The following is a 57,671-nucleotide window of genomic DNA, read 5'->3' as shown; positions in this document are numbered from 1 at the left end:
TGTGCCGGCTACGGGAAATGCTTGGTTGCAAAGAGAAATTTTGAAAGGAAAATGGGATTTCAATGGTTTTATGGTTTCTGATTGGGGGTCTATCAATGAGATGATTTCGCATGGACAAGCTGAAAACGGAAAATATGCTGCTGAAAGAGCTGTAATCGCTGGGTCAGATATGGATATGGAATCTTACCATTATCTTAATTATTTGGCGGAATTGGTAGAAGAGGGTAAGGTAAGTGAAGACTTAATAAATGATGCAGTAAGGAGAATTCTCAGAGTGAAATTTGAATTGGGACTTTTTGAAAATCCTTATCAGTACAGTGATCCATCGGTCGAAAATGAAGTTGTGGGAAGTCAAGAAATTCAGGATGCCGTTTTGGATATGGCTAAGAAGTCTATTGTGCTTTTAAAAAATGAAAAGAGCCTGCTTCCACTTAAAAGATCGGGACAAAACATTGTAGTAATTGGTGCATTGGCTAGTGATAAAACAAGTCCTTTGGGGAATTGGCGAACTGGTGCCGAGAATGGTACGGCGGTTTCATTACTTGAAGGATTGCAACAATATCAGGGAAACACTATCACCTATGTTAAAGGACCAGCCTTTGTGGATGGCGAGATATCTTTTCCAAAACAATTGCAAATAAATCAAACAAAAACTTCAGGTATGATAGAGGCAGTGAACGCTGCCAAAAAAGCAGATATTGTGCTTGTTGCTTTGGGTGAGCATGGTATGCAAACAGGAGAAGGTAGAAGTCAAGTAGATATTGGGTTGCCAAAATTACAACAACAACTGCTAGAAGAAGTTTATAAGGCGAATCCCAATGTAGTTTTAGTGCTGCACAATGGAAGACCAGTAGCTATTCCATGGGCCGCCGAACATATTCCTTCCATTTTAGAGGTTTGGCAGTTGGGAACGCAAAGTGGACATGCCATAGCCCAAGTATTATATGGAGATTATAACCCTAGCGGAAAATTACCGATGACTTTTCCGAAGGCCGTTGGTCAAGTGCCTATTTACTATAATCGTAAAAGTACAGGTAGACCTAATGAGCCCGCTCCAGGAGAGGTTTTTTGGTCTCATTATACAGATATGGATAACGATCCCTTATTTCCATTTGGACATGGCTTAAGTTATACCCAATTTGAATATCAAGATTTAAAAGTGGAGGTTGATCCTAGTCAAGTATTGGTTTCATTCGAATTGAAGAATATTGGAGATTTGGATGGAAAAGAAGTTGTTCAGGTATACATCCAAGATGTTTTTGCGAGTATTACGCGACCAGTCAAGGAGTTAAAGGGATTTGAGTTGGTCAGTCTAAAAGCTGGAGAGTCTAAAACCCTAAACTTTATTTTGACCGATAAGGAATTGGGATTTTATAATAATCAGGGTGAATTTTTAGTGGAGCCTGGTGACTTTAAAGTATTTGTAGGGGGTAGCTCAAATACAGTATTAGAGTCAGAATTTAACTTGGCACAACAGCTTCGTTGAACTGAGGTTTGATGTTAAGTTTCAGGTGATGCTTGTTGCCTTGATTTTTTAAAAAAGGTTCTGAATGGTCAGAACCTTTTTTGATTTTAGTTCTTATTAGAAATTGCAGATTATAGCTCCTTTAAGGTTGTTGGAAAATTTACAAAACATTAAGCCTATAAATTTGGTAATTCAATTAAAAGGTAAAATATTCGCAGTTGGAAATATTTTCATTAGGGTATTAACAATTTTATTGCATAAAAAGTAAAAAATATCTATCTTAGAATATAGATTATGCCATCCAAGACGACATTAAAAGATTTAGCGAATTTAGCTGGGGTATCTGTTTCAACAGTATCTAAAGCATTGAATGACAGTCCTGAAATTGGATTGAAAACGAGAGTTCGCATTAAAGAAATTGCAGAGTCCTGCAACTACATACCCAATAACATTGCTAGAAGCTTAAAGTCAAAATCCACCAAAACTATTGGGGTTGTGATTCCGGCTATTTTGTTGGAATTTTTCAGTAAAGTACTTTATGGGATTGAGATTGAAGCCACTAAAAGAGGCTACAAACTAATTATCTGTCTCAGTAATGAAAAGCAGAAAAAGGAGAGTGAGAGTATAGATACTTTTATCAATGGAAGTGTTGACGGTATTATATTGTCTTTGGCAGAAGAAACACAACGTTTAAAAAGTTACGCGCATCTCGATAAAGTTTCAAAGTACAATGTGCCCATGGTTATGTTTGATAGGGTGACAAAAGATGTATTTTGTGACACGGTAACTATAGATGACTTTGAATGTTCTTATGAAGCAACGTCTTTTTTAGCAGATCATGGCTCCAAACATATTGCCTTTGTCAATCCAATTAGTAATATTAGTGTGGGGCAACTGCGTTGTGAAGGGTATTTAAAAGCCTTGAAGGACAGAAATTTAAAACCTTTAATAATTGATGTAGATCATTACAATCAAATTGAAAAGGACTTAACTAGAACCTTGAAGGAGCAAAAGATAGATGGAGTGGTATGTGCAGATGAATACTCCGCTATTTTGACCATAAATGTGGCTCGATTAAATGGGTTTGATGTTCCAAATGACATAGCTGTTATTGGATTTACTAATGGATTAATGTCTGAACATTCTATACCTTCACTAACAGTTGTTAGTCAGCATGCGGAAAATATAGGTAAGAAAGCTGTCGAATTGTTAATTGATAGATTAGAAGGGAAATTGGTGAGTGATCCTGTCCACGAAGTTATCCATACTCATATTATTGAGCGAAATTCCACAAAGAAACTTAATTAGCATGTTCTAATAATAAAAGAAAAAGTCTTACCAAACGGTAAGACTTTTTTCTATCTATCAAAAGTAAATCTTTCTTAGTGACCGTCTGTAGCTTCTTCAACAGCATCACCAACAGCTTCTCCAGCTTCTTTGGTTTCTTCAACAGCAGTATCCATGGCCTCTCCAACTTCTTCCAAAGCACCTTCAGTTGCCTCTTCAGTGTCTTGAGCAGCCTCTTCGATAGCATCACCAGTGTCTTCTGCTGCCTCTTCGATAGCATCACCTGTGTTTTCCATTGATTCTTCTACGCTTTCTTCATTTTTGGTATCTCTACAAGAAGAGATTGTAAATCCTAAAGTTAGTAATAGAGCTACGCTTAAAAATAGTCTTTTCATTAGTGTAAAGTTTTTAGTGTTTAATAAAATTAATATATAGAATTACCTCTCAGTAATTTTATGTTAAATATTGTTTTTTAGGATCATTAATTTTTTTGCAGTTTCATAGTCTTTATCACTGTTTTAACCCAAGTTTAAAAATGTTTAAAGAATGTCAGCTACAATTTTGTGAACAATTTATTTAAAGAGTTCTAAACATCGTTGATTTATTTTTGCTTTTGCTCCTTACATGAAGTTGAGGTAAGGCTTCATATTTTAAAATATGATTTAGGAGTTGCTATTAATAATTTCATTGGTGTTAGTTAATAAACAAATTGGTCATCACGAAATTAACATTTAATTAATGAATATTACAAATGATTTTAAATATTTTTTTTGGTTCGTAAAATATCCATGTTGTTAATACTTACGTATATAGTCCATGATTTGGATTACGGCACCTTTGTTTTTTTCAATATAGCGCTTATTAATGGCTCCTGAATTATTCCGAAGTGACTCATTTTCGATTAAATTTTTAAGCTGATTCGAAAATTCTTCTTGTGTTTTAATGCTGAACATACCTCCTAAATCAACCATATCATGGGCTTCTGGAAATTTATCATAATGAGAACCTATAATAATTGGAATTCCAAATACAGCTGGTTCTAAAGTGTTGTGAAGCCCTGTGGTTCCCACGGCTCCTCCAACATAAGCAATGTCTCCAACACTATAAATCTTAGAAAGGATTCCAATTGTGTCTACAATAAAGACTTGTTGGTTAGAAAGGGAGGATTCCTCCATCTCCGAAAACAGCATGGTAGGCTTATGGATGCTTGCTTTTAATTTCTGAATTTGCTCAGATTTGATATTGTGGGGAGCAATGATATAGGAAGCATACTCATTGGAATAACTGTTGATAAATTCCGCCAAGAAAGCTTCACCTTCGGGCCAAGTACTGCCGGCTACCACGCATAACCTATTGTTTTTAAATGTTTCAATATAGGGAAGATGATTGTCAATGTTTAGTTGCTGACTCACTCTGTCAAAGCGAGTATCTCCAGAAATAGTGGCCTGCTCATAGCCTATTTTATTTAATAGGACTTTGGAATTGGCATCTTGGGTGAAAATGTGCTCAAAAGCAAACAATGCCTCTTTTATAACGTTTCCATACCATTTGAAGTATGCCTGGTTTGGCCTGAATAAGGCAGAAATTAGAAGGGCTCTTTTGCCTCTTGTTTTTAATTCCTTTAAGTAGTTTGGCCAGATATCATACTTGACAAAGATGGTTAAGTCTGGATTTACTAGATCGATAAATTTTTTGGCATTCAAAGGAGTGTCCCAAGGTAAATAAACGACCACGTCAGCAATAGGTGAGTTTTTCCTGATTTCATAACCCGATGGCGAAAAAAAGGTAAGTACGGCTTTATGGTTGGGATAAGTTTTTTTTATTTCCTGAAAAACGGGAAGGCCCTGTTCATATTCACCCAAGGAAGCACAGTGAAACCATAATGTTTGATCTTCTGGTTTCAATTTGTCTTTTAAAATTTGAAAAGTTTCTGCTCGACCTAGAACTCCCAATTGCAGTTTATGATTGAATCGGGAAACTAATTTTAAAAGAAATGAAGCCCAACGAATACCAAGATTATAGATCATTTTCAAGATAAAAAAACTTTTATGCTAAAATACATTGTTTAGAATAAATCCATTGGGGTAGGCAAGCTATTTTTGTAACTTTGTATCATATGAAACAAATACAAATGGTTGACCTTAAAGGTCAATATGCCGATATCAAAGAGGTGGTTAATGCCTCCATACAAGAAGTCATTGATACGACTTCTTTTATAAATGGACCCAAGGTTCATGAATTTCAGAAGAATTTAGAATCTTATTTGGGCGTCAAACATGTCATTCCTTGTGCCAATGGTACAGATGCATTACAGATTGCCATGATGGGACTTGGCCTCAAGCCAGGTGATGAAGTAATTACAGCCGATTTTACGTTTGCCGCTACTGTTGAGGTTATAGCGCTTTTGCAATTAACTCCAGTATTGGTAGATGTAGATACTGATACTTTTAATATTGATGTAGAGGCTATTAGAAAAGCAATTACACCTAAAACCAAAGCCATTGTTCCTGTGCATTTGTTTGGGCAAGCTGCCCCTATGGAAGAAATTATGGCACTTGCCAAAGAACATAATCTTTATGTTATCGAAGACAATGCGCAAGGTATTGGAGGGAATTACACCTATAAAGATGGAACCAAGGCCAAAACCGGTACTATTGGTAATGTTTCCTCTACTTCCTTTTTTCCTTCCAAGAATTTAGGTTGTTATGGAGACGGTGGCGCCATCTTTACTAATGATGATGATTTGGCTCATATCCTAAGAGGTATAGTTAATCATGGGATGTACGTGAGATATCACCATGATGTAGTAGGGGTTAATTCTAGATTGGATTCTATCCAAGCTGCAGTTTTGGATGCCAAACTTCCCAAACTAGATGCTTATAACAAGGCGAGACAAGAGGCAGCAGCTAAATATGATGAAGCATTTAAAAATGTTTCACAAGTACAAACGCCAGTGAGAAAAAGCAACGCTTGTTCTGGTAATTGTAATAATTGTGATTGCCATGTGTTTCATCAGTATACTTTAAAATTGACAGGTGTTGATAGAGATGGTTTAGCAAAATATTTAAATGAAAATGGTATTCCTTGTGGAGTTTATTATCCAATTCCTTTGCATAAGCAAAAGGCCTATATGGATGATAGATATAATGAAGCCGATTTTCAAGTGACTAATGCTTTGGTAGAGCAAGTAATCTCCTTACCAATGCACACTGAATTAAACGACAAACAAATAGAATTTATAACCGAAAAAGTAAAAGCATATATTAATGGCTAAAGTACTGGTGACGGGTGGCTTAGGATTTATTGGCTCCCATACTGTTGTAGAACTTCAAAATCGAGGCTTTGAGGTTGTAATAATTGATAATTTGTCTAACTCTTCCATCAACGTTTTGGATGGAATCACAGCGATTACAGGCATTAAACCTGTTTTTGAAAAGTTGGATTTAAGAGAGAAGGAGAAAGTCCAGGATTTTTTTAACCGTCACTCTGACTTACAGGGAATTATTCATTTTGCTGCAAGTAAAGCAGTAGGTGAAAGTGTCCAGAATCCGTTATTATATTATGAAAATAATATCAATACCCTGGTATACGTATTGCAGGAACTGCAAAAATTAGATAGTGCCAATTTTATATTCAGTTCGTCATGCACGGTTTATGGTCAGGCAGATGAATTGCCCATTCATGAAAATGCTCCCGTAAAGCCAGCAGAATCGCCATATGGGAACACCAAACAAATTGGTGAAGAAATCATTAAAGATGTTTGTAAAATCAATCAGCATTTGAAAGCCATTGCTTTGAGATATTTTAATCCTATTGGGGCACATGAGACGGTTGAAATTGGGGAACTGCCTATAGGAGTGCCACAAAATCTAGTGCCTTTTATAACGCAAACGGCTATTGGAATTAGAGAACAGCTTTCTGTTTTTGGTGATGATTATCCAACTAAAGATGGGACTTGTGTACGAGATTATATTCATGTAGTTGATTTGGCCAAAGCTCACGTAGTAGCTTTGGAAAGATTGATGGAATCCAAAAATGAAGGTAATTACGAAGTCTTTAATTTAGGTACTGGAACCGGAAGTTCTGTTTTGGAGGTTGTTCAATCTTTTGAAAAAGTTTCTGGTGAAAAATTGAATTATAAGATAGCCCCAAGAAGAGAAGGAGATGTTACGGCTGCTTATGCAGATACCCATAAGGCAAACGATGTTTTGGGGTGGAAATCGGAGTTGACCTTAGACGATGCGATGTTGTCAGCCTGGAAATGGGAACAAAAATTGGCAAATTCGTAAAAAATAACAATATCAAATTGTTAATGATAGTGTCGTTTGGTTAAGGAATCCTAAGTCGATAACTTGTTCGATTGTGGATATTTTAATATCTTTTTGATTAACAAGGTTTTAAGGCTTTGTTTTTGGGATTGGTTTAAATGATTTGTTTATTTGTATGATAATGCAAAGGAAATTATGAGACTGATAACAATAAAAAGAGAAACCAAAGACGAGCAAAGGCATACCCCAAAAATGGGTGCCCTATCAACCAAAGTAACGTATATCAAAAAGCAATTTTTGAATATTCCGTTTAAAACGATTCACAAGTACAGAGAAACCTATTACGGGAAAATTAAGGATTGTGAACATTGCAATTTGGCCAGATAAACAGAAAATATTGAAGTAAAAAAAAGCCTCTAATTAATTAGAGGCTTTTTTGTTTTTAAAACTGCTGTAAAGCAAAAGACCTAGGCCAAACATGACCGACATGTCTGCTATATTAAAAATACCGGTTCTAAAGACTCCTCCTAAATCTATATGGAAAAAGTCGGTTACCGAGCCATACATTACTCTGTCATAGACATTGGCAATACCGCCACCTACAATACATGAAAACCCAATGACTGAGGCTTTGTCCAAGTTTTTGTTTGTTATAATGTAGTACATCACATATCCCAAAACGGCCAGAGGTAATATAAGTAATAGAATCAGACGCAAGGTGTCATTCAGTTCACTTCCCATACCCAAGAAAGCGCCTTTATTTTCTACATTATGCAACGTGAAATAATCTCCAATAATTGGGGATTCACTGTAAGGATCTACCTTAGCTCTTACTATAAATTTCGAAATTTGATCTAAGGCAATATTGAAAATCACCAATAGAATGATGCCTACATTTCTAGTGAACTTCATTAAAGGTTGGTTTCAAAGGTTGCAGAAGCTGTTTGGGCTTCTCTATTAATTTTTTTAACTAACCCTTGCAATACATTTCCAGGTCCCACTTCCGTAAATAAGGTAGCACCATCTGAGATCATGTTCTGAACAGATTGTGTCCATTTTACAGGAGCAGTTAATTGAGAGATTAAGTTGGCCTTGATATCGTTTTCATTAGTCACAGCAAAAGTTGTGACATTTTGATAAATAGGACAAGACGGTGTGTTGAATTGGGTATTTTCTATTGCTGCTGCTAATTCTTCTCTTGCAGGTTCCATAAGAGGAGAATGGAAAGCACCACCAACAGGAAGCACTAAAGCTCTTCTTGCACCTGCTTCTTTCAAGGATTCACAGGCTTTATTAATAGCTTCTACTTCCCCGGAAATCACTAATTGCCCAGGACAATTATAGTTTGCCGCTACAACAATACCTTCGGTTTGAGAGCAAATGTCTTCTACCAACTTATCTTCCAGGCCTAAAACGGCTGCCATCGTGCTTGGGTTCATTTCACAAGCCTTTTGCATTGCCAGAGCTCTTTGAGAAACTAATTTAAGTCCGTCTTCAAAAGTTAAGGTGCCATTGGCAACCAAAGCAGAAAATTCACCCAAGGAATGGCCTGCAACCATATCGGGTTTAAAACTATCTCCAAGGGTTTTTGCCAAAATAACAGAATGTAAAAAGATGGCGGGTTGAGTTACCTTGGTTTGTTTTAGGTCTTCAGCAGAACCTTCAAACATAATATCAGTAATGGCAAATCCTAAAATATTGTTTGCCTTTTCAAATAATTCTTGTGCTAGAGGGGAGTTTTCATATAGGTCTAATCCCATTCCAGAAAATTGCGCCCCTTGTCCAGGGAAAATGTATGCGTTCATTCTCTTTATATTTAATTGGTGCAAAAATAGTGAATTCTATATAAGTGAATAAGTGTAAGGGAATAATATCAGTTATTAAACTGTTTGAGAAATCTGTCAAGTGCGCCAAAATAGATATTAGGTTGCTCCAACCAACCGTAATGGGCACAATGATCTATGTAAATTAGTTCTGAGTTGTTGAATATTTGATGAGCTTCCTCAGCAATGGAGGGATCCAAAATGTCTTGCTTTCCTTGAAGGATAAGTGTGGGTTTTTTAAAGGACTTCAAGTTAGGTTTACAATCAAAGGAAATGGCTCGCATATCACGCCACAGAAGACTATTAATTTGCATGTTGCTTTGTGTTAATCTGTGAGCTATTTGTTCAATGAATTCTTTGTTGTATAAATAAGCAGGAGCAAGATTCCTTCCTCTCCCTAATCTGGCTTGATAACTAGTATCGCCTTGTGAGATTCTTTGATTCCAATAATTTAGTGAATCTCTTTGAATGGAAGACAAATGGGATCTAATGTCTAAATTATCCAAAAGTGATAAATCCAATCCACCAGAGGAGGAAAGTATTAAGCCTTGAATTCGATCTGGGAATAATGTAGCATAATAGGAAGCTAGCATACCACCAAAAGAATGCCCTAGCACAACCCATGATTCAATTTTCAAGTGTTTTCTGAGGGCTTCAATATCGTCTACCATCAATGTCATTGTTATTGTTTTTGATGATATGTCCTGCAGTTGGGATTGGCCAGTTCCTCTTTGGTCATATATGATGGTCTGATTGGTTTCTGCCAATCTTTTGGCTAATGATTCAAAGCCTTGGCTATTCATTCCCGGACCTCCATTAATAATCAAAACCGGTGTCCCTTTACCAAAAGTCTTAAAAAATAGTTGCCCGTTTTCTATGCCAATTTTTCCTGAGTTTTGTCCGGAAATTTGGAAACAAATAAATAGGAAAATGATTCTGAAAACAGGCTTCAATTGATTATTTTTTTACATAAGTAATAAAAGAAAAATCGTAGGGATGATTCGCGTCCTTGTTATGATAACTGCGAGCAGTTTCTTGCCATTGGGATTCGTTAATTTCAGGGAAATGTGTGTCTGCATCTTCAAAAGTACCGTGTACTCGTGTTAGCTCAATTTTATCTGCTAATGACATTGCTTGACGATAAATTTCACCTCCACCAATGATAAACGGTTGAGTATCGTTTTTAGAAGCATCAAGAGCATCTTTTAAATTATGAACAACAATAACGCCAGATGGGACGGTGTAATTCTGTTGTCTTGTAATGACAATGTGTGTTCTGTTGGGTAAAGGTTTTGGGAAACTTTCAAATGTTTTGCGCCCCATGATGATGTGATGACCATTGGTGAGGTTTTTAAATCGCTTGAGATCATCACTTAAATGCCAAATCAAATCGTTGTCCTTGCCCAAAGCATGATCTTCTCCGGCGGCAGCGATAATGGTCAAGTTAGAACGCTTTTCAGATTTCCTGTTTTTTTCTGTTTCTTCTTGAATTTCCTTTTTAGCTATAGCTAATTCTTCGTCGTAAAGTTTGGCTTTGATAGTTTCAATACGTTCTTGTTGTTGGGAAACCAATCTTTCTAACTGCGATTTTTCCCATGATTCTCCCAAAAACTTGTTGGTTACAAATACATTGATAAAGTGATATAGAAATAATACAAACCAAAGAACAATGGCAAACACAAACCAATCAATACCAAGAATTTTAAAGTTCTCACCTATTTTCAATACCAGATTGGCGACTATTAATAGGATAGCGCCTATAAGGAATAAAATAAAATGGGAGTATAATCTTTTTTTCTGTTTGATGCGTTTTTGGGCATGCTTAAAAAACGCTAATTGTTCTTGATCTACTTGAGGTATTTCTTTCTTTTTTCCGAACATTATGACTGATTTGCTATGGGTAAATTTACGGCATTTTTTACGAAAATGTTATCGTAAATGGAATTTGACTAAAAGGGGTGAAAAACGAAATCGATATCGTTGAAAATCAGCTCGTAAACATGAATTTATACCGTTGTCAATCTCGTAATTTCAAGCTTGTTTTTTTTTGGAGTTTATGCTAATGTTAGCTAAATTTTGCCAAAACAACAATTCTTTCTGTAAACAACCTAAAGGAGTTGCATACCTAAAATAGATTTGCTTCTTTTGACCCAGAAAAACACTTGGATTATGGCTATTAAAAAACAATACTTAAAAAGCAAGCCTCTTTGTAAGGTAACTTTTTCAGTACCTGCAGACGAGGCTAAAAAGGTGGAAGTTCTAGGAACTTTTAACGATTGGAAGGAGAAGAAAGCTGTAAAACTTAAGAAGTTAAAAAACGGGACTTTTAAAGGAACCGTTGATTTGGAAACCGAAAAAACGTACGAATTTAAATATGTTGTCGATGGCGAAGCTTGGTTGAATGATGATCAAGCGGATGCTTATGCATGGAGTGACTATGCAGGATCTGATAATAGTGTTTTAAATTTATAATTAGTTAAATTAGTTTGTGTGAAAAAACGCTCTCAATTGGTTTTGGGAGCGTTTTTTGTTTTTATTACTTTAGTATTTTACTGTAATAGTTCCTGTTTTTATAAATTCTTCATATGCCTTTCTGCTTTCGAATAGACGCATTGATATCTGAAGTTGGTAATTTGTGTTTTTTCTTAATTGTAAATTACCATTTCTAAACATTAGTTTGTTGTCCTTGAATTCTTTGATGGCTCTTTGTGAAAATAATTCACTTTCTGAATAAGCGCGTACATTGAAATGATTTTTCTTGTCATCCGTTGAAAAATATATTATCACAGTTATGATTCCTCTATAATTTTTCCCTCGAATAGGTTCAATATTTTTTACGTATTCAGCTTCTTTTGGATCAATAGGGAATTCAGCATGATGTTTTGTTAATTTGCGATAGATAGGAACGAACTTATAATTTGAGTCTATGGTAAATTCTGGTCTAAATTCTACTTTGAAGTCATAAGTTTTTTGGTTGTATGACGAAATTGCTGGAGTAAAAGTAGGTAAAGATTTTAAGGTTGATTTGATCTTCTCATTAAAAAAATCAATATTAGTGTATACCGTAATATCATTCTCCTTAACGGTTCCATTTGAATCTATGAGATAACTTAGATCAAATTCTATGGAGTCATTAACTTTAAAGTATTTTTGAATAAATTCAGAATCAACATTATCCTGAATAAAATCTTGAGTTTTAAATCGAATAAACTCCATTTTATCATATGGAGAATCTGATTCTGAACCACCATTGAAAGTGGGATATCCTTTGGAAGGATTTAATTGTGAAAATGATAATAAAGGAAATAATAATGATAATAATAAAAGAGATTTCATTTAAATAAGCTTTTTACACTGCTACAACACCTTTTATATGTGGGTGTGGATCATAATCCACTAGGGTAAAGTCTTCAAAAGTGAAATCAAAAATATCTGTGATTTCTGGGTTCAAAATCATTTTTGGTAATGGTCTAGGGTCTCTTGATAATTGAAGCTCCAATTGTTCGTAATGATTGCTGTAAATATGAGCATCACCAAAGGTATGAATGAATTCTCCTGGTTGGTATCCGCAAACTTGTGCCATCATCAATGTAAACAAGGCATAAGATGCAATATTGAAAGGGACTCCTAGAAAGATGTCTGCACTTCGTTGGTATAACTGACAAGATAATTTGCCGTCTGCTACATAGAATTGAAAAAAGGCATGACACGGAGGTAAGGCTGCCTTTCCGTTAGCAACATTTTCAGCGAAACTTTTAGAGGTGTCTGGAAGTACTGAAGGGTTCCATGCCGAAACCAACATACGTCGACTGTTTGGATTGGTCTTTAGGGTTTCGATGACTTCTTTGATTTGGTCAATTTCATCACTGTTCCAATTACGCCATTGATGTCCGTAAACGGGACCCAAATCACCATTTTCATCAGCCCATTCGTTCCAAATTCGCACGCCATTTTCTGTAAGGTATTCAATGTTGGTGTCACCTTTTAAAAACCATAACAATTCATATATGATGGATTTTAAATGCAGTTTTTTGGTGGTCACCATTGGGAACCCTTCATTCAAATCAAACCGCATTTGATATCCAAAAACACTTTTGGTTCCAGTACCTGTGCGGTCTCCCTTTTCGTTCCCGTTTTCTAAAACATGTTTGACGAGGTCTAAATATTGCTTCATAAGTCTCTCAATTCTATCTGGATAAAAATAGAAAAAAGACCAAGTAGAAACATCGCATATTTTTAATTAGATATGAAAAGTTATTAACGAAATTATCCGATAATCATTCCAGCAATAGTAGCTGAAAGAAGTGAGGCTACTGTTCCTCCAATTAAGGCTTTAATTCCGAATTCAGATAAGGTTTTCCTTTTCCCTGGAGCTAAAGATCCAATACCCCCAATTTGGATTCCGATGGAGGCAAAATTGGCAAAGCCACAAAGCATGTAGGTGGCCATGATGACCGATTTCTCATATTTTAAATGAAGCAAATTCCCGATGTCCTTCAATTCTGCGAGTTGGATATAACCAACAAATTCGCTAGCAACCAATTTAATCCCCAGAAGTTGTCCCATTAGAGCCATATCTTCTTGTGCTACCCCAATCAACCACATAATGGGCGCCAAAAGGTAACCGAGAAGGAATTCAAGGGATAATTTTTCATAGATGGTATTATCAGCTACCAAGGTGTTTAGGGTAGTGACATCTCCAAACCAACCTAAAATACCATTGATCATGGCTATAAAGGCTAAGAAAACCAATAGCATCGCCCCAACATTAACTGCCAATTTGAGTCCTTCGGAAGTACCATTGGCAATGGCATCTAAAATATTGGAGCCTATTTGATCGTGAGTCACATTGATTTCTGAATCAATAGCTTCGGTTTGTGGATATAGTATTTTTGAAATGACTACAGCTCCTGGTGCAGCCATGACGGACGCGGCTAATAAATGTTTGGCATAAAATAGCTCCATAGCAGGGTCACCAGCTCCAAGGAATCTGATGTAGGCCGCTAAAACACCACCGGCTACGGTAGCCATCCCACCTATCATAACTAATAATATTTCAGAACGAGTCATTTTCTCCAAATAGGCCTTGATCATAAGAGGTGATTCTGTTTGTCCTAAGAAAATATTACCGGCGACACTTAAACTTTCAGCTCCTGATATTTGAAGTACCTTGGTAAGTAACCAAGCCAAACCTTTCACAACCTTTTGAATGATGCCCAAATAAAACAATACCGAGGTTAAGGCCGAGAAAAAGATAATTGTAGGTAATATAGAAACGGCAAAGGTGGTTAAGGAATCTTCTATTTTATTGGTGATAAAGGATTTGAACAGGAATTCAGTTCCTGCGAGCGTGAAATCTAAAATAGCAACAAAAAGACCACCAACCCATTCAAAAACAGATTGTACAAAGGGTATTTTTAAAACGCCAATGGCTAACAGCAATTGAGCCAAAAGTCCAAAGCCTACAGTTCGCCAATTGATAGCTTTTCTGTTTTTACTTAATAGAAAGGCAATGGCTAGAAGAACCACCATTCCTAAGGCGCCTCTTAAAAGACTGTTTATGGAAAATCCCGCACTACTTATGATGGGGTTACTAGTTGTCTGCTGGGTGATACTTTCAATGGTCGTGGTAGAATCTTGTGAAAACGCAACGGTTGTAAAAAGAACCAATAACAGAACAAAAAGTTTCTTCATATGTAGTGTGGTTTAGTTTCTTTTGGAAATTTCATCCCTGATTTTGGCTGCCTTTTCATAATCTTCATTGGCTACAGCCTCGTCCAGCAAGGTGTGGAGTTCTGTTAGGGATTTGTTTTTGTAGTTGGTTTGTGAATCTGATTCAATTTCTTCAGCTATCATGTCATCTACCAATACGCTGTCTTCGGATTCATCTGGAGAGTCTGGATTGATTTTTAGATAGATCCCTGCTTTGTCCAAAATATTTTTGTACGTGAAGATTGGGGCATCAAACCTTAAGGCTAAAGCAATAGCATCACTAGTTCTGGCATCGATGATTTCTTCAATGCCATCACGCTCACAAATAAGACTAGAATAGAAAACACCATCAACCAATTTGTGAATGATGACCTGTTTGACTACCACATCAAATCGGTCTGCAAAATTCTTGAAAAGATCATGAGTTAAAGGTCTAGGCGGACGAATTTCTTTTTCTAGGGCAATGGCAATGGATTGAGCCTCAAAAGCCCCAATAACTATGGGTAACTTTCTATCGCCGTCTACTTCGTTTAATATCAGTGCGTAAGCGCCATTTTGAGTCTGGCTGTAAGAAATTCCTTTAATGTTAAGTCTAACTAAACTCATAAATCATTCAAAAACACAAAGAACTGTTTAAATTAGGACTTTACCAAACCAAAAGAATAGATTTCGATTTTAGACCAAATTCAAACAGTCCTTTTAGACTTTACAATTTAATAAAAATATTTTATTGCTGAGCTTTAAACTCCTTTAATTTCTCTATTAATTGAGGAACCACTTCAAAGGCATCCCCTACAATCCCATAGTCTGCTGCTTTAAAGAAAGGAGCTTCTGGATCTGTATTGATAACCACCTTCACTTTAGAGGCATTAATTCCAGCTAAGTGTTGAATAGCTCCCGAAATACCAACGGCAATATACAGATTGGCCGCAACGGGTTTTCCAGTTTGTCCTACGTGTTCGCTATGTGGTCTCCACCCTAAATCACTAACGGGCTTGGAGCAGGCAGTGGCCGCACCTAAAACATCGGCTAGTTCTTCAATCATACCCCAGTTTTCAGGTCCTTTAAGACCGCGTCCGCCAGACACAACGATTTCAGCATCGGCAATCGTTACTTTGCCAGTTACTTTATCAACAGATTCTACGGTGATTCCTAATTCAGGAATAGACGGAGAAAACGCTTCGGCTTTAGCGCTGGCTGAATTTTCTTTTAAACCAAAGGCATTTTTTGAAAGTCCTATTAATTTGACTTCCGTTTCAATAGCTGTATTGGCGAATGCTTTGTTTGTAAAGGTGTTTCTTTTAACGGTAAAGGGTTCTGTGCTTGAAGGGGCAGCTACAACATTTGGCACATAACCCGCATTCAAGTTGATGGATAAAATGGGAGCCAAATATTTACTATCGGCACTTGAGCTTACAATCACTACTTTGGAGCTTTCATTTTCAGCAGCCTGGGCAATGACACTAGCGTAAGCTTTGGCATTAAATGTATCAAGGGCATTATTTGTTACTTGTAAAACCTTATCCACACCATAGTTTCCTAAAATAGAGGTGTCATCTGCATTGATGGTAACAGCAGTTACGGTAGTACCTAACTGGTCTGCAACTGTTTTGGCATAAGAAGCAACTTCCAATGCTATTTTCTTAAAGGTTCCTTTATCTGATTCGGTATATACTAAAACTGACATGTTTTGAATTTTTCTTTTTGGGTTATTAAATAACTTTAGCGTCGTTGTGAAGTAATTCAACCAATTCCCCGACATTATCTGCAGAAACAAGTTTCACTTGTCCTTTAGGAGCTGGTTTTTCAAATGAAACTGAAGCAGTTTCAGCTGAAGCATCTACGGCATCAACTACGCTCAATGGCTTGGAACGTGCTGTCATGATTCCTCTCATATTTGGAATTCTTAAATCACTTTCTTCTACCAATCCTTTTTGGCCTCCAATAACCAAAGGTAAAGTGGTACTAACAGATTCTTTACCACCGTCAATTTCTCTTACGGCTTTAACCGCATTCCCATCTATTTCTAAACTGATACAATTGTTTACAAAATTGGCATCTAAAAGCGCAGCTAACATACCTGGAACCATCCCTCCATTGTAATCAATGGATTCACGACCAGCAATGACTAAATCATATCCGCCATTAGAAACTACTTGAGCTAGGTTTTTGGCTACTTGAAAGCCATCTTTAGCTTCTGTGTTAACTCTAATAGCCGTATCTGCACCAATAGCCAAAGCTTTTCTTAAAGTTGGTTCGGTTTCTGGTCCTCCTACATTAACAACGTCAACAGAAGCACCTTGTTTTTCTTTAAACCACATTGCTCTGGTTAAACCAAATTCATCATTTGGATTGATGACAAATTGAACCCCATTGGTGTCAAACTTGGTGTCACCATCCGTAAAATTAATTTTAGAGGTCGTATCAGGAACGTGACTAATACATACTAATATTTTCATATCTTCAGTTTAATTGTTTTGATTGTACTTTAAAGTGGCCACGAAGTTAAATAATTTCATTTGAATATTTGCTATGCATGCATAGCAAAATTTGAGATTTTAAGAAAAAACCTTCCTTTTTTAACAGAATACTGAATTGAAAAAGGGTTTTTTTAGGAATAATCTAAGTATTGGTACATTTTAATTTTTCAGGATCGGAATTGCCTTGATAAGGGAACAAATCACCTTTTTAAGCCTTTTATTTTCTGATTTATTATTATTTTTGCTATCCGATTTTAAAGTTAAGATATCAATGAAAACAATTCAATTTAGAGAAGCTGTCTGCGAAGCCATGAGCGAGGAAATGCGTCGTGACGAAAGCATTTACCTAATGGGTGAGGAAGTAGCAGAATATAATGGAGCCTATAAGGCTTCCAAAGGTATGTTGGATGAATTTGGTCCCAAGCGTGTTATTGATACCCCGATTGCCGAGTTAGGTTTTGCTGGAGTAGGTGTGGGATCGACTATGACTGGTTGTAGGCCGATAATCGAATTTATGACCTTTAACTTCTCTTTAGTTGGAATTGATCAAATTATAAACAACGCGGCTAAAATTCGTCAAATGTCTGGTGGCCAATTTAAATGTCCTATTGTATTCCGTGGTCCAACGGCCTCTGCAGGTCAATTGGCAGCAACTCACTCCCAAGCGTTTGAAAGCTGGTATGCAAACACGCCAGGATTAAAAGTCATTGTACCTTCCAATCCATATGATGCTAAAGGATTATTGAAATCTGCCATTCGCGATGATGATCCAGTAATCTTCATGGAAAGTGAACAAATGTATGGTGATAAAGGGGAAGTGCCAGAAGGGGAATACCTAATTCCAATTGGTGTTGCCGATATTAAGCGTGAAGGAACCGATGTCACCATAGTATCTTTTGGTAAGATTATCAAAGAGGCTTTCAAGGCAGCTGAAGAATTAGAAAAGGAAGGGATTTCCTGTGAGATTATCGACTTGAGAACCGTTCGCCCTATGGATCATGAGACCATTTTGAATTCTGTTAAGAAAACCAACCGTTTAGTTATTTTGGAAGAGGCCTGGCCATTTGGTAACGTAGCGACAGAGATTACCTACCAAGTGCAATCACAAGCCTTTGATTATTTGGATGCACCAATCGTTAAATTAAACACAGCAGATACACCAGCTCCTTACTCGCCAGTACTATTGGAAGCATGGTTGCCAAACAGCAACGATGTGGTTAAGGCCGTAAAGAAGGTGATGTATAAGTAACATATCAATATTTTTTACGTTATTTAAACTTCATTAGCATTTTTTGTTGATGAAGTTTTTTTTGTAAATACATGAAATACAATCTACTTGCTTTTTTATGCCTACTTGGAATAACTTTCGGATTTGCCCAATCCAAAGTTAGCGGTTATGTTATGGATGAAAAAGATGAGCCTATTGCTTATGCCAATGTGTTCTTTAAATCGTCATCAGAAGGAACCATAACCGATGAGAATGGGAAGTTTTATCTGCAATCCGATAACACCTGGGAAACATTAGTGGTTAGCTTTGTGGGCTATGAAACCATCGAATTACCTTTAGAAAAAAAAGTCAACTACAATCTGAAGTTTACCTTAATTGAAGAGGCGGCAGCTCTTAACGAGGTCGTTATTTATACAGGGAAGCAATCCAAAAAGGAAGAAGAGAATCCTGCCATTGCCATATTGAAGAAAATTTGGGCTAGAAAGCGTTTCAATGGACTCAAACAATTCAAGCAATATGAATACGATAAGTATGAAAAGATTGAATTTGACCTAAACACCATTGATAGTGCCTTGATGAAAAGTAAACTCTTCAAAGGCATGGAATTTGTTTTTGAACAAACAGACACGTCTTCGGTAACTGGGAAGACCTATCTCCCTATGTTCATCAACGAGGCGGTTAGCAAGGTTTACGGGGATAACACTACCAACAAAGAAAAGGAACAACTTAAAGGGAATAAAAACTCTGGATTTGATAACAACCAGATTGTTATTGATTTCATAGATGACCTGTATTCCGATTATAACATTTACGACAATTACCTTAAATTCTTTGACAAGAGTTTTGTAAGTCCCATTTCCAGGACAGGAATAAACACCTACAATTATGTTTTGATTGATAGTGCTTTTGTAGATAATAAATGGTGCTATAACATCGTGTATTATCCAAGACGGAAGAATGAACTGACTTTTAAAGGAGATTTTTGGGTAAATGATACCACGTTTGCCATTAAGAATATCAATATGCACGCCTCAAAAAGTGCCAATATCAATTGGGTCAAGGATATTTATATTGAGCAGGATTTTGAGGTATTGAATGACTCGGTGTTTTTGATCAAGCGCGATTATTTCATGTCTGATTTTTCGTTTCAGAAGAAGGAAAAGGCACGAGGGGTTTACGGTAAAAGAACCACCTTGTATGACAACTATGTGTTTAATTTTAAAAGGCCCGAATCCTTTTATAAAGAAGAAGTCTATAATCCCAATGACCAAGCCTTTGAACGGGACTCTACTTTCTGGCAAAAGCACCGTTTGGAGGAATTGAACAAGGATGAAAAAGGGATCTATACCATGTTGGATACCTTGCGGACGGTCAAGAAGTTTAAACGGCTTTACAGCATTGGTGAAATATTGGCGTCGGGCTACATTGAATTGGATGAAATCAATATGGATTACGGACCAATTTTTTCAACGTTCGGGTTTAATGAAGTAGAAGGCATGAGAATACGTACGGGGGGAAGAACTTATTTCACACCTCATGATCCGTGGCGTATTGAAGGTTTTGCGGCCTATGGCTTTAAGGACCAAAAATTCAAATATGGGATTTCTCTCAAAGCCATGATTGAGAAAAAAAACCGGTTGATTATTTCGGGAGGATACCGAAAGGATGTCGAACAAATAGGGGTGAATCTTACGTCTTCACAGGACGTATTGGGCCGAAGTTTGGCTTCTTCCTCTTTGGTAACCACCAGTCCCAATGATAAATTGACCAAAATAGAATTGGGTGGATTGGCTGTAGATTTTGAGCCTATAAAAAACTTAGAATTCAGAATTACGGGGAACTACCGGGTTTTAGAATCGGCTTCACCTACCTTTAGTTTGGCCTATCGTGATCCAGAAGCACCCAATGGGGTGAATGATGTGGTCAAGCAATATGAAAGTACAGTGTCTTTGTCTTACTACCCCAACCGACGAATGACGGGTTACGGCGTGGAACGCTATGTGGTAAATGATTATTTCGCCCGCTTGTTTGTACAGGTGGCGAGAGGGGATAAAGGCTTGCTCAATAGTGATTTTGACTATACCAAGCTGCAATTTTCCTATATGCAACCATGGCGAATTGGTGGCCTAGGTGTGTTAAATACGACTTTAGAAGCAGGAAAAACGTTTGGTGATGTGCCTCTAGGATTGTTGAGTGTTATTCCTGGAAACCAATCCTATTTTTCTATCTATAATACGTTTTCCCAATTAGACTTTTACGAGTTTGTAACGGATACTTATGCGTCCTTACATGCTGAGCACAACTTTAACGGTCGCATTTTTTCCAGAATTCCGTTTTTGAGAAAATTGAATCTACGTGAAATAGTTGGGTTTAGAGCTGCTTGGGGAGACATATCAGATGCCAATATTTACTTGAATGAGCCCAACGGCATTCCGTTGATAGCGCCAACCGATAAGATTTATTATGAATACAGTTTTGGGGTTGGTAATATTTTTAGGGTATTTCGTATCGACTTTAACTTTAGAGGAAATTACAAAGATGCGCCCAACGCTCGAGATTTTGGGGTAACCGGTACTTTTGGGTTTAATTTTTAAGGGGTGCTACTTTAATAGTAAGTATTTTATTTCTAAATAATTACGGTAAAACCGTAACTTCTTCCATGTTGTTTTTCTTACATTTGAATCAATAGCCAAGTTCCCTAATAGTTTTCCCTTGCCAAACTAGATGGTTTACGAGTCAAGAGAACTCATTCCTTTAAGAACTGTTTTTAATAGCACTAAAGATGTTTAATTTAATGGAGGAATAATCTATCTATGAAAATATTACTTCTGTTCTTAGGAATCATAATCTGTTTATCATGTAGAGCGCAAATAATTCCATTGGATAATGTTGAACATTTTGAAAACAGTCCAACCTATTATTTGAAAGATGTTAACAATGAATTTGATAAATTTGAAGGAACCTGGCAACATCAAAGTGGTAATACTTCTATAGTTTTAAAGTTAAAAAAGGAAATACATTATCAATTAAATAGCGGTAGTAATTATGAAGATTTATTGGTGGGTGAGTACCAATATGTTGAAAATGGAATAGAAAAAGTAAATACCTTAATAGATTTCGAGGATGTAGGTATTTCTGGATATACTCATAAAATTAGTGGTGGGATTTATGTACATCAACTACCCAATTATTGCCTGGACAACAGTGACCCCTCTGAGGTTAAAATAGAATTAATAATACACCATCCAACAGATGAATATGCCCAAGGTCGGTTGATTTTACGTTACTTAAATGATAATGGGGTAGAAAAACTGGAAGCCTGTATTTATGATTATAGCATTTTAGGTGATGGCTCTGTTAGGCTTGATATTCCAGATGGAAATTATGTCTTTATAAAACAGTAAAACCAAAGGCCAGACTAAAAAGTCTGGTTTCTAAAAAGATGAAAAATATTCTGTGCTTAATAACCTGCATAATAGGTTTAACTTCATGTAGAGCGCAAACTCCCATCGTTTCAAGGGATTCTCAAATTCAAGGAAAAAGTGAAGGCACTTATTTTAAAGACCTAAATAACGAATTTGATAAATTTGTTGGCATCTGGGTTTATAGTAATGGAGGAACAACTTTTACCATACAGTTACTTAAGAAGGAAATGGTTTATGATGGATCGGAATATTATTTTGATGAACTTTTTGGAGAATATAATTATTCTCAAAATGGAACTGAAATTATTAATACTCTACCTAGTTTAAGCCAATCACCAAATAATTTTGATATAAGAAATATAGGAGGTGGCCATATTATTACTAATGAAAATTATCCGGAGTGTAATGATTGCTCGTCTAATGAGCGTAGGGTGATGCTTTATTTTAATGACCCCGAAAGGGAATATTTGACAACTAAAATGGTATTACGTTATGATACAAACTCCTCAAATCCCGAGAAAATGACGGTTACTATTTTTGAGAGTAGTAGCTCGATGCTACCTTATGAAGGTGCTCCAGATGAAAATAGGGTGCCTTACGGTGAATATGAGATGATTAAACAGTAAAACAAAAGGGACATACTAAAAAGTCTCGTTTTTACAACTTATGAAAGCCATAAAACAAATTTTAATATTTAGTATAGTAATACTGGGAACTCAATGTATGTCGCAAAACCCGATCATCAATCTAGAAGATTGGCAAGAAAGTATAGACAATGCCTACTATAAAGACGGCAACCAACTGCTTGATCCATTTGTAGGAACATGGATGTTAGATAATGGCTCTCAATATTTAAAAATAGTATTTGAGAAAAAAGAGATGATTTATAATGGTAATTACTATGAAGACCTTTTAATTGGTGAATTTGCATATAAGGAGAATGGTATAGAATTGGCAAATACGCTTTATAAATTAAATAGCTTGTTGCCAGACCCCTATAAACATAGTATTGAGGGCAATCACATTCCTTTTACTCAACATAGTCCATTTGAAGCATTCACTCCAGATATCTTTAGACTGAGTTTAATCATGAGTGAACCTAATGGAGCATCGAGCAATCTTTACTTAAGGACTGCTGAGGTAAATGGTCAAGAAGCAATTCAAATTTTTAAAAGAGGAGGGACAATTACCAAAATGGGAGAAGATCCTGGGTCACTCAAAGGAATCATTCCTAGAGGATATTATTATTTGATTAAACAGTAAAATCAAAAAAGGCAAGAGCTTTTGCCCTTGCCTTTAATTTTAATTCTTTTTCTCCTTAAACTTGTCAAACTGTGAGGCTTCTTCCGTTTTAGGGAAACTGTTGTTAGCCGTTTCCACATCGGCAAATTCAAAATTAGGATCCAAGACCACCTGTTTAACTTCTTTGTCCTTGACAAAGGTTTTGGTAATCTCATATTCATTATAGCGCCATATTTCAGCTGGTAGACGATCTGTTTCGCTGCTTCCATCGGTATATTGCCACTCTATGGTTACTGGCATAACGAGTCCACCCACATTTTTAATGGTTACTTCATAAATGTTTTTTCCAGACAGATTGTTGCGAATTTGAGTTTCATCTAATCGGGATAAAAAACCACCGTAATTGTTATCTGGTGTTTCGGTCATGGTAATCATTTCAGGTCCGCCAGAGAAATCGGTAGCAACCGTTTTGGTATCCTGTCCTTCTACCTGTATCTTGGTCTTTTTTTGTTGGTCTTCAATGTTTTGGTCTTTTTCTTCCACTCTAAACCATTTTACCTGACTTAATTCCATGTCGGTTTTGTCGGTAGTAAAAAACCATCCACGCCAAAACCAATCCAAATCGGTAGCAGTAGCATCTTCTAGGGTTCTAAATAAATCAGCTGGGTTGGGATGTTTGTATTTCCATCGGTTGGCATACTCTTTAAAAGCCTGGTCAAAGAGTTCTTTTCCGATGACCGAGTTTCTTAAAATTTGCAATCCAACCGTTGGTTTTTGATAAAAATTGGCTCCAAACTGTGTCAGCAATTCATTGTCTGAAGAGGTCATGATAGGTCTCATGATATCTTGGTTTCCATTCATAAAGGGAACGATGGATTTGGGAGTGGTATGGCTAAATTGCGGGTATTTTTCAGCAACCGTTCTTTGGTGTAAAAAGGTGTTAAGACCTTCATCCATCCACATCCATTGGCGCTCATCTGAGCTTACAATCATGGGGAACCAATTGTGACCCACTTCATGAATGATGGTTCCAATCATACCAGCTTTAGCCATATCGCTTATTTTTCCATTTTTTGGACGACCACCATTAAAACTAATCATGGGGAATTCCATACCAATATTGGAAGTGTTTACCGAAATGGCAACCGGATAAGGGTATTCAAAAGTGGCTTCCGAATAAACTTCCAAAGCAGCAACTACGGCTTTGGTTGATTCTTCTTCCCAAACCGGAAGTCCCTCATTGGGATAAAAAGACATAGCCATGGTGACGTGGTCTGAAAACTGATGCGCTTGTGCATCCCAAATAAATTTTCTGGAGGTGGCCCAAGCAAAATCCCGAACATTTTCAGCCTTAAATTTCCAGGTTTTCATCTTACTGGATTTGCTCTGTTCATTTTTTAAGGCTTCTTCTGGAGTAATAATCAAGACTGGAGTGTCAAAAGACTTTTTCGCCTCGTCCAAACGTTTTCGTTGTTGCTTGGAAAGCACTTGGTCTTCATTTTGAAGCGAACCGGTCGAGGCGACCACATGATCTTCTGGAACCGTAATTTCAACGTCATAATTTCCAAACTCTAGGGCAAATTCACCTAGTCTTCTAAATTGTTTGTTTTGCCAACCTTCGGTATCATTATATACGCACATCCTAGGAAACCAGTGGGCAATTAGAAATACAGCGTTGTCATCTTTTGGGAAATATTCGTAACCTTCACGGGAAAGCATAAACATGCTTCGGTCTGTAATCGGGTAGGACCAAGATATTTGGAATTGGGTAGTTTCCCCAGATTTTAAAGGCGAATCCAAAAACACTTTCATCATGGTCTGGTTGACTAAAGTTTTAAGGTCTTTACCAGACGCATTTTTCACATATTTGATGGTGTGACCAGCAGGGAACTCAATGGCGCGGGTTAAGTATTGCATGTTCAAACTGCTAATGGAGTCCCTAACACCACCAAAGGCATCACCAAAACTTTCGCCTTCTTTTTTGTTGACATTCTGCTCAAGTTGCATCCATACATAGGTCAATTCGTCTGGGGAATTGTTGTAGTAAGTAATAGTTTCTTCACCGGACAAGACTTTCGTTTTTTCGTCAAGGGATGCTTTAATGTTGTAATCGGCGCGTTGTTGCCAGTAATCTCTGCCCGGAGCACCGCTAGCAGTTCTGTAGGTGCTAGGAGGTGTGATGAGGTTGTCAATGGGTTCAAACTTTCCTTGCCAAGGTTGCTTTTGTGCATTAATTAATAAAGGAAGGAATAATAAGTTTAATATAAGAAAGATACGTTTCATGAGGATGAAAAATTAAAGATGCAATTAAGGTACTAAATTTCCTTCGTACAATAACCGTATGGAAATGGAATATTAATTGGGAGTATTTTAAGATTTATTAAGAAAACTATATTTAATTAACAAACTGTATTTGATTTTTTGTTGTTCAAAGTGTTTGGCTTCCATATCTTTGCATGCCCAGTATTATTATAAATTCGACATTCAATAATTAGTAAAATAATGACAGCTAAAAAAGATTTAACCTTTGATGTGTTAATAGAAATTCCAAAAGGTAGTAGAAATAAATACGAGTACGATTTTGATTTAAAGAAAATTAGATTTGATCGTATGTTGTTTTCTTCAATGATGTACCCCGGAGATTATGGATTCATTCCTGAAACGTTAGCATTAGATGGAGACCCATTAGACGTATTGATCATGGGACATCAGCCAACATTCCCAATGTGCGTTATGGAGGTAAAACCAATTGGAGTTTTCCATATGACAGATGAAAAAGGGCCAGATGAGAAATTGATTTGTGTTCCTGTTTCAGACCCTATCTGGAGTAGCAAGAGTGATATCAGTGAATTGAACCAACACCGTTTGAAAGAAATCGAACACTTCTTTGAAGTTTATAAAGATTTGGAAGAAAAGAAAGTTGATGTTGGTGGATGGGGAAATGCCCAAGAAGCTTTGGATATTTACCACGATTGTTCTGAAAGATACGAGAACAGTGACCATAAAGAAACAGGTGATTTCACAATCTAAAAGATTTTAAATTAACGAATTCTCAAAAACCTCTTAATATTATTAAGGGGTTTTTTATTATCATTGTTTTTCCTACATTTAAACCAACAATATTTCAATTACTAATTTTAATTCAATTTTATGGAAAAGAATATGATTTTTGTGCCAATGGCATTGGCAATTCTTGGCCTGCTTTTCATGTTTGTAAAAATGGCATGGGTGAAAAAGCAAGCGCCGGGAAATGAGAGGATGCAGGAGATTTCAACTTCAATAAAAGAAGGTGCTCTCGCCTTTTTAAATGCCGAGTATAAATTATTGGCAGTCTTTGTGTTGATTGCTTCGGTTGCCTTGTTTGCCATTTCGTATTTTGTTCCAACTACCAACTGGATCATCATTGTAGCCTTTATTTTTGGGGCTATTTTTTCTGCTTTGGCAGGTAATATAGGTATGCGTGTTGCTACCGAGGCCAATGCTAGAACAGCAGAAGCCGCTAAGACCAGTCTACCACAGGCATTAAAAGTGTCTTTTGGAGGTGGAACCGTCATGGGATTGGGAGTAGCTGGATTGGCTGTATTAGGTCTTAGCTTGTTCTTCTTCCTTTTTGTCAAAATGTTTATAACGGGTGAAGGTGTTTTCTATGAAGAAATGACCGTGGCTTTGGAAGCTTTGGCTGGTTTCTCTCTTGGAGCTGAGTCTATTGCCTTATTTGCCCGTGTTGGAGGTGGTATATATACCAAAGCGGCTGATGTTGGCGCGGATTTGGTTGGTAAAGTAGAGGCTGGAATCCCAGAAGATGATCCAAGAAACCCGGCAACCATTGCAGATAATGTGGGTGATAATGTGGGAGATGTTGCTGGTATGGGTGCTGATTTGTTTGGTTCCTATGTGGCAACAGTTTTAGCATCCATGGTGTTAGGAAACTATATGATTCGGGATATTGCTGATATCTCAGGAGTTCCTTTTGCAGATAACTTTAGCAATATGGGGCCTATTTTGTTGCCAATCGTAATTGCTGGAGTTGGAATCGTTGCTTCTATTATAGGAACCCTATTGGTAAAAGTTTCCAGTAATGATGCTAAAGAGCCTCAAGTACAACGTGCATTGGACGTTGGAAACTGGACGGCAATTATTTTAACCTTGATTTCTAGTTATTTTCTGATTAAATGGATGCTGCCATCTGTAATCGATATGAAGTTCTTTGGGGAAGCCAATCCGGTTCAAATTTCATCAATGAATGTGTTTTGGGCGACCCTAATCGGACTTTGTGTGGGTGCTTTGATAGCAACAGTTACAGAACACTATACCGCCCTGGGTAAAAAACCCGTATTTAGTATTGTACAGAATAGTTCAACAGGATCGGCAACCAATATTATTGCCGGACTTGCCATAGGGATGAAATCTACTTTCTTTTCGGTGATATTATTTGCTGCAGCAATTTTTGGTTCTTATGAATTGGCTGGTTTTTATGGAGTTGCTATTGCAGCTTCAGCCATGATGGCTACCACAGCGATGCAATTGGCGATTGACGCTTTTGGACCTATTGCTGATAATGCCGGTGGAGTAGCAGAAATGAGTGAGTTGGATCCTGAAGTAAGAGAACGTACTGATATTTTGGATTCTGTCGGAAATACTACAGCTGCCATTGGAAAAGGATTTGCTATCGCTTCAGCGGCTTTGACGGCTTTGGCATTGTTTGCGGCTTATGTGACCTTTACTGGAATTGAAGGAATCAATATTTTTAAAGCGGATGTATTGGCCATGTTATTTGTAGGCGGTATGATACCCGTTATATTTTCAGCTTTGGCTATGGAATCCGTTGGGAAAGCGGCCATGGAAATGGTAAAAGAGGTGAGAAGACAGTTTCGTGAGATTCCAGGGATTATGGAAGGGACTGGAAAACCAGAATATGCCAAATGTGTGGATATCTCAACCAAAGCGGCTTTAAGACAAATGATTTTACCTGGGTTAATTACCATTATTACACCTATTATTGTTGGCTTTGTTTTTGGTCCAGAACCATTGGGAGGTTACATGGCAGGAGTTTGTGTGAGTGGTGTTATGTGGGCCATCTTTCAAAATAATGCTGGAGGTGCATGGGATAATGCTAAGAAATCCTTTGAGGCCGGGGTAGAAATTGATGGGAAAATGACATATAAGGGAAGTGATGCTCATAAAGCAGCTGTAACAGGTGATACTGTGGGAGACCCATTTAAAGATACTTCTGGACCTTCCATGAATATTTTGATTAAATTGACTTGCTTGGTAGGTTTGGTGATAGCTCCAATATTGGGAGGACATTCTGAAGAAGGTGTTGCCCAAATGGATAAGCCACAAATAACCAAAGAGGTGAAAGTTGAAATGTCTGTTTTGGATAATAATTTGGCCAGAGCCATTGTTGAGACAACCACCGTTGAAAATGGGCAAGTAGTGGTAGACGAACGTGTTATCAGTGGCACAAAAGAAGAAGTTCAAGCTAAGTTGGAATCCTTGAAGGATGGAGCTTCTAATATTGAAATTGAAACTGAAGTGAACTAAACCTAGTTTAAAAATATATAAGAACCACATCTGATTTGATGTGGTTTTTTTATTACTTTATATTATGACTTGGTTCAAAAAAGATCCCCTTCAGATTATTGTTTTCCAAACGTATGGAACAGATTCTCATTTTTATGCTCGGGGAAGAGCGCTTGAGGACGAATCCATTGACTTGGAAAATCAAAGTTTTTTCACGTTGTTGGTCAACTCCTGGAAGCGGTTTGAAACAGATGAGCTTAAAAGAGCGCCGTTAAAAATACGTTTGCCAAATGGGAAAGTATATGAAGTATTAACAGATGACGGTGGTTATTTTCTATTGGACGAAAGGGTTCAGGGTTTAACCGCCTATACTAATGAGGAATGTTGGTTGAAATTTGAAGTGTCTTACGGCGATTTTCAGCATAAGCATCCCATACAATCTGAGAACAGATTTCCAGGAGAGTTGTTGGTGCCGGATCTAGATTCCGATTTTGGGATTGTTTCAGATATTGATGATACCATCATTCATACGGGAGTAGCGTCTAAACTCAAGTGGCGTGTTTTATACAATACGTTTTTAAAGCATGCTGGGAACCGGATTCCTTTAAAGGGAGCTCCCGAGTTTTATCATTTATTGCATCGCGGTCCTACAGGAAAAAAAAGTAATCCCATCTTTTATGTAAGCCACAGTCCGTGGAATTTATACAGGTATTTGGAGTATTTCCTAAAGAAGAACAATTTTCCAAAAGGCCCTATTGTTTTGCGGACATTCCCTAGATTGTTCCGATTTAAAAAACGGGATGAAAAACCACACAAACAGAAGGAGATTGTCAATATTCTAAAAGCCTATCCCGATCTGAAATTTATCTTAATAGGGGATAGCGGCGAACATGATCCCGATATTTATATTGAAATAGCTGAATCACATCCAGGCAGAATCCTAGCCATTTATTTGAGATCTGTAATACACGAAAAGAAATCACAGCGTGTAAAAAGCTTAATAAAAGATTATGTCAAAACGCCTGTTTTGCTGGTCAAGGACAGTGAACAAGCTATTCTTCACGCTAGGGAAAATGGGTTTGTAAAATGATTAGAATAATCCGTTGATTTCGGCGTCTATTCTATTGATGATGCTACCTAAGTCTTCTGGGTTGTCTACAAAGTCTAGCTTGTCTACATCAATAATCAGTAGATTACCTTTGTTGTAATTATGAATCCAGGCTTCATAACGCTCATTGAGCCTACTTAAATAATCAATGCTGATAGAATTTTCATAATCTCTACCGCGTTTATGAATTTGAGCCACCAAATTAGGGATAGTGCTTCTCAAATAGATTAGCAAATCGGGACCTTGAACCATCGTTTCCATCAAATCAAATAGGGAATGGTAGTTTTCAAAATCTCTATTGGTCATCAATCCCATGGCATGAAGGTTGGGCGCAAAAATATAGGCATCCTCATAGATGGTTCTGTCTTGAATGATGCTTTTACCACTTTCTCTAATCTGAAGTACTTGCCTAAAGCGACTGTTCAAAAAGTAAACTTGCAAATTGAAGCTCCAGCGCTCCATTTGATTGTAAAAATCATCCAGGTAAGGGTTGTCTACCACATCTTCCAGTTGGGCTTCCCATTTAAAATGTTTGGCTAATAATTTGGTTAAGGTAGTTTTTCCGGCGCCTATGTTTCCTGCAACAGCAATATGCATCTCTAGTTAGATTTTAAGTGGATTTGGTTAAGAAATTTGGAATCGTAAATATACAAGGTTTCGTTGGTTACAAAAAACTGATTTATTAACAAATCGCCCAATACAAGAGGGGTGAAGGTTTCAAAATTTTTATCCAATTGAACCAGTGCTTGGTCCTTAAGAAGGTAGGTGGTTTCATTGAACATGGAAATTTTTGAATAGCCGTCATTTGGTATTTTTTGAACCATACTTCCAAAATAATTGTATTTGTACAAGAAGTTTTGAGTCAAGAGCCAACAAAAATTATAATTACTTGTGATATCCAATACTTGGGAGCTTACCGGTACTGTTGTGGCTCGCACTTTTTTGGTTTTGTAATCATAGAGCTCCAACTTTTGGTTGTCCATATTAAAAAGCCATAGGGTATTGTCATTTCCAGTGGAAATATGACTCACATTTTTATAAGGATTGGTGGTGTTAAAATCAATTTTAAAAATTTCAGCCAAACGATTATCCAATATGATTACCGTATTGAAATCCTTATAGAATAAAAGCATTTTCAATGGGTTGAAGGTATTGGTGGATGTAACATTACCTAATTGAACGTTGCTGTAATTAATTTCCGAAGTATTCGATTTTTTATAAAATATATTATTCTTGGTGTAATATAAGGTCCCAAAATTATCAACGCCTTCTATGCGATCTACATCCAATGGCACTTTTTGAACCAATTCTCCACGGATGGAAGTTTGTCCTATCAGGAACAAGGGAAAAAGTAGGAGGGCAAATTGAATCCATTTCATACGGGATTGAAATTACAAAAATTGAAGCAGAAATCAGCAAACTAATTTGTAACCATATCCTCTGACATTGATAATTTGAATGTTACTATCCTGAATCAATTTTTTTCTCAATTTGGTGATAAATACATCCATACTTCGGGCATTGAAAAAATCATCATTGCCCCAAAGTTTGTTCAGAATTAAAGAGCGATCTAATACCTGATTTTTGTTTTTTACAAGATGGAGCAATAAATGAGCTTCACGATGTGTTAATTGCAGCGGTTCTTCGTTTTGGAATGTCAAAGTTTGTTTGGGAAAATCAAATGTGAACTGGCCTATTTTCAGAATCTCTGAGTTTTTTTGCAAGTTAACTCTATTCAAGAGATTATTTATTCTAACGATGAGTTCCTCCATGCTAAAGGGTTTCTTGAGATAGTCGTTACCTCCTATGGTAAAGCCTTCCACCACATCTTGTGTTTGCGATTTGGCGGTCAAAAAGATAATGGGGATGGAGTCATTCATTGTCCTGATATCCTTAGCCAACGAAAAGCCATCTTTTTTGGGCATCATGACGTCCAAAACCAATAAATGGGGTTCCTGTTTTTGAAAGTTTTCCCAGGCAGCCTGTCCATCAAGGCAGTGGGTCACCTTAAAATTTCTGGTTTCCAAGCTCTCCTTGATAATCATCCCTAAAGCGGGTTCATCTTCGGCCAAAAGTATATGAATATCTTTATCCATGGGGAATGCTTATTGTAAAAGTGGTTTGTTTGGTGTTAGAATCCAAAAAGATGCTTCCATGGTGTTTTTCAATGATGGTTTTGGTGTAAAAGAGACCAATTCCAAAGCCTTTAACATCGTGGGTGTTTCCTTGTGGAACTCGGTAAAATTTATCAAAAATATGTTCTTTATGCAATTTGGAAATGCCTTTGCCATCATCAGAAATGGAAATTAAAACCCGTTTATTTTCTTTACTGAGGGTCATTTTGATGATGTCACCGCCATATTTAATAGCATTATCAAGAACATTATTTATGGCATTTTCAAAATGGAAAGCATCCAAAAGAGCGAAAATGTGTTCATCGGGGTGTGAAAAATGAATGGTTTTGTTCGTTTGTAATTGATGTTTCTGTTTTAATTGCAACAGGAGGTCATTGATATTGGTGGATTCTAGGTTGAGTTCCAAATCATGACTGTCCAAAGTGGCGGTTTCCAGCAATTTTTCCACCATCATATGTAATTTAGTTAATTGCTGGTTGGAAATGTTGAGGTACGATTCGGTTCGTTTTTGGTCGCTGAGTGCATTGAAATCTTTTAAACTTTCCAAGGCAACCCCAATGGTGGCGATGGGCGTTTTGAATTCATGGGTCATGTTGCTAATCAAGTCATTTTTGACCTCGGCCAATTGCTTTTGGTTGCGAATGACTTTCAACAGGTAAAAAAGACAGGCAATAACACCCAAAATCAAGGTTAAGGATATCAAGATGCCCAAGACCATTCTTTTCAGCAAAATGCTGGAAATGTTAGAAAATTGAATGGTCAATTGGCTGCCCTTGGGCAGAAAATTTGATTTTGATTGAGTTTCAAGATAAGGCGGTTCTAAGGTGTTGGGATTCCAAACATGGGCTTTTTTGGTTTCTTGATTCTTTGGTTTGAAACTTAGCTGGTAGGTGATGTCCAATTGCTTTCGGCTCAATTCCTTATTTACCAAATGAGAAAGATTATCTAACGAAATGGAATCTGAATTGATAGAAATCATCACCTTGGAAGTCAATTTTTTAATGTCTAAATACTGAACATTGTTTTTGATGTTAGATTGAATTAAAGAGTCCTTTTTTCTCTCTAAATCGCTTTGGGCAAGTTCCATAATGGAATCGGCACTATACCCCGTGTAAATTTTCACTCCCTTGATGGAATCTTTTGAAAAATTCAGTAACGATTTAGTGGAATCGAAATGTTTTAAAACTGAGGAAATTTCGTAATGTTCATGATCTGGGTAGCTTATAGTATCATTTACAAAGGAGAAAGCAAAAGTTGTTTTCTCTGCCAGTTGGGTGTAGTAATCGTCAACGGCTTTGTCTAGACTCGTTTGTACATCATTTACCAATTGGCGTCTGTGGCTTTGGTAGTTTTTGTAATTCCAATACCCTTGGATGCCTATGGTGCTAATTATAACCAAGACAATGACGTAAAGAATGATTTGATATTTGGAATGATTCATAAATCAAAAGTAGATGGAAATGAGAAACTAAACTAATCGGTTAACACACGTTAACACAGGTTAACCTTTTAAAAATTAAGCTTTTCCCATTTTTGTATGGTCAAATAACAAATCAAAAAACAACAGTATGAAATCAATAAGTAAAATTTTAGTCTTTGGACTCCTGTTAATGGGGTCATGGGTATCCGCCCAAAATTTTGTTGGAGAGGCTACTTATAAAACCAAGAGGAAACTGAACATTCAGTTGGATAGCACCAAAGTGAATGGGGAAATGAGAACGCAACTTATGGAAATGCTCAAAAAACAATTTGAGAAAACTTACAAATTGACTTTCAATCAAGAGGCTTCTATCTATAAAGAGGAAGAAAGTTTGGGGTTGCCAAACCCAACGGGAGCTCAAGTTATGATGGTTCGAGCCGATGGAGGTGATGGTGAGCTTTATAAGAATACAAAAGAAGGCCGTTATGTGAATCAATCGGAACTCATGGGGAAAATATTTTTAATTAAGGATGCCCTAGAACCTCACGATTGGAAGCTGGAGAAAGAAACCAAGAATATTGGGGACTATACCTGTTTTAAGGCTACCAAAACAATCGAGCGCGAAAAAAGGGAAGACACTATGAAGGTAAATGAAGATCCTGATTTTGAAATCAAGAATCCTGAAACCGAAACGATTACTGTTACAGCTTGGTACACGCCACAAATCCCGGTAAATAGTGGTCCTGCATTGTACTTTGGATTGCCAGGTTTGATCTTGGAAGTGAATGATGGGGAGGAAACCACAATATGCTCCAAGATTGTATTAAATAGTAAAAAGGCAGATCAAATTGTTGAGCCAACAAGCGGGAAGGAGGTAACGCAAAAGGAATTTGAAACCATCGCTGAAGAGAAATTAAAAGAGTTTCAAGAGCGCAATAGTTATAATCGTAAAAAGGATGGGAACAACATAGAAATTAGAATTGGGGGTTGATTTTTTAAGTTTTTTTTAACATTTGAGGATTTAACTATTTGGGTTTAAATGAGTCCTATAGCTAACTTAAGTTAATTAAAAACAATCATCGATGAATTCTAGTACTACTCAGAGACTTCTAGTCATTCTATTATTTTTTTCAACTTTTATTCAAGCTCAAGACTTTCAAGGAAAGGCATTTTATGAATCCAAAACAACCATGGATATGGGTAATTTTGGAGGTAGAGGGATGTCTGAAGCTCAGAAGAAGATGATGCAAGAGCGCATGAAAAGTTTTCTTGAAAAGACCTATGAACTAAGCTTTAATAGATTTGAGTCCATTTACAAAGAGCAGGAAAAATTGGATGCACCTGGTCAAGGAGGTGGATTCAGAATGATGGGGAGTTTTACTGCCGGCCCGCAATACAAGAATGTAAAAGATCAACAATTGTTGCAAGAACAGGAGTTTTTTGGAAAGAAATTTTTAATCAACGATTCCTTATCACAACTTAAATGGACTATGGGTTCAGAAACCAAGCAGATTGGTCAATACACATGTTTTAAGGCTACTGCCATAAAACCTGTGGATGAAATGGATTTTAGAAGTATGAGACGCCGTCGTGATAATGATGAAAAGAAAGAGGCAGAAAAGGAATCGGACTCAACGAAAGTTAAAGATCCTATGGATGAGATCGAAGTGCCTAAGGAAATAGAAGTAGTAGCTTGGTACACACCTCAAATACCAGTAAACCAAGGGCCTGGTGAATACTGGGGGCTACCAGGTTTAATTTTAGAGGTTAATGCAGATAGAACTACCATTCTTTGCTCCAAAATAGTTTTAAATCCAGAAGAAAAAGAAGAAATCAAAAAACCTACAAAGGGCCAAGAGGTGACTCGCAAAGAGTATAACCAAATCATGAAAGATAAAATGGAAGAAATGCGCGAAATGTATGGTGGAAGACGTGGCGGAGGTGGTCATCGACGCTAATTTTAATATTACTTACCAATCAAAAAAATCAAATGAAACAAATAATAATTGTGCTATGCCTTATTATTAGCGGGCAAGCTTTTTCACAAATTACCCTTCAGGGTGTTGTAAAGGATAGTGTTGGAAATCCGTTGGAATTGGCTAATGTCATCGCCATAAACAAAGTAACCAATGCCTTGGAGTCTTATGGGATTACAAATGACAAAGGAAAATTCAAATTGGATTTGGAAACCAATTCCATGTATTCTATTCAAGTGAGTTATGTAGGTATGAAAACCTATAACGAAGAGGTGGCCACGGGAGAGTCTAATGTCATCAAGGATTTTACTTTATCATCAGATAATACTTTGGATGAGGTTGAATTGGTTTATGAGATGCCAGTAACGGTTAAAGGGGATACGCTTGTTTATAATGCCGATTCTTTTAAGTCGGGTACCGAACGTAAGCTTGAGGATGTTCTCAAAAAGTTGCCAGGAGTGGAAATTGATGATGATGGTCAAATAAAGGTGGAAGGAAAGACGGTTTCTAAAGTCATGGTCGAGGGTAAGGATTTCTTTGATGGGGATTCCAAATTGGCAACCAAAAATATTCCTTCAGATGCCGTAGACAAGGTTCAGGTTCTAAAAAACTTTGCTGAGGTAGGACAGCTTAGCGGCGTTCAAAACAATCAGGATAACATCGCCATCAACATCAAACTTAAAGAAGGAAAGGATAACTTTTGGTTTGGTACAGTAACGGCTGGTGCTGGTCTGGCTAGTGAAGATGGTTTGTATTTGGTGCAGCCTAAGTTATTTTATTATAACCCGAAATACAGTATTAACTTCATTGGTGATTTAAATAATATCGGCGAGGTCGCTTTTACGCGTAGAGACTATTTTAATTTTTCTGGAGGATTCCGGATGCCTAGTCGTCAAAGTGGGACCAACATAAGCTTAGGGAATAATAATCTTGGTTTTTTAACTATGCAAAATAACCGAGCCAAGGAGATTAATTCAAAGTTCGCGGCTCTTAATTTTAGTTATTCTCCTAAAAAGACGTTAGACTTAAGTGGTTTTGCCATTTTTACCAGCAACCGTACTAGGATGCAGGAAAACAATTCCATACAGTATACGAATAGCAATCTTGGTATTCCAGATGAAGATACCCAGACCAATACCAACCAAAAAAGTGATTTGGGAATGGTCAAGTTAAGTGCTAAATACAAACCGAATTCCAGCAACCAATTGGATTACGATATTTTAGCAAGAACCTCAAAGGAGTCTCAGGATCAATATGTGGTGTCCTCTGTTTTGGGGAATACCGATCAATCGGAAAACTCAGATCCATATAGTATCAATCAGAATTTGAACTATTACTATACCCTAAACGATAAAAATATATTTGCCTTAGAGGTACAGCATTTGTTGCAGGATGAGGATCCCTTCTACAATGCAGTCTTGGAGAATATGGATGGGCCTGATGATGCAGACAACTATTATTCAACCGCAGATGGTTTGGGGCTGGATTTAAATCAATCAGTTTATAATATCAATCAAGAAAAACGTGTTAAGACCAATCAGTTGGATGCTAAATTGGACTATTGGTATGTCTTGAATCAAAAAAGCAATTTGAACTTGACCTTAGGAACCATTTATAGCAATCAAAAATTCAACTCCAATATATTTCAATTGTTAGATAGTAATGAAACATTAGATCCTGCTCCCTCAATAAACGACGGACTCATAGGAAATGATATCAATTACACATTTTCTGATTTATATATGGGGTTACACTACCAATTAAAAGCTGGTATATTTACGTTTACCCCAGGTTTTTCGGTGCATTCTTATAGTTCGAAAAATGAACAATTCAACATTGATTATACCAATAACTTCTTCCAGTTTTTACCCGATTTTGACACGCGTATCCAATTGAAAAAAAGTGAGCATATCAACATAAACTACCGCATGCAAACCCAATTTACCGATGTCAATCAGTTGGCAGAAGGAATAGTCATGAACAATTACAATTCCTTTTTTACGGGTAATTATGCTTTGGAAAATTCGTTGTCACATAATGTGAGTTTGACTTATTTCAGCTTTAATATGTTCAACTATACCAATGTGTTTGCCAACATCAATTATAACAAAAACATTGATCAAATACGTAATCAATCCATTTTTGAAGATGGTAGCGTGATTCGTTTGTCATCCCCTTTTAACTCTAATTTTTCTGATGAAAGTTTAAGTGCCAATGGCCGTTTTCAGCGTACTTTTAAAAAGTTGAGAGCCACGGCAAGTGCCAATTTTAGTTATACCAAGTTTAACCAGTTCATTAATGGGCTTCGTTCTATCAATGAGAATTACAATCAAAACTACAGAATGCAATTGGGGTCCAATTTTAGGGAGGCTCCAAATTTTGAAGTGGGATACCGTTTTGGTATACAGGACTCCGATTTAGGAACTACCTATAACAAGACCTTTACCAACGCGCCAAGTGTCGAGTTTGATGCTTTAATTTGGAAACGATTTACCTTTAGAACAGAGTATGCCTATACGCGTGTTAGCCCTCAAGATCGAGAAGCGCAGGTGTTTGATTTTTGGGATGCTAGCTTAAATTACCGTAAGGATCAAGATGCTAAGTGGGAGTTTGAATTGAAGGCAACCAACTTGTTAAATACCCAGTCGCAGTCACAAACCAATGTGTCAGACTTTTCTATAAGTATCAACGATTACTACATACAGCCACGATTTATTACGTTAAGAGCGGTTTATAATTTATAAAACAAAAAAGCCTTCCAAGTTGGAAGGCTTTTTTTATACTTAAAGGTATTCAGCTTATAAACCAAACGCTTCTTTTACTTGATCTATATAATCCAATTTTTCCCAAGTAAACAATTCCACATCTAGGGTGACGGTTTCCCCGTTAGGTTGTGAAAAAGTTTTGGTTACGATTTCGTTATCTCTTCCCATATGGCCATATGCAGCGGTTTCACTATAGATGGGTTGTCTTAGTTTTAGGCGCTCTTCAATAGCTGCTGGTCTCATGTCAAAAATTTCAGAAACCTTTTTTGCAATCTCACCATCAGACAGGGTCACATTTTTAGTGCCGTAGGTATCTACAAAAATTCCCATTGGTTCTACGACTCCAATAGCATAACTTACCTGTACCAATACCTCGTCACATACACCAGCTGCTACTAAGTTTTTAGCAATGTGTCTTGTGGCGTAAGCAGCACTTCGGTCTACCTTACTTGGGTCTTTACCTGAAAACGCTCCACCACCGTGGGCGCCTTTACCACCGTAAGTATCCACGATTATTTTTCTACCAGTTAAACCAGTATCACCATGAGGTCCTCCAATGACAAACTTGCCAGTAGGATTGATGTGGTATTTGATATCGTCATTAAAAAGTTCTTGGTTGCGTTTAGGTAATTGAGCTACCACTCTTGGAATCAGGATGTTCTTAATGTCTGTTCTTATTTTTTCTAACATGGCCTCGTCCTCGTCAAACTCATCATGTTGCGTAGATACCACAATTGCCTCAATACGTTGTGGAATGTTGTCGTCGCTATATTCAATAGTTACCTGTGCTTTTGAATCGGGGCGTAAATAGGTAATGTCTTTATTTTCTCTTCTTAAAACAGCTAGTTCCTTTAAAATGACATGAGAAAGGTCTAATGCCAAAGGCATATAATTATTGGTTTCCTTGGTGGCATAACCGAACATCATTCCCTGATCACCGGCACCTTGCTCTTCCTTACTAGCTCTATCCACCCCACGATTTATGTCGTCAGATTGCTCGTGGATGGCAGAAAGTACCCCACAGGAATTGCCGTCAAACATATACTCGCCTTTGGTGTAACCAATTTTATTGATAACGTCTCTGGCAATTTTTTGAACGTCTAAATAAGTATGTGATTTAACCTCACCGGCCAAAATAACCTGTCCAGTAGTTACTAGCGTTTCGCAGGCAACTTTGGAATCCTTGTCAAAGGCCAAAAAGTTATCAATTAATGCATCACTTATCTGATCTGCAATTTTATCTGGATGTCCTTCAGAAACACTTTCCGAAGTAAATAAATATGACATATTACTTTAATTTTTCCGAGAAAACGAGAGGGATTGCAAGAGAATACTTGTAGCAAGTACTGCTTTAGCATTGTTTTATAGAGGTTGCAATCAGTTCAAATCTTTCCTCGTTATTAATATCGTGGGCAAAACTACGAATTTAATCTGTATTGAAAAACTAAAGTAAGTTAAAATGAAAAAGGGCCATTTGAAAAAAAATGACCCTTAAAATATCTGATATTAAATGCTTTCTAATGTTCGTTTAAACGAAAGTCAGGATAGGCATCCATGCCGTGTTCGTGAGCATCCAATCCTTCCAATTCCTCCCTTTCTGATACGCGAATACCCATGGTTTTTTTGAGGGTGAAAATGATGAGAAAAGCACAGGTGGAACAAAAAATACCGTAGCATGCAATCCCGATTAACTGACTTAAGAATTGATCCATTCCTGCCAAGTTTCCAAAGATGCCTACGGCAAGCGTTCCCCATATTCCACATATTAAATGTACTGCAATAGCACCCACAGGGTCATCAAGTTTTAATTTATCAATCAAAGCAACACCCAAAACGATTATAATTCCGGCAACAACCCCAATAAATATGGCGTCAGATGGACTCATTTGGTCAGCTCCTGCTGTTATACCAACTAAACCGCCTAAAATACCATTCAGCAACATGGTTAAATCCATGTTTTTATACATCAAAGTTGAAAATATAGAAGCAGACATACCTCCCGCTGCTGCAGCCAAACATGTGGTAACTAAAGTAATTGAAGTGGCGCTTGGGTCGGCTGATAATACTGATCCGCCATTGAATCCAAACCAACCTAACCATAAGATTAGGACCCCAGCTGTAGCTAGAGGAATGTTATGACCTGGAATGGCTTGTGGTTTGCCATTTTTGAATTTCCCAATTCTAGGGCCCAAAAGGCAAACAGCAACCAAAGCTGCCCAACCCCCAACGGAGTGTACAAGAGTAGATCCTGCAAAATCATAAAAGGGAGTATCCATTTGGTCCAAAAACCCCGTTCCCCATTTCCAAGAGCCCGCAATAGGATAAACCAAGCCTACGTAGATGATGGTGAAAATCATAAACGGGCCTATTTTTATACGTTCGGCAACGGCACCAGAAACGATAGTTGCTGCTGTGGCTGCAAACATACCTTGAAACAGGAAGTCGGTCCAATAAGTGTAACCGCCATCTGCATATTCGGCTGTCAAACCATTTTCAGGAAGGGAGAGTCCAAAAAGGTCAATGAAGTAATCTGGTAAAACACCTCCAAGACAAAAACTTCCAGGATACATCAGGTTGAAACCAATGATGTAGTAAAGAAGCAGTCCAGAAGTGATGATGAACATATTTTTAAATAGGATGTTAATGGTGTTTTTCTGTCTGGTTAAACCGATCTCCAAAAAACCAAAGCCTAGGTGCATAAAAAAAACCAAGGCGGTACAAATCATCATCCAAACATTGTTGATAGTTAATTCCATAGCTATTAATTATTTTAAAGTATCTCCTCCTTTTTCTCCAGTTCGTATTCTGTAAACTTCATTGATATCGCTTACAAAAATTTTTCCATCACCAACGTCACCCGTAGCAGCCGATTTTAAAATGGTCTTTATGGTGATTTCCTCAAAATCATCATTAACTACAATAGATAAATGGCGTCTTTGAATGTCGCTGGTACTATAGGATACACCACGATAAACATGGCCCTCTTTTTCATTGCCTACGCCGGTGACATCCCAATAGGAAAAGAACATGACCCCAACCTCATGTAAGGCTTCTTTGACTTCGCTGAATTTTGATTTTCTGATGATGGCTTCGATTTTTTTCATTTCAAAAAAATTAGAACAAATTTTTCGGGTGTAAATCTATAAAAAAAGACATTATACCCTAAAAAAATGATGGTTAAAACTTAATAATTGATAAAAAATAGTATTCAACCCCTTTTAAAAATAGGGTTGAACTTAAAATATATTTAAATTCTGTAATCGTAGGCCTGTAGCCGGTTTGCGGGCTTTTGTTCCTGATTAAAATTGATAAAAGTTGATGATTTTAACAAATTAACATCGTAAAATTTCTGTTTTTTATTTTAAAGTCGATAATAATGAGGTTGGTTATTTTTTTTATTAAAAAAATGATAAGGGTATTTTAAGGAATTCGTAATAATGATTGGATTTTAAGGATAGGGCTTCTTTATTCCGTAACTTAGAAATCCTTTTCCCCCAATTTTAATAGTTAAAAACGAAAGAACAATGATGAAGAAACAAGGATTGTATTTGCCCGAATTTGAACACGATAATTGCGGTGCCGGTTTTATTTGTAGTCTCACAGGAAAACGTTCCAATGATATCATTCACAAGGCGCTCGAAATTTTGGTAAAACTTGAGCATAGAGGAGCCGTAAGTGCTGATGGAAGAACTGGTGATGGCGCTGGTATTTTGATTGATATTCCGCATGACTTTTTTGTGAAGAATTGTGGCTTTGAATTGCCTGAACGCGGACAATATGCTGTGAGTAATGTGTTTCTTCCCAAGAAAATTAATCAAACAGATTATTGTGTCACTGTTTTTGAAGAGTCCATTAAGGAGCAAGGTCTCAAGCTTTTGGGGTGGAGAAACGTACCTGTTGACAACTCAAATATTGGTAGAATAGCTAAGGTTTCCGAACCTACCATAAGACAAGTTTTTATAGGTAAAGAAAATGATGAGCAAACCGATTTTGACTTTACAGTAAAGTTATACACAGCTAGAAAAATAGCAGAACATACCATTTATAATTCTAGGGTGTCTGAGGCCAGTTTTTTCTATTTACCCAGTCTGTCAACCAAGACCATTATATATAAAGGACTTTTGATGCCAGAGGATATTAGTGTCTATTACAAGGATCTACAAGATCCTTTATTGGATGCCAAATTAGCCTTGGTGCATCAACGATTTTCTACCAATACCTTCCCAACTTGGGATTTAGCTCAGCCATTTAGGTACATGTGTCATAATGGAGAGATAAATACTTTAAGAGGAAATGTGTCCCGAATGTTTTCTCGTGAAGAGCTAATGAAAAGTGACCTGTTCGGAAAGAATTTGAAGCGAGTGCTTCCTACTGTTCTTAAAGGAAAATCGGATTCAGCTCAAATGGATATGGTGGTTGAAATGTTGTTGATGACTGGCAGAAGTTTGCCAGAAGTCATGATGATGTTGGTTCCTGAGGCTTGGGAGAAAAACCCAGAAATGTCTGAAACCAAAAAGGCATTTTATGAATTTAACTCCTGTTTAATGGAGCCATGGGATGGTCCGGCCTCTATTCCTTTCACCGATGGTACATACATTGGTGCGCTATTGGATAGGAATGGTTTGAGACCATCAAGGTATACGGTTACCAAGGATGACTATGTCATCATGTCTTCAGAAACGGGTGTTTTAGAAATCGATCCAAAAAATGTCAAATTCCATGGCCGATTGGAACCGGGTAAAATGTTCTTGGTGAACATGGATGAAGGCCGAATTGTGAACGATGAGGAAATTAAGGAATTAGTAGCTTCTAAGCATCCTTATCAGCAATGGTTGAAGAATAATTTAATACACCTTAGAGATATTCCTTATGGTGACGGACCCATCATTCATCTGGAAGAAGGTCTTCATAAAAGACAAACTGTTTTCGGTTATACCCAGGAAGACTTGAATACCATTATTAAACCAATGGCCCAAGGAGGCAAAGAACCGATCGGTTCTATGGGGAGTGATACCCCCATAGCGGTATTGTCTGAAAGGCCACAACTCTTATACAATTATTTTAAACAACTGTTTGCTCAAGTAACCAATCCGCCATTGGATGGTATTAGGGAGGAGTTGATTACAGATATTAGTTTAACCTTGGGTAGTGACACCAATATCTTTAAGATAAACGAGAAGCATTGTAGGAAGCTGAAAATTCAAAACCCAGTAATTTCCAAACAGGATTTAGATAAGATCAAACACTATGATAAAAGCCCTAATTACCAAGTAACATCAATTTCCATGTTGTATGAAGTGGGCAAAGGCGTTAATGGTTTGGAAGAACGTCTCGAAGCCTTGGTAAAAACAGCTTCAGAGGCTATTGATACGGGCACAAATATTATTATTTTAAGTGATCGTGGCGTCAATGATAAGAAAGCACCTATTCCTGCTTTATTGGCTTGTTCTTATGTGAACAACGGACTTTATGCTTTAGGGAAACGCTCCAAAATAAGTATCATCATAGAATCTGCAGAACCAAGGGAAGTTCATCATTTTGCCTTATTGTTTGGTTATGGCGCTAGTGCCATTAATCCGTATATGGTTAATGAGATTATCAAAGAGCAATTAAAAGAAAAGGAAATTGTAGATGTTGATTTTATAACGGCCATTCAGAATTACAACAAGGCAGTAGGTAAAGGGATTTTAAAGGTTATGAACAAGATTGGGATTTCAACCCTTAACTCCTATAGGGGTGCCCAGTTGTTTGAGTGTATCGGGATCAACACCAAAACAGTGGAAAAGTATTTTCCAAACACGGTGACAAGGATTCAAGGTATTGGTTTGCATGAAATTGAAAAGGAAATAAGGAAAAGACATAAAGCAGCCTACAAGGCTAAGGATATTGAGGCTAATTTGGATTTGGAAATTGGGGGACAATACAGATGGAGGAGAAATGGAGAAAAACATATGTTCAATCCCTTGTCTGTTGCCAAATTGCAAGAGGCGGTTCGTCAAAACAACCCGAAAACCTATAAGGAATATTCGCAGTTGGTCAATGACCAGTCAAAGGCATTGATGACACTCAGAGGTATGTTTGAGTTTACAAATTTTGACCCGATACCTATTGATGAGGTAGAGCCTTGGACAGATATTGTTAAACGCTTTAAAACGGGTGCCATGTCTTATGGTTCCATAAGTAAAGAGGCGCATGAGAATTTAGCCATTGCCATGAACCGTATTGGAGGAAAAAGCAATTCGGGAGAAGGAGGAGAAGATCAAGAGCGGTTTTATAAGAGTCCGGATGGTGATTGGCGAAACAGTGCCATCAAGCAGGTGGCTTCGGGTCGTTTTGGGGTGACTTCAAATTACCTGACTAGCGCTCAAGAAATTCAAATTAAAATGGCTCAAGGAGCCAAACCGGGAGAGGGTGGCCAATTGCCAGGTCCTAAAGTGAATAAATTTATTGCCAAAACGAGAAACTCGACCCCTTATGTGGGATTGATTTCGCCACCTCCTCATCACGATATTTACTCCATTGAGGATTTATCCCAATTGATTTACGATTTAAAATCAGCCAATAGAGAAGCCCGTATCAATGTGAAATTGGTCTCAGAAGTGGGAGTGGGTACCGTTGCCGCTGGTGTGGCCAAAGCAAAGGCAGATGTGATTTTAATCTCCGGTCATGATGGCGGCACAGGGGCTTCACCGCTTACTTCCTTAAAACATGCCGGGTTGCCATGGGAATTGGGTGTTGCTGAGGCGCAACAAACGTTGGTGATGAATGATTTAAGAAGTCGTGTGGTTTTAGAATGTGATGGGCAATTAAAAACTGGAAGAGATGTAGCCGTTGCCTGCTTGTTAGGAGCTGAAGAATTTGGATTTGCTACGGCACCATTGGTGGCATCTGGATGTATCATGATGCGTGTATGTCATTTAAATACCTGCCCTGTAGGTATCGCAACCCAAAATCCGGAGTTGCGTAAAAAGTTTGAAGGAAAACCAGAGCATGTTGTTAATTACATGTATTTCGTGGCTCAGGAATTGCGAGAGATTATGGCCCAGTTAGGATTTAAGACGGTTGATGAAATGGTCGGGCAAGTTCAAAAATTGGATCGCAATCGAGCTATTGAGCACTTCAAGTCTTCAGGAATTGATTTGTCACCCATTCTGCATGTAATTCGTACACCTAAGCATGTCAAAATTCACCATGCTGAAAACCAAGAGCATCACTTAGAAACGCATCTGGATTTTAAAATTTTAGAAATGGCTCATCCTGCCATTTTTAGGAAGGAAAAAACCTATCTCGATTTCAAAATTACCAATATTGACCGGGCGGTAGGGGCTATTTTAAGCAATGAAATTTCAAAAATATATGGGGCCCAGGGCTTACCCGAAAACACCTTGAATTTGAATTTTACAGGTTCGGCAGGCCAAAGTTTTGGTGCTTTCGGAACCAAAGGACTTACCATGATTGTTAACGGAAATACCAACGACTATTTGGGGAAAGGTCTTTCAGGAGCTAAACTAATAATAAAAGTTCCCGAAGAATCGGATATTATTCCGCAAGATAATGTCATAACTGGCAATGTAACTCTTTACGGAGCCACCTCTGGTGAAGTGTATATCAATGGAAAAGCTGGAGAGCGTTTCTGTGTTAGAAATTCGGGTGCCAAGGCTGTTGTAGAAGGAATTGGCGACCATGGTTGCGAATACATGACAGGTGGTGTAGCTGTCATTCTTGGAAAAGTAGGTAGGAATTTTGGTGCTGGTATGAGTGGCGGTATTGCCTTTGTTTTAGATGATTCCAAAACCTTTAAGGCGCATTGTAATTCAGAACACTTGAACCTATTGCCTGTTGAAGAGGAGCAGGATATCTTACTTCTGAAGGAGTTGGTAGAAAACCATTACAATGCGACATTGAGCCCTTTAGCTCAAAAAGTATTGGAAGAGTGGGAAACGTATTTGCCTCAATTTATTAAGGTATTACCTGAAGAATACCGTCAGGCATTAATTAAATTGGAAGAGGAAGAAAAAATGGTAACGCAATAAACGCATTATGGGAAAGATAACAGGATTTTTAGAATATCAAAGAGAAGTGGAGCCTTACCAACCAGTTAAGGACCGTCTCAAAAATTATAAAGAGTTTACAGAAAAACTGCCAGAAGAAAATTTAAAGCATCAAGGAGCCAGATGTATGGACTGTGGTATTCCTTTTTGTCATAGCGGTTGTCCCTTAGGAAACCTTATTCCAGATTTCAATGATAAGGTTTATAAAGGAAAGTGGAAAGAAGCGGCAGAAATTCTGCATGCTACCAATAATTTTCCTGAGTTTACGGGACGATTATGTCCGGCCCCTTGTGAAGAGGCTTGTGTGCTGGGGATTAATGAAGACCCAGTGACCATTGAAAATATCGAAAAAAATATAGTAGAAGAAGCCTTTAATAATGGTTGGGTAAAACCCAAGCCGCCCAAGGTAAGAACGGGTAAAAAAGTAGCTGTTATTGGTTCGGGGCCAGCTGGTTTGGCAGCGGCACAACAATTAAATAGAGCAGGTCATCACGTGACTGTGTATGAACGGGATCAAAAAGTGGGAGGCCTTTTGCGTTATGGTATTCCAGATTTTAAATTGGAAAAGCATATCATTGACAGAAGGGTGGAGGTGATGGAGGCCGAGGGAATCCAGTTTCAAACCAATAGCCATGTGGGCGAAAACATCCTGGTGAAAGATTTGAAGAAAGAGTATGATGCCATTGTATTGTGTGGAGGCGCAACCAAACGTCGCGGGCTTCCAATTGAAGGGTCCGATGCCAAGGGTATATATCAGGCCATGGATTTCTTAAAACAAAACAATCAGCGGGTTTCGGGAGAAGTATTTGAGAAGGAAGCGCTTTTAGCCAAAGGTAAAAAAGTGATTGTGATTGGGGGAGGTGATACAGGATCCGATTGCATCGGAACGAGTAACCGTCATGGAGCGAAATCGGTAACAAATTTTGAAATCATGCACAAACCTACAATTGAGAGACGGATTGATCAACCGTGGCCTTATTGGCCCATGAGGTTAAGAACAAGTTCGTCCCATAAAGAAGGGGTGGAGCGTGTTTTTAGTATTTCTACCAAACGATTCAAAAAGGATAAAAAAGGAAATTTGACAGGCTTGATTACCTGTGAGGTGGAATGGATAAATAAACCAGGACAAAGACCTGTGTTAAAAGAGGTGCCAGATACCGAAAAGGAATGGGAATGTGACATGGTGCTTTTGGCACTAGGGTTTGTGGGATCAGAAGATACTTTGGTGGATAAGTTTGGTTTGGAAACCGATATGAGAACCAACGTGAAGGCAGGTGAAAACAACTACCAAACCAATGTAGCCAAAGTGTTTGCCGCTGGCGATATGAGAAGAGGGCAGTCCTTAATTGTGTGGGCTATTTCTGAAGGCCGACAAGCTGCTCACCATGTAGATGCCTTTTTAATGGGAACATCCTATTTGCCTTTAAAGGGTGACGGGGATTTGCCTAGGGTGTAAAAATTACTTCTTTGCATCTAAATATAAATGGGAAGGGCGGATTGGTAATTCGTCCTTTTTCTATTTTTAGCAGCTGTTATTTACGTAATGTCTTTAACAACTTAATCCTTCCAAGTAAGCTTTTATTGGTTTGTGATGAGGTTTTGTGATGAAATGATTGCGGATTTCTGATGTAGGTCGTCATTATGGTTGCAATGACAATCAAAATAGTGACCTCATAAGGCTTTCCTTTGTACATATGAATAAATACAATAATGGTCATATAAAGAGCCAAAAGAAAGGTTCCGATGAGCATGGTTTTACGGTATAGAAACAAGGCGGTGGAAATTAAAAGAAAAACACCAGTAGCAATCATGATATTGCTATTGGCTACAATTTTATCAGTTTGATTGGAGTTCAATAGTTTATCTAAAGCGTTTGGAATGTAGAACAGGGTTATGATTAATGAAGGAAGCCATGTCAATATTTTGCGTAATGGTTGTTCAAGTCCTTTTCTAATTCTATACATACGCTATTCGGTATTTGTAAGATTGTTTAGAATATTTGCCTACTGGTTGTTTTAAACTGAAACTTCTTTTAATACAAGATAGTAAAATTGTGTTTTTTTTCAGAAGATAAATCAGACAGATAAAATCAAAAGCCCTTAACTGGCCTTTTAATGAGATAATTCAACCTTCTTGATTCAAATATTTAAGCCCTTCATATAGAGCTATTAAAGGAACGGATCTATGGTCTTCCTTATCAAAATACGCAACTTTAATTTTTAAATCTGGCCCGAACCTATCACTTATTAAACTATAAAAAGCGTCATGTCTTTTTTTGTTTCTTTCAAAATTAGCTTCTCCTTGGTTCGCAGATGCGATGTAAAGTTTTTTATTCAGGCCTGAAAGAGAGGTGGAGTCAATTCTGTTTTTCATTATTTCCTCATCCCACCATATGCTTGGGTCTATGGCGATGTAGCTATCAAATAATCTGTTTTCATCCAAATAAGAATTTAAAACTAGAAGTCCTCCTAAAGAATGCCCTATAAGTGTTCTGGTTTGTTCTGTCCGGTAGGTTTTATCAAGAAATGGCACTAATTCTTTTTCAATAAAGTTTAAAAATTTTAGGCCTCCTCCCATTGTATTTGGTCGTTTGGTTTTGATTTTAGTGGTTGTAAAATCTCGTTCGCGGTCAACATTTTCAATGGCCACAATGATACTTTCTGGCATCAAATGATTACGGTTTCTTGCTGAACTCATAAAATGAACTACTCCAATAGTGGTTTTAAAGAAGGTGTATCCATCTAATAGTATAATGACAGGGTATTTTTGGTCTAATAAAGATGTTTCTTCATAGGAATCGGGAAGACTAATAAGACATGTCCTTTTTTCATTTAGAATATTGGACTGTATGACCAATTGGTTGGTCATTGTTCTCCCTTCTATATTTTGGCTCTCGGTAATTTGTGTCCATCCTAAAAAAACGAACAGGAATAACAATTTTAAATGATTCATTTGAAGGAGGCTAGGGATTTGTTTATTCATGATTGTAAAGATAGGAACAGGTAGGTGCCTGTTAGTGACTTTTCTTAAGAAATCTAAGAGTTGTATTTGATTTTTTGCCCTATTGTATTGATCCTGTTTTAATTTAATTCTAACTTATTTAGTCTTCTATTCTGTTATATTTTTTTAAGGTCTCAATAAGTAAATCGTGTGGAAGGGCGTGTGCTTTATTGCCATTGATACCCTCCATGGTTTCTGCAGCTACCATGGCATTGATTATAGCTTCTTCAACAACTTGAACGGTAGCCTCAAAAACTGGCATGAGAAGATCATTAGACATAGTTTGAACCGTAGTCATTTCTCCTCGATTAAAGGCTTTCTCATTAGCGGTTGAAAATGCTAAAAAGATATCGCCCGAACCGTTGCTTCCACGGCCTCCTACGATACCAACCCCTAACGGTATTCTTTGAGCAATTCTTTTTAACTGATGAGGCAGAAGCGGGACATCTGTGGCTACTATGACTATGATTGATCCGTCACCTTCTTGTCTACTCGATTTGGGAGGTGCCTTATATTCATAATTTAGGGTGTCTTTTAGTTCTATTCCCACTGGAACACCTGCAATAGAAAGATTTCTTTTAGCTCCAAAATTAGATTGTACCAAAGCCCCAACTGTATATTGAGTGTCATTAATCTCAAAGACCCTAGAAGAAGTACCAGTGCCACCTTTAAAACCCAAACACATCATGCCAGTACCGCCACCAACATTACCTTCAGCTATTTTGCCACTACTTGCATTTTTAATAGCTTCCAACACATGGTTTTCTTTAACGTGAAAACCGTAAATATCATTTAAAAAACCATCATAGGTTTCGGCTACAACTGGGTAAGTATACCACCAATTCTCTCCACGGTACCAATCGGTGTCAACAAACCATTTCAATACGGCTTGCCTCACTTCTCCTACGCTGTTGGTATTGGTAATCATGATAGGGGTTTCTAGAAATCCAGATTCGGTTACCCATGTTGTACCCGTCATTTCTCCATTCCCATTTAGACTATACCAATTGGCGTAAACAGGACTGAATTTTTTAGCTTTTCCACGAGGAAAAATGGCGGTGACACCAGTTCGAATAGGTCCTTTGCCAATAACATTCTCACCCTCACCAGAAATGATGGTGCTGTAACCTACCTCAACACCCTTAACGTCAGTAATGGCATTGTTCAATCCAGGCACTCCAACAAAAGGGACTCCTAAATCCCTAGCTCTTGGTTTTTGGGCATGGGAATAAAAACATAGCAATAAGGTTATTATTAATATCGAAATTCTTTTCATAGGAATGGATTCAGTTATTAATGATTGGTTTTTTCTAATAAATAAGGATTATCAAGAATTACCACTGTATTTTGAATCATAATCCACCATCCATTCAATACCATATTTGTCCCGAAGCATTCCAAAATAAGAGCCCCAAGGACTATCTGAAATGGGTACTTCTATAGTGCCTCCAGCTGAAAGACCATTAAATAACTGGTCTGCTTCCTCTTTGGAATCAGCACTAATGGATATTTTACTTCGTGTTTCATTTTCATTATGTTTCCCCATGAATTCAGGGGTATCACTGGCCATTAATAAATCTGTTTCGCCTATGGGTAAAGCAATATGCATGATTTTTTCAGCTTCGCTTTCAGGAATGGGGTGTTCAGAATTTGGAAGGTCTTTAAAACGGATGACCATGGCAAAGTCTCCACCAAAAACAGATTTGTAAAAGGTAAATGCTTCTTCAGCGTTACCATTAAAATGGATGTAAGGATTTATTTGAGCCATATCTTTTTGTTATTGGTTTTCAAGAGTTTAAGGTCTTGAATTTTTTTGATATGGCAAAAAATACTTTCTGGCTACACCAAAGAAGGTGTGGTCCTTATAAATTCTATATGTTTTTGATGATTAATTACTTTTTAACCAACTATCAAACTCAATAAGTTTACTTTCATGATCCGTCAACCATTTCTGTGAATCCTCATTGTTACTTTGTGTAATGTACTTACAGTAAGTCTCTATGTGGTCACTTTTGGCTAAATCATAATAGAAGGTTACGTAGAAGGTCCACCAAATTTCCTTGTTTCTTTTCTTTTTCATTTCGCCTAATACCTTAAAGAAAGATTCGGTATTTTCTACAAACATTTCGTCTTCAGTTTTTTCCTTATTTTCTTCTAGAGACTTAGATGCCTCTAGCATGGAAATCATGAGCTCTGCTGTGCCAAAAGAACTGTTATCGTTATTGGAAACCAAAATATTAATAGTATTTGGTTGGTTGGGATCTTTGGATACATTTCCCCCAAAATTCTTGTAAAGCATATCTAAAGCTTGAATGGATCTTTTTGAATCTGGTTCCAAGAAAAGGAAATAATGGGTAGCTAATAAGGTTGGTACAGCATTCCCTTTTTGATTTTGGATATTTGCTAACATGAGATGGCTACTGGAGTGGTTAGGGTTATGTTCGATGGCGTTTATCACATTAACTTCGGCTTTGTCCAAATCGTTTGTTTTGTAGTAATTCAATCCTAAATTGTAAAAAAGTAAATAGTGGCCATTCATCTTTTTAATAGCTTTTTCAAACAACTCTATGGATTCTTTTGTCTTTCCAAGCATATCAAGAGCTGATCCTTTTGTTGTATAGGCTTCTAACATGTTTCCATTTTCCTGAATAAGCACATTATCCGAATATTTGATAGCCTCTTCATAATCTCCTTTGCAGAAATTACTAAAAGCTATTTCATAATTCACCAAGGTGGAATTTGGATCAATACTTAAGGCTTTTTTATAAGTTTCTATGGCTTGAGCAAACTCTCCTTTATCATGGTAGGCAATTCCCTCTTCTACGATGTCTTCAATTTGGTCTTGAGCGCTCATGGTAAATGACCAAAAGAGTAAAAAAAGAAAGCTTAAGAGGAGGTGTTTTGATTTCATTTTGAATGCTTTATGGGTTTATTGTTGTAGAATTTGTTGGAGCGTTATACAAAGTTTACTTTTTATTTTCTTCGTGATTATTAATCTTATCCCAAGCCTTTTTTTTCATTGTGAAAAGGGTTTCATTTTTTAAATCAAAAATGGATACCTCTTTTTTGTGAATCACATAGTGTTTTTCCCATTCTAAGAAGTCCTTGTAAAGCAATAATGTACAAATGTCAGTAGATGAAATAAATTCTGTAATCAAATGAGAATGAAAAGTTGTAGTTATTGGGCTTTTATCATTTTCAGAGCGGTAAGGGAATTGTAAAATAGAATTATGGATCTTTTTCTTATTTACAAACTTATTATTATTGTCATAATTAAGTTTGTAATCATTACCTATCAAAACCACACCAGAGACTTGAGGTCCTGTTATGATAAATACGGCCCTTTCCTTCTTACTTATTACAGGAATAAAGTTTAGGGCAGTATTTTCATAAAATGTAAAAAATTGATCTTTGTTTGAATAAACTCTACTGCTAGCATCTTTTCTCATTAGAATTAAATTTTTTTCCAAAAGAGTTGCATTTCGATTCAAGCTGTCAATTTTTGAAGGCTCTGGTTTAGGAATGCTGTCAAACTCATAGCGGATAAGTATTTTATTCGAATCAAATCGGCTAAAGAAAATAGTATTGATTTTATTATGTGGTGTTTCATAAGATAGGTACCCTCCAATAGAGTCATTTTTATTAGGGAAATTTTCTAACATATGATCAGTGCCATACCAAGAACCTTTTTCTAGTCTATAGAGCAGTTTTCCTTCTTTTAAGATATTATCTGGATTTTGGTTTTGGGCATTTACCCATACACCTGTTATAAATATAAAATACAAAAGAAGCTTAGGAATCATATGGAATGGTTCAGGAGTTAAGGGTTAAAATTATTTGTAAAACAAATGCTTTAGCCATTTTGATTTTTAAGTATTTTTCTGATTTTTTTTGATGGTTTCATATGGTTTTCAGAATTGGCACAATAAGTTACGAGAAGCGCTGCAGATTGTTTGTAAATTTCATCATTGGATAAAATTGTGCCTTCATTCTCTAAAACAACTTTTGACATTGCCGCCATATAAAGACCCAAAAGATCGGAGTTTCCTTTAGTTAGATCCATTGATTTCTCGCCTATTTCAAAGGAGTAATCTGGAGTTCCTGTCATCCACTTCATAATATATTGAATGGCTGAAAGTCTATTTAATTCTGATTTGTTCGCTGGGTTGTCGAAAAGGTAATTTGCACACATAAGCACTTTGCTCTTTTCAGTTTGATAACTTTCAGGAGTTTTGAATTCGTAGTTAGCTAATTCAACAAAATTTTGAGCATTTGAATAGCTAACTGCAAGAATAAAAAGTGTGATTAATATTGATTTTTTCATAATTGAATAGTTTACATAGTATTTAAACGGGTGCTTTGTGAATGGTCAGTTAAGAATTTGAAAATTGTAATTTCAGTAGGTGATGATGCGATTCAGTTATTATGGGACTATTTTAAATTGTTTTTGGAATTTTTTTGCTTGAACAATGAGATAGACACTGTATCCTAAACTTATGATGATTACAAGCTTCATTGCAATACCAGAAAGGATAGAGATTGGGTTAATAAAATAATTTAAAATATTAATACCAATGACAAGAAACAAGGGAATGCAAGTCAAGACAAGAGGCATCTTTTTAATAAAGATGGCACATAAGAGGAAAATCAAAGTGATAAAGCCATTTAGAATAATGTCTAAAATCATATAATTGCCTTTAGTAATACCAATTATTAAAAAAATGGTGTTTAGAACTGTTATGACAGAGAGTATCTTTTGGCTTTTTGAAATTGAGTCATCAGAATCTGTAAGGACTCCTTTACTACTTATAAATCTTCCAATGTGAATAGCTTTTTCTTTTTCGGTACCGTTAAAGGGGAATTGGCAATTACTGCAGATAGGCGTACTTTCTAAAATAGCTATTTTACAACAAGGGCAGGTAGGGTTTTCCATAAGGTTTTAAAATCTAATTATTTGTTTATGGTAGCATTCAAATTATTGAATAAAATTATTTCGTCATATACTTTTTTATTAGGTCTGCTGCTTTCTTTTGACCTCTCTCCTTTGCTAAATCATAAGCATTTTTATTATCCTTATTTTTCAATGTCAAATCAGCTCCATGATCAATTAAAAGCTGGATAAGTTCTAAATAACCACTTTTGGCAGCTTCACCTAATGGGAAATCTCCATCTTTATCCTGGTTATTTACATCGGCTCCTTTTTCAATAAGATATTTAGATATTTCATAATGACCTTTGGATGCGGCATGCTCTAGAGGTGTGGCTTGATCTTTCGCTTTAAAGTCAATTTCTGCTCCATTTTCACTAAGATATTTTACAATTTCTAGGTGTCCGTTTCTTGCTGCTACTCTTATTGGGGTAAAATCAAGATAACCTCTAAAATTCACATTGGCACCATTGTCAACGAGTAGTTTTACAATTTCAAAGTAGCCTTCTTGACAAGGATATTCAATTGATGAAGAGTTGGCAGAATTCAATTTGCTAATCTGGTTTACATCGGCTCCATTTTTGATGAGAAGTTCTGATATTTTATAATTATTATCAGCAGCAGCTCTCCATAAAGGAAATAAACCATTTTTATTATATTCATTGACATCTTCTCCTTTCTTAATGAGGGTTTCTGTCTTGGAGAAATCTCCTTTTTCAATGGCCTTGTAAAGTTTTTGAGTATAGGCAATAGAGGTTAAGCCAACAAGGAGTAGCGTGAAAACTGTTTTTTTCATGGTTAAGTTAGGTTTTTAAAGGGGTATAAAAGTTGGCCAAATACATGTGCATCTAGCTAATAATGTTTATTGCTGTTTTTAGTTAATTCTATTAAATAGCTTCTTTAATACAAGCTATTATTTAGGCCTTAGGAGAGATTTTAAATCTAGAAAATTATTTTAAATTCTGAAAGAAAATTCTTTAGAATAAAATGATAAGGCAAGAGTGATAGTAGGGCCTTGTAAGCCAGTTTCTTATGGCGATAAAGATTCTAAGACATTAAATAAAATGATGAAAATCTATCGAATGTAAAGATTTTAGTAAAATTTTTTTGTTTAAAAAATTAAAAAACCAGACATTTTCAAGCTCCTTATCGCTTTTAAATATCTGGTCTTTCAATACTTTTAACTTCCTAAAAGGAAATAGGAGTTTATGAATGCATATCTATCACAAACTCTTCTCTCGGGATCCTTACTTTTTTCAAAGGTTTCACCCAATCTTTTTCTTCATCAGAATACCCAATGTAAATTAATGATACACTTTTAAGTCCCATCTCTTGCAATCCAAGTACTTCATCCACAACTTGGTTGTCAAAACCTTCAGCTGGACAGGTGTCAATTTTTAATTCGGCAGCTTGCGCTAGGGCTAGACCTAATGCAATGTAGGTCTGTCTCGAAGTGTGGGCAAAATTAACTTCAGCCGGAAGATTTAAATAGATTTCTTTCAATTTGTCAGTATAACTACTAAATCTTCCACGAGGTAATTCACGTTCATCAGTGGTATAGTCATAAACTTTATCAATTCTTTCAGCCGTGTAATTGTCCCAAGCTGCAAAAACCAAGATATGGGAACAATCTCTCATAGAATCTGGATTTAAAGCTCCTGGAACTAATTTTTCTTTAATTTCTTGATCTGATACTAAAATAAGTCTGAATTGTTGCAGACCAGAAGAAGTTGGAGCTAGTCTGGCGGCTTCAATTATTTTTTCAATATCGGCTTTGCTTACTTTTTTGTTTGGGTCAAATGCCTTTACCGCATGTCTCCATTCAAGATTCTCTATTAATGACATTTCTTATTATTTTAATGGTTTGTTGTGTTTAATGTAACTTCAATGTTGTTGCTGGTGGCATTGGAATAAGGACAGATCTCATGTGCCTTTTCAGATAAAGATTTAGCTTCTTCCATGGAAACCCCAGGGATGTTTATATCGAGTGTTACGGCTAGGGCATATCCGCCATTAGCTACCATGCCAATGCTGACATGTGCATTAACAGTGGTTGTACCAGCATCGACTCCCTTTTTGTTTATGATAAGATTTAAGGCACTGTCAAAGCAAGCCGCATAACCTGCTGCAAACAACATCTCAGGATTTGGGTAGTTATCCGATTCTCCTCCCATGGCTTTTGGAAGGCGAACTTCTAGATCTAGTATGCCGTTGTCGCTTTTTACATGTCCATTTCTTCCACCAGTTACTTTGGCAGCTGTTGTATAGATTGTTTTCATTCTTATTTATTAATCTGGATTAAAATTTGTTCAATGATTTCTTTTAGTTCTTGCAATTGATTGATTGGAATATTAAATGATGACGCCATTTGATCAGGAATACATTCGGCCTTTTCATACATTTTTTTACCCGAAGGGGTCAAACTAATTTGAACAATGCGTTCATCATTCTTGTTTCTATTCCTTTCTATTAGCTTTTTTTGTTCTAGCCTTTTCAGCAATGGGGTTAGCGTACCACTGTCTAAATGCAATTTGCAGCCTATTTCAGAAACATGCTGCTCACCACTTTCCCACAGAACAAGCATGACCAAATATTGAGGGTAGGTTAGGTCTAAATCCTTTAACATAGGTCTATAGAGATTAATCACTTCTTTGGCTAACGTATAAACAGGAAAGCACACTTGATTGCTTAATTTTAAATTTTCTGACATGACTTTAAAATAAAATACAAAAGTAACGCACAATTAAATTGTGTACAATTTAATTGTGCTAAATATTTGTGAAAATGGCCTGACTACTTTTATGAAATTAACTTATGTGAAGTATAAAAATGAAAGGACTATTGTTTCCTTAAATTTTGAAATCTCTTTATATGTAGGCTTTTTAAAAAATATAATTCTTAGGATTTCATATGATTTTGGCTATCTATTGAAGCGTTTCGAATCCATAACCAAGCATCTCCTATATCATCATCTTGAACAATTTTGGAAAACATAAAACCATTTTTTTCCAATATTTTGGTGGAAGCATTATGTTCTGGAGCAGTTTTGGCAATGACCTTTAAATCAGGATTCTCTTTTTCTACAATAGATATAAGAGCTGCACAAGCAAAGGATGCCACGCCTTGTCCTTCAAATTTTTTGAATGTCCAATAGGCAATTTCAACAGCTCCATCTTTTGGACTTCCAGTAAAACTGCAAGTTCCTACTACCTTGTCGTCTTTCAAGATAAGGTAGGCAATCCAAGGAGGGATAAATCCTATTTTTGGATAGTAACTTTCATAAATGCCCAACAATTGCTGGCTTTCCGGAGAATCAAAAATGGGGTTTAATTTGTTCTCGTTTAATCCTAGAGTTCTTAATTTCACTTTAAATTATTTTTGGTCGTTACTTAACAAATGTATGGTCCAACAAATCATTGGGATGTAATGTTTTAAGGATTAAGTTAAAGCTACATATTAAATTCAAAAATTGTAGAAAATTATCTAAAAGTTTGATGTTCAAGATTACTACTTGGTAGAGGATATGGCTAATTTTAAAGGCAGGAATTTAAGAAATTGGATTCTCAATTCAATTTCTTCACTACCTTTGCAAAGTCATAGAAACCATTAAGAAATTATGATGATTTATGAGGCGGCAACCTTTTTGTGCAGCTCTTTTGTGAATGGTTTTGAGGACAACAAATACAGACACATTTAATTAGCTTAGTGAAAATGATGGATTCGGATGTTAAACAAATAACGGAGCTTGAAGCTTATTTTTCAAAGTTTAGGGAACATATTGTAGGCAATGATCAGGAATTTGAATCGCCTTATGGCAAGAAAAAAATCTTGTATGC

The 57,671-nt window shown here is 36.8% G+C and carries 52 protein-coding genes (1 of these 52 running past the window's edge); 19 read left to right on the top strand and 33 right to left on the bottom strand.

From position 1 onward, the window contains the following. Together bglX and ZA07_RS00635 are read left to right on the top strand one after the other, a co-directional pair. A protein-coding gene (gene bglX, locus ZA07_RS00640) for a beta-glucosidase BglX (RefSeq protein ID WP_053969804.1) crosses the window boundary here: on the top strand, positions 1–1,486 show its 3' portion. The gene continues 836 nt to the left of window position 1, outside the view; only the last 1,486 of its 2,322 coding nucleotides appear in the window; the start codon falls outside the window, past its left edge; the stop codon is at positions 1,484–1,486. A 273-nt stretch (positions 1,487–1,759) separates the two neighbouring features. Next, a complete protein-coding gene (locus ZA07_RS00635) occupies positions 1,760–2,773 on the top strand; it encodes a LacI family DNA-binding transcriptional regulator (protein WP_053969803.1) in 1,014 nt (337 codons plus the stop codon). A gap of 74 nt (positions 2,774–2,847) precedes the next feature. Here ZA07_RS00635 and ZA07_RS00630 read toward each other — a convergent pair whose 3' ends face one another. Next, positions 2,848–3,147 carry a hypothetical protein gene (locus tag ZA07_RS00630; protein ID WP_053969802.1) on the bottom strand — a complete coding sequence of 100 codons (300 nt, stop codon included), beginning with the start codon at positions 3,145–3,147 and terminating at the stop codon, positions 2,848–2,850. A gap of 399 nt (positions 3,148–3,546) precedes the next feature. Beyond that, on the bottom strand, positions 3,547–4,779 hold the full coding sequence (locus ZA07_RS00625; RefSeq protein ID WP_053969801.1) for a glycosyltransferase N-terminal domain-containing protein: 1,233 nt from the start codon (positions 4,777–4,779) through the stop codon (positions 3,547–3,549). Between the two features lie 89 nt (positions 4,780–4,868). On the opposite strand from ZA07_RS00625, the gene ZA07_RS00620 reads away from it, so the two are divergent. The 3 genes from ZA07_RS00620 to ZA07_RS00610 all read left to right on the top strand — a co-directional run bounded on the left by ZA07_RS00620 (position 4,869) and on the right by ZA07_RS00610 (position 7,407). Continuing rightward, positions 4,869–6,026 (top strand): DegT/DnrJ/EryC1/StrS aminotransferase family protein, encoded by a 1,158-nt coding sequence (locus tag ZA07_RS00620; RefSeq protein WP_053969800.1) that lies wholly within the window; start codon positions 4,869–4,871, stop codon positions 6,024–6,026. Continuing rightward, positions 6,019–7,041: a UDP-glucose 4-epimerase GalE gene (galE, locus tag ZA07_RS00615; protein WP_053969799.1), complete on the top strand. Its 1,023-nt coding sequence runs from the start codon at positions 6,019–6,021 to the stop codon at positions 7,039–7,041. Before ZA07_RS00620 ends, galE begins: the two co-directional genes overlap by 8 nt. Positions 7,042–7,215: 174 nt before the next feature. After that, on the top strand, positions 7,216–7,407 hold the full coding sequence (locus tag ZA07_RS00610; protein WP_053969798.1) for a hypothetical protein: 192 nt from the start codon (positions 7,216–7,218) through the stop codon (positions 7,405–7,407). 33 nt (positions 7,408–7,440) lie between these two features. On the opposite strand, the gene lspA is transcribed toward ZA07_RS00610, so the two are convergent. The 4 genes from lspA to ZA07_RS00590 all read right to left on the bottom strand — a co-directional run bounded on the left by lspA (position 7,441) and on the right by ZA07_RS00590 (position 10,724). After that, complete coding sequence (gene lspA / locus ZA07_RS00605; RefSeq protein WP_053969797.1) at positions 7,441–7,932, bottom strand: signal peptidase II; 492 nt, start codon at positions 7,930–7,932, stop codon at positions 7,441–7,443. Continuing rightward, positions 7,932–8,825: an ACP S-malonyltransferase gene (gene fabD, locus ZA07_RS00600; RefSeq protein ID WP_053969796.1), complete on the bottom strand. Its 894-nt coding sequence runs from the start codon at positions 8,823–8,825 to the stop codon at positions 7,932–7,934. The genes lspA and fabD overlap by 1 nt, the downstream gene beginning before the upstream one ends. Positions 8,826–8,893: 68 nt before the next feature. Next, positions 8,894–9,796, bottom strand: coding sequence for an alpha/beta fold hydrolase (locus ZA07_RS00595; RefSeq protein ID WP_053969795.1), 903 nt, complete (start codon positions 9,794–9,796; stop codon positions 8,894–8,896). Positions 9,797–9,800: 4 nt separating this feature from the next. Beyond that, on the bottom strand, positions 9,801–10,724 hold the full coding sequence (locus ZA07_RS00590; protein ID WP_053969794.1) for a dihydrofolate reductase: 924 nt from the start codon (positions 10,722–10,724) through the stop codon (positions 9,801–9,803). A gap of 288 nt (positions 10,725–11,012) precedes the next feature. On the opposite strand from ZA07_RS00590, the gene ZA07_RS00585 reads away from it, so the two are divergent. Continuing rightward, positions 11,013–11,315 (top strand): isoamylase early set domain-containing protein, encoded by a 303-nt coding sequence (locus ZA07_RS00585; RefSeq protein ID WP_053969793.1) that lies wholly within the window; start codon positions 11,013–11,015, stop codon positions 11,313–11,315. A 69-nt stretch (positions 11,316–11,384) separates the two neighbouring features. Here the strand turns inward: ZA07_RS00585 and ZA07_RS00580 are convergent, their stop codons facing one another. The 6 genes from ZA07_RS00580 to ZA07_RS00555 all read right to left on the bottom strand — a co-directional run bounded on the left by ZA07_RS00580 (position 11,385) and on the right by ZA07_RS00555 (position 17,014). Beyond that, positions 11,385–12,179: a hypothetical protein gene (locus ZA07_RS00580; protein ID WP_053969792.1), complete on the bottom strand. Its 795-nt coding sequence runs from the start codon at positions 12,177–12,179 to the stop codon at positions 11,385–11,387. Between the two features lie 13 nt (positions 12,180–12,192). Then, positions 12,193–13,017: a thymidylate synthase gene (locus ZA07_RS00575; RefSeq protein WP_053969791.1), complete on the bottom strand. Its 825-nt coding sequence runs from the start codon at positions 13,015–13,017 to the stop codon at positions 12,193–12,195. A gap of 92 nt (positions 13,018–13,109) precedes the next feature. Beyond that, complete coding sequence (locus ZA07_RS00570; RefSeq protein WP_053969790.1) at positions 13,110–14,537, bottom strand: NupC/NupG family nucleoside CNT transporter; 1,428 nt, start codon at positions 14,535–14,537, stop codon at positions 13,110–13,112. Between the two features lie 12 nt (positions 14,538–14,549). Next, the gene (locus ZA07_RS00565) at positions 14,550–15,161 is read right to left on the bottom strand and encodes a bifunctional nuclease family protein (protein ID WP_053969789.1); all 612 of its coding nucleotides are present in this window, start codon (positions 15,159–15,161) and stop codon (positions 14,550–14,552) included. 121 nt (positions 15,162–15,282) lie between these two features. After that, entirely contained in the window at positions 15,283–16,242 is a 960-nt protein-coding gene (locus ZA07_RS00560) for an electron transfer flavoprotein subunit alpha/FixB family protein (RefSeq protein WP_053969788.1), read from the bottom strand. 25 nt (positions 16,243–16,267) lie between these two features. Continuing rightward, positions 16,268–17,014, bottom strand: coding sequence for an electron transfer flavoprotein subunit beta/FixA family protein (locus tag ZA07_RS00555; RefSeq protein ID WP_053969787.1), 747 nt, complete (start codon positions 17,012–17,014; stop codon positions 16,268–16,270). 262 nt (positions 17,015–17,276) lie between these two features. Between ZA07_RS00555 and ZA07_RS00550 the strand changes: the two genes are divergently transcribed. The 5 genes from ZA07_RS00550 (at position 17,277) to ZA07_RS00530 (ending at position 22,951) form a co-directional block, all read left to right on the top strand. Further along, a complete protein-coding gene (locus ZA07_RS00550; protein ID WP_255349982.1) occupies positions 17,277–18,284 on the top strand; it encodes a pyruvate dehydrogenase complex E1 component subunit beta in 1,008 nt (335 codons plus the stop codon). A gap of 71 nt (positions 18,285–18,355) precedes the next feature. Continuing rightward, positions 18,356–20,857 (top strand): DUF5686 and carboxypeptidase-like regulatory domain-containing protein, encoded by a 2,502-nt coding sequence (locus tag ZA07_RS00545; RefSeq protein WP_053969785.1) that lies wholly within the window; start codon positions 18,356–18,358, stop codon positions 20,855–20,857. A gap of 219 nt (positions 20,858–21,076) precedes the next feature. After that, positions 21,077–21,667, top strand: a complete 591-nt coding sequence (locus tag ZA07_RS00540; protein ID WP_157492002.1) for a DUF6705 family protein — start codon at positions 21,077–21,079, stop codon at positions 21,665–21,667. Between the two features lie 38 nt (positions 21,668–21,705). Then, complete coding sequence (locus ZA07_RS00535) at positions 21,706–22,314, top strand: DUF6705 family protein (protein ID WP_053969783.1); 609 nt, start codon at positions 21,706–21,708, stop codon at positions 22,312–22,314. A 40-nt stretch (positions 22,315–22,354) separates the two neighbouring features. Continuing rightward, on the top strand, positions 22,355–22,951 hold the full coding sequence (locus ZA07_RS00530) for a DUF6705 family protein (RefSeq protein WP_369793474.1): 597 nt from the start codon (positions 22,355–22,357) through the stop codon (positions 22,949–22,951). A 39-nt stretch (positions 22,952–22,990) separates the two neighbouring features. Here the strand turns inward: ZA07_RS00530 and ZA07_RS00525 are convergent, their stop codons facing one another. Continuing rightward, positions 22,991–25,213, bottom strand: a complete 2,223-nt coding sequence (locus ZA07_RS00525; RefSeq protein WP_053969781.1) for a M1 family metallopeptidase — start codon at positions 25,211–25,213, stop codon at positions 22,991–22,993. A 219-nt stretch (positions 25,214–25,432) separates the two neighbouring features. Here ZA07_RS00525 and ZA07_RS00520 point away from each other — a divergent pair, with 219 nt between their 5' ends. The 3 genes from ZA07_RS00520 (at position 25,433) to ZA07_RS00510 (ending at position 29,543) form a co-directional block, all read left to right on the top strand. After that, positions 25,433–25,960, top strand: coding sequence for an inorganic diphosphatase (locus ZA07_RS00520; RefSeq protein WP_053969780.1), 528 nt, complete (start codon positions 25,433–25,435; stop codon positions 25,958–25,960). 120 nt (positions 25,961–26,080) lie between these two features. Next, a complete protein-coding gene (locus ZA07_RS00515) occupies positions 26,081–28,474 on the top strand; it encodes a sodium-translocating pyrophosphatase (protein ID WP_053969779.1) in 2,394 nt (797 codons plus the stop codon). Positions 28,475–28,538: 64 nt separating this feature from the next. Then, positions 28,539–29,543 (top strand): App1 family protein, encoded by a 1,005-nt coding sequence (locus ZA07_RS00510; protein ID WP_053969778.1) that lies wholly within the window; start codon positions 28,539–28,541, stop codon positions 29,541–29,543. Here the strand turns inward: ZA07_RS00510 and ZA07_RS00505 are convergent, their stop codons facing one another. Genes ZA07_RS00505 through ZA07_RS00490 form a run of 4 tightly spaced genes read right to left on the bottom strand, consistent with a single transcriptional unit; the run spans position 29,544 to position 33,137 of the window. After that, positions 29,544–30,158: a deoxynucleoside kinase gene (locus tag ZA07_RS00505; RefSeq protein ID WP_053969777.1), complete on the bottom strand. Its 615-nt coding sequence runs from the start codon at positions 30,156–30,158 to the stop codon at positions 29,544–29,546. Positions 30,159–30,160: 2 nt separating this feature from the next. Continuing rightward, positions 30,161–30,940 carry a hypothetical protein gene (locus tag ZA07_RS00500; RefSeq protein WP_053969776.1) on the bottom strand — a complete coding sequence of 260 codons (780 nt, stop codon included), beginning with the start codon at positions 30,938–30,940 and terminating at the stop codon, positions 30,161–30,163. 33 nt (positions 30,941–30,973) lie between these two features. Next, positions 30,974–31,657: a response regulator transcription factor gene (locus tag ZA07_RS00495; protein ID WP_053969775.1), complete on the bottom strand. Its 684-nt coding sequence runs from the start codon at positions 31,655–31,657 to the stop codon at positions 30,974–30,976. Beyond that, the gene (locus ZA07_RS00490; RefSeq protein WP_053969774.1) at positions 31,650–33,137 is read right to left on the bottom strand and encodes a sensor histidine kinase KdpD; all 1,488 of its coding nucleotides are present in this window, start codon (positions 33,135–33,137) and stop codon (positions 31,650–31,652) included. Before ZA07_RS00490 ends, ZA07_RS00495 begins: the two co-directional genes overlap by 8 nt. 127 nt (positions 33,138–33,264) lie before the next feature. On the opposite strand from ZA07_RS00490, the gene ZA07_RS00485 reads away from it, so the two are divergent. The 3 genes from ZA07_RS00485 (at position 33,265) to ZA07_RS00475 (ending at position 37,836) form a co-directional block, all read left to right on the top strand. Then, positions 33,265–34,107, top strand: coding sequence for a GLPGLI family protein (locus ZA07_RS00485; RefSeq protein WP_053969773.1), 843 nt, complete (start codon positions 33,265–33,267; stop codon positions 34,105–34,107). 91 nt (positions 34,108–34,198) lie between these two features. Further along, a complete protein-coding gene (locus ZA07_RS00480) occupies positions 34,199–35,074 on the top strand; it encodes a GLPGLI family protein (protein WP_053969772.1) in 876 nt (291 codons plus the stop codon). Between the two features lie 32 nt (positions 35,075–35,106). Then, positions 35,107–37,836, top strand: coding sequence for a carboxypeptidase regulatory-like domain-containing protein (locus tag ZA07_RS00475; RefSeq protein WP_053969771.1), 2,730 nt, complete (start codon positions 35,107–35,109; stop codon positions 37,834–37,836). Positions 37,837–37,890: 54 nt separating this feature from the next. On the opposite strand, the gene metK is transcribed toward ZA07_RS00475, so the two are convergent. The 3 genes from metK to ZA07_RS00460 form a co-directional block, all read right to left on the bottom strand. Continuing rightward, on the bottom strand, positions 37,891–39,144 hold the full coding sequence (metK, locus tag ZA07_RS00470; protein ID WP_053969770.1) for a methionine adenosyltransferase: 1,254 nt from the start codon (positions 39,142–39,144) through the stop codon (positions 37,891–37,893). Between the two features lie 230 nt (positions 39,145–39,374). Continuing rightward, complete coding sequence (locus ZA07_RS00465) at positions 39,375–40,613, bottom strand: ammonium transporter (protein ID WP_053969769.1); 1,239 nt, start codon at positions 40,611–40,613, stop codon at positions 39,375–39,377. 9 nt (positions 40,614–40,622) lie between these two features. Beyond that, positions 40,623–40,961 (bottom strand): P-II family nitrogen regulator, encoded by a 339-nt coding sequence (locus tag ZA07_RS00460; protein WP_053969768.1) that lies wholly within the window; start codon positions 40,959–40,961, stop codon positions 40,623–40,625. 423 nt (positions 40,962–41,384) lie between these two features. Between ZA07_RS00460 and gltB the strand changes: the two genes are divergently transcribed. After that, a complete protein-coding gene (gltB, locus tag ZA07_RS00455; RefSeq protein ID WP_053969867.1) occupies positions 41,385–45,890 on the top strand; it encodes a glutamate synthase large subunit in 4,506 nt (1,501 codons plus the stop codon). 7 nt (positions 45,891–45,897) lie between these two features. After that, positions 45,898–47,364 carry a glutamate synthase subunit beta gene (locus tag ZA07_RS00450; RefSeq protein ID WP_053969767.1) on the top strand — a complete coding sequence of 489 codons (1,467 nt, stop codon included), beginning with the start codon at positions 45,898–45,900 and terminating at the stop codon, positions 47,362–47,364. Positions 47,365–47,440: 76 nt separating this feature from the next. Here the strand turns inward: ZA07_RS00450 and ZA07_RS00445 are convergent, their stop codons facing one another. From ZA07_RS00445 to ZA07_RS00385, 13 genes are all read right to left on the bottom strand, one after another. Further along, complete coding sequence (locus ZA07_RS00445) at positions 47,441–47,872, bottom strand: hypothetical protein (protein WP_197276678.1); 432 nt, start codon at positions 47,870–47,872, stop codon at positions 47,441–47,443. A gap of 160 nt (positions 47,873–48,032) precedes the next feature. Continuing rightward, entirely contained in the window at positions 48,033–48,890 is an 858-nt protein-coding gene (locus ZA07_RS00440; protein ID WP_231628602.1) for an alpha/beta hydrolase, read from the bottom strand. A 118-nt stretch (positions 48,891–49,008) separates the two neighbouring features. Continuing rightward, positions 49,009–50,184, bottom strand: coding sequence for a P1 family peptidase (locus ZA07_RS00435; protein ID WP_053969766.1), 1,176 nt, complete (start codon positions 50,182–50,184; stop codon positions 49,009–49,011). 51 nt (positions 50,185–50,235) lie between these two features. Beyond that, positions 50,236–50,676, bottom strand: a complete 441-nt coding sequence (locus tag ZA07_RS00430) for a VOC family protein (RefSeq protein ID WP_053969765.1) — start codon at positions 50,674–50,676, stop codon at positions 50,236–50,238. Between the two features lie 120 nt (positions 50,677–50,796). Beyond that, positions 50,797–51,819 (bottom strand): tetratricopeptide repeat protein, encoded by a 1,023-nt coding sequence (locus ZA07_RS00425; RefSeq protein ID WP_082316475.1) that lies wholly within the window; start codon positions 51,817–51,819, stop codon positions 50,797–50,799. Positions 51,820–51,874: 55 nt separating this feature from the next. Then, entirely contained in the window at positions 51,875–52,711 is an 837-nt protein-coding gene (locus ZA07_RS00420) for a hypothetical protein (protein ID WP_053969763.1), read from the bottom strand. A 50-nt stretch (positions 52,712–52,761) separates the two neighbouring features. Continuing rightward, positions 52,762–53,232, bottom strand: coding sequence for a hypothetical protein (locus ZA07_RS00415; protein ID WP_053969762.1), 471 nt, complete (start codon positions 53,230–53,232; stop codon positions 52,762–52,764). A 99-nt stretch (positions 53,233–53,331) separates the two neighbouring features. Beyond that, a complete protein-coding gene (locus ZA07_RS00410) occupies positions 53,332–53,841 on the bottom strand; it encodes a hypothetical protein (RefSeq protein WP_053969761.1) in 510 nt (169 codons plus the stop codon). Between the two features lie 55 nt (positions 53,842–53,896). Beyond that, positions 53,897–54,631, bottom strand: a complete 735-nt coding sequence (locus ZA07_RS00405; protein ID WP_053969760.1) for an ankyrin repeat domain-containing protein — start codon at positions 54,629–54,631, stop codon at positions 53,897–53,899. Between the two features lie 410 nt (positions 54,632–55,041). Then, entirely contained in the window at positions 55,042–55,680 is a 639-nt protein-coding gene (locus ZA07_RS00400) for a nitroreductase family protein (RefSeq protein WP_053969759.1), read from the bottom strand. A gap of 11 nt (positions 55,681–55,691) precedes the next feature. Then, positions 55,692–56,114: an organic hydroperoxide resistance protein gene (locus ZA07_RS00395; RefSeq protein ID WP_053969758.1), complete on the bottom strand. Its 423-nt coding sequence runs from the start codon at positions 56,112–56,114 to the stop codon at positions 55,692–55,694. Positions 56,115–56,116: 2 nt separating this feature from the next. Further along, a complete protein-coding gene (locus tag ZA07_RS00390) occupies positions 56,117–56,545 on the bottom strand; it encodes a MarR family winged helix-turn-helix transcriptional regulator (RefSeq protein ID WP_053969757.1) in 429 nt (142 codons plus the stop codon). Positions 56,546–56,733: 188 nt separating this feature from the next. Further along, positions 56,734–57,201: a GNAT family N-acetyltransferase gene (locus tag ZA07_RS00385; RefSeq protein WP_053969756.1), complete on the bottom strand. Its 468-nt coding sequence runs from the start codon at positions 57,199–57,201 to the stop codon at positions 56,734–56,736. Between the last annotated feature and the right edge of the window lie 470 nt (positions 57,202–57,671).

This window comes from Mangrovimonas sp. ST2L15 (genome assembly GCF_001280515.1).
In the GTDB taxonomy this organism is placed as follows: Bacteria; Bacteroidota; Bacteroidia; order Flavobacteriales; family Flavobacteriaceae; genus Mangrovimonas; species Mangrovimonas futianensis.
Note: the sequence above shows the minus strand (reverse complement) of the source record. Positions and strands in the feature narration are given on the sequence as shown.

What these genes read in the sequence shown, in the direction of transcription:
- ZA07_RS00465 (WP_053969769.1), bottom strand. Translation starts at nt 40,613, where the DNA reads ATGGAATTAACTATCAACAATGTTTGGATGATGATTTGTACCGCCTTG.
- ZA07_RS00445 (WP_197276678.1), bottom strand. Translation starts at nt 47,872, where the DNA reads ATGTATAGAATTAGAAAAGGACTTGAACAACCATTACGCAAAATATTG.
- ZA07_RS00500 (WP_053969776.1), bottom strand. Translation starts at nt 30,940, where the DNA reads ATGAAATGGATTCAATTTGCCCTCCTACTTTTTCCCTTGTTCCTGATA.
- ZA07_RS00620 (WP_053969800.1), top strand. Translation starts at nt 4,869, where the DNA reads ATGAAACAAATACAAATGGTTGACCTTAAAGGTCAATATGCCGATATC.
- ZA07_RS00545 (WP_053969785.1), top strand. Translation starts at nt 18,356, where the DNA reads ATGAAATACAATCTACTTGCTTTTTTATGCCTACTTGGAATAACTTTC.
- ZA07_RS00395 (WP_053969758.1), bottom strand. Translation starts at nt 56,114, where the DNA reads ATGAAAACAATCTATACAACAGCTGCCAAAGTAACTGGTGGAAGAAAT.
- ZA07_RS00430 (WP_053969765.1), bottom strand. Translation starts at nt 50,676, where the DNA reads ATGGCTCAAATAAATCCTTACATCCATTTTAATGGTAACGCTGAAGAA.
- ZA07_RS00475 (WP_053969771.1), top strand. Translation starts at nt 35,107, where the DNA reads ATGAAACAAATAATAATTGTGCTATGCCTTATTATTAGCGGGCAAGCT.
- ZA07_RS00480 (WP_053969772.1), top strand. Translation starts at nt 34,199, where the DNA reads ATGAATTCTAGTACTACTCAGAGACTTCTAGTCATTCTATTATTTTTT.
- ZA07_RS00530 (WP_369793474.1), top strand. Translation starts at nt 22,355, where the DNA reads ATGAAAGCCATAAAACAAATTTTAATATTTAGTATAGTAATACTGGGA.
- ZA07_RS00560 (WP_053969788.1), bottom strand. Translation starts at nt 16,242, where the DNA reads ATGTCAGTTTTAGTATATACCGAATCAGATAAAGGAACCTTTAAGAAA.
- ZA07_RS00405 (WP_053969760.1), bottom strand. Translation starts at nt 54,631, where the DNA reads ATGAAAAAAACAGTTTTCACGCTACTCCTTGTTGGCTTAACCTCTATT.
- ZA07_RS00420 (WP_053969763.1), bottom strand. Translation starts at nt 52,711, where the DNA reads ATGATTCCTAAGCTTCTTTTGTATTTTATATTTATAACAGGTGTATGG.
- ZA07_RS00580 (WP_053969792.1), bottom strand. Translation starts at nt 12,179, where the DNA reads ATGAAATCTCTTTTATTATTATCATTATTATTTCCTTTATTATCATTT.
- ZA07_RS00400 (WP_053969759.1), bottom strand. Translation starts at nt 55,680, where the DNA reads ATGTCATTAATAGAGAATCTTGAATGGAGACATGCGGTAAAGGCATTT.
- ZA07_RS00610 (WP_053969798.1), top strand. Translation starts at nt 7,216, where the DNA reads ATGAGACTGATAACAATAAAAAGAGAAACCAAAGACGAGCAAAGGCAT.
- ZA07_RS00590 (WP_053969794.1), bottom strand. Translation starts at nt 10,724, where the DNA reads ATGTTCGGAAAAAAGAAAGAAATACCTCAAGTAGATCAAGAACAATTA.
- lspA (WP_053969797.1), bottom strand. Translation starts at nt 7,932, where the DNA reads ATGAAGTTCACTAGAAATGTAGGCATCATTCTATTGGTGATTTTCAAT.
- ZA07_RS00495 (WP_053969775.1), bottom strand. Translation starts at nt 31,657, where the DNA reads ATGGATAAAGATATTCATATACTTTTGGCCGAAGATGAACCCGCTTTA.
- ZA07_RS00575 (WP_053969791.1), bottom strand. Translation starts at nt 13,017, where the DNA reads ATGAAGCAATATTTAGACCTCGTCAAACATGTTTTAGAAAACGGGAAC.
- ZA07_RS00635 (WP_053969803.1), top strand. Translation starts at nt 1,760, where the DNA reads ATGCCATCCAAGACGACATTAAAAGATTTAGCGAATTTAGCTGGGGTA.
- ZA07_RS00440 (WP_231628602.1), bottom strand. Translation starts at nt 48,890, where the DNA reads ATGAATAAACAAATCCCTAGCCTCCTTCAAATGAATCATTTAAAATTG.
- ZA07_RS00410 (WP_053969761.1), bottom strand. Translation starts at nt 53,841, where the DNA reads ATGGAAAACCCTACCTGCCCTTGTTGTAAAATAGCTATTTTAGAAAGT.
- ZA07_RS00390 (WP_053969757.1), bottom strand. Translation starts at nt 56,545, where the DNA reads ATGTCAGAAAATTTAAAATTAAGCAATCAAGTGTGCTTTCCTGTTTAT.
- ZA07_RS00490 (WP_053969774.1), bottom strand. Translation starts at nt 33,137, where the DNA reads ATGAATCATTCCAAATATCAAATCATTCTTTACGTCATTGTCTTGGTT.
- ZA07_RS00565 (WP_053969789.1), bottom strand. Translation starts at nt 15,161, where the DNA reads ATGAGTTTAGTTAGACTTAACATTAAAGGAATTTCTTACAGCCAGACT.
- ZA07_RS00505 (WP_053969777.1), bottom strand. Translation starts at nt 30,158, where the DNA reads ATGCATATTGCTGTTGCAGGAAACATAGGCGCCGGAAAAACTACCTTA.
- ZA07_RS00535 (WP_053969783.1), top strand. Translation starts at nt 21,706, where the DNA reads ATGAAAAATATTCTGTGCTTAATAACCTGCATAATAGGTTTAACTTCA.
- ZA07_RS00460 (WP_053969768.1), bottom strand. Translation starts at nt 40,961, where the DNA reads ATGAAAAAAATCGAAGCCATCATCAGAAAATCAAAATTCAGCGAAGTC.
- ZA07_RS00415 (WP_053969762.1), bottom strand. Translation starts at nt 53,232, where the DNA reads ATGAAAAAATCAATATTAATCACACTTTTTATTCTTGCAGTTAGCTAT.
- ZA07_RS00570 (WP_053969790.1), bottom strand. Translation starts at nt 14,537, where the DNA reads ATGAAGAAACTTTTTGTTCTGTTATTGGTTCTTTTTACAACCGTTGCG.
- fabD (WP_053969796.1), bottom strand. Translation starts at nt 8,825, where the DNA reads ATGAACGCATACATTTTCCCTGGACAAGGGGCGCAATTTTCTGGAATG.
- ZA07_RS00510 (WP_053969778.1), top strand. Translation starts at nt 28,539, where the DNA reads ATGACTTGGTTCAAAAAAGATCCCCTTCAGATTATTGTTTTCCAAACG.
- ZA07_RS00425 (WP_082316475.1), bottom strand. Translation starts at nt 51,819, where the DNA reads ATGAAATCAAAACACCTCCTCTTAAGCTTTCTTTTTTTACTCTTTTGG.
- ZA07_RS00525 (WP_053969781.1), bottom strand. Translation starts at nt 25,213, where the DNA reads ATGAAACGTATCTTTCTTATATTAAACTTATTATTCCTTCCTTTATTA.
- gltB (WP_053969867.1), top strand. Translation starts at nt 41,385, where the DNA reads ATGAAGAAACAAGGATTGTATTTGCCCGAATTTGAACACGATAATTGC.
- galE (WP_053969799.1), top strand. Translation starts at nt 6,019, where the DNA reads ATGGCTAAAGTACTGGTGACGGGTGGCTTAGGATTTATTGGCTCCCAT.
- ZA07_RS00515 (WP_053969779.1), top strand. Translation starts at nt 26,081, where the DNA reads ATGGAAAAGAATATGATTTTTGTGCCAATGGCATTGGCAATTCTTGGC.
- ZA07_RS00585 (WP_053969793.1), top strand. Translation starts at nt 11,013, where the DNA reads ATGGCTATTAAAAAACAATACTTAAAAAGCAAGCCTCTTTGTAAGGTA.
- ZA07_RS00485 (WP_053969773.1), top strand. Translation starts at nt 33,265, where the DNA reads ATGAAATCAATAAGTAAAATTTTAGTCTTTGGACTCCTGTTAATGGGG.
- ZA07_RS00555 (WP_053969787.1), bottom strand. Translation starts at nt 17,014, where the DNA reads ATGAAAATATTAGTATGTATTAGTCACGTTCCTGATACGACCTCTAAA.
- ZA07_RS00540 (WP_157492002.1), top strand. Translation starts at nt 21,077, where the DNA reads ATGAAAATATTACTTCTGTTCTTAGGAATCATAATCTGTTTATCATGT.
- ZA07_RS00450 (WP_053969767.1), top strand. Translation starts at nt 45,898, where the DNA reads ATGGGAAAGATAACAGGATTTTTAGAATATCAAAGAGAAGTGGAGCCT.
- ZA07_RS00435 (WP_053969766.1), bottom strand. Translation starts at nt 50,184, where the DNA reads ATGAAAAGAATTTCGATATTAATAATAACCTTATTGCTATGTTTTTAT.
- metK (WP_053969770.1), bottom strand. Translation starts at nt 39,144, where the DNA reads ATGTCATATTTATTTACTTCGGAAAGTGTTTCTGAAGGACATCCAGAT.
- ZA07_RS00625 (WP_053969801.1), bottom strand. Translation starts at nt 4,779, where the DNA reads ATGATCTATAATCTTGGTATTCGTTGGGCTTCATTTCTTTTAAAATTA.
- ZA07_RS00630 (WP_053969802.1), bottom strand. Translation starts at nt 3,147, where the DNA reads ATGAAAAGACTATTTTTAAGCGTAGCTCTATTACTAACTTTAGGATTT.
- ZA07_RS00520 (WP_053969780.1), top strand. Translation starts at nt 25,433, where the DNA reads ATGACAGCTAAAAAAGATTTAACCTTTGATGTGTTAATAGAAATTCCA.